Consider the following 56,608-nt stretch of genomic DNA (forward strand, 5'->3'; position numbering starts at 1 on the left):
CGCCAGCAGCGCCGCCGCCCTCGTTGGTGAGCGGTTTATAAGCCCACACACCAAAACAAGTCAACGGGGTTTTTCAAGAATCCCGATTTTTGCGGGTAAGGTGCTGTTTTTATGAGGTAATATCGAGCGGAGCGTTGGAGCGGACTGACAAACACCCCCGCGGAGAGGTTTCGCCGAGACGCGGTTCTCCGCGCGGCGGCCCTGCAACTCCGCTCAGCTTGTCTTCGCGCAGCTCAGCATGTCATAGGAACATATGGATCCAGCAAAAGGTGCACCGTGCGCGTCCTGTCCGAAGCCCATATTCCTGAACTTCCCAATTACTATAGAGGCAAGGTTCGCGACAATTATGATCTGCCCGACGGTAGGCGGATCATCATTGCCACCGATCGGCTGAGCGCCTTCGACCGCATCCTTACCTGCATTCCCGATAAGGGGCACGTGCTGACCCAAACGGCGCGTTACTGGTTCGAGGCAACGAGCGACATCTGCCGTAATCATGTCCTCGCCTATCCCGATCCGAACGTGGTGATCGGGACCCGGCTCGACATCCTGCCCGTCGAGATCGTCGTGCGCGGCTATCTCGCCGGCACGACGGGCACGTCGCTGCTCACACTTTATAAGCAGGGGCAGAGATCCATGTACGGGCTTCGTCTGCCCGAGGGGATGCGCGACAACGAGATCCTACCAGAACCGGTCATCACGCCGACCAGCAAGGCCTTCGATGGCGGCCATGACGAGCCGCTGACGCCGAAGAGCGTGGTTGAGCACCGCTTGCTCGGCGAGGCGCAGTGGGAAGAAGTCTCGCACTACGCCCTTTCGCTCTTCAAGCGAGGTCAGGAGATGGCTGGGGAGAAGGGCCTTATCCTCGTCGACACGAAGTACGAGTTCGGCGTCGACGCCGACGGGCAGATCGTACTTGCAGACGAGATCCACACACCCGACAGCAGCCGCTACTGGATGGCCGACAGCTATCAGGAAAGCTTCGAACGTGGTGACCGGCCCGTGAGCTTCGACAAGGACTTCGTGCGGTCCTGGGTTTCAGAAAGATGTGACCCCTACAGTGACGAAATCCCGGAGATCCCCGCGACCTTGGTGGAAGCAACCGCTGACATCTATCGGGGCGCCTACGAGAAGATCACCGGCGCAACATTCCGCCCGGACCCCGCCGGCGCCACCGTCCTTGACCGTGTCCGGAAAAATCTCGCGCCCTATTTCACCAAAGGCTGACCAAAACGAGGTGCCGAAGGAAGACTACTGTGCGCAGGACGAGACGAAAGGCAGAAGAGACCCGGCAAGACATTCTTTCGACGGCGGAAGACCTCTTTCGCGAGAAAGGCATCGACCGCTGCTCCATTGCCGATATCGCCAATGCGTTGCATATGTCGCCGGCGAACGTCTTCAAGCATTTTGGGTCGAAGACGCAGCTTGCCGACGCGATTTGCGACCGGCACATCCACCGGATGATTGACCGGTTCGCGCTCCTGAATGATCCCGCGCCCGCGCCCGAGAAGCTTGGCATCGTGGTTCGCCGACTGATGGAGGCGCACCTGAGCGACATCCGGGAGAACCCCTATCTCTTCGAAATGATTCTGCTGATGTCGGATGCCGATCTTCCAAGCGGCCGGCGCTATAAGCAGCTTATCGATACGCTCTTCTGTGAGGTCATCAAGGAGGGGGTCGAGGCCGGCATCTATCAATGCAGCGATCCGGATGGGCTCGCTCCGACCGTCGCAGCGGCGTTCTCGGGCGTTCTGCATCCGGTCTTCTTGATCAAAACAGATCCTGCCGCTCTGCAAGAGAGATGCGAGGGACTGATCCAACTTATCGGTGCAGCCTTGCAAAACCCGCTTGCTAGGTGACGATTTTTAATTTACGTCACTTCTATGCGAATGGCACCGTCCCGTCGATGGTGCCTCCTGCTTTCCTTCAAAGGCCCGGAACAATGTCCGCCGGTCCGCATCGCCGTTCGGACCGGCAACCCGCATCTAGTTGATTGCCTCTTTGGATGATGTCATGAACGCACGTAAAGTTTGCCTGCCGCTCCTGTTTTCGTTGGCGCTGGCGTCCTGCAGCGACTCCGGGGACGGCGCAGCACCCTCCGGCCAGGCGCAGGAACGCCCGCCGAGCCCTGTCAGTGTCGTGCTCATGAAGGAAGGGCAGTATCCGATCACGCGGATCCTACCGGGACGCGCAACAGCTTTCCGAACCTCCGAGATCAGGCCCCGCGTCACCGGGGCCATCCGCGAGATTGCGTTCAAGGAAGGCAGCGAGGTCAAGCAGGGCAGCCTGCTCTTCCAGATCGAGGACGACACCTATGAAGCGGCTGTGGCTGAAGCACGCGCCAATGTGGCCAAAGCTGAGGCGAGCATACCAAGTGCAGAAGCCAATCTCGCCCGCTATGAACGGCTCGTCAACAGCGGCGCCACGCAGATCGAGTACGAGAACGCCCGTGTGACGCTCCTTCAGGCTGAGGCAGAAGTCGCCCAGGCGAAGGCTGCCCTGCAGACGGCCGAGATCAATCTGGACTTAACAAAGATCCGCGCGCCGTTCGATGGCGTCACCAGTCTCTCCAACGTCGCCGTCGGCAACATCGTCACGGCCAACCAGCCGGAGGCGCTGACCACGCTGCGACAGCTGGACCCCATGTACATCGACCTGACGGAATCGAGCACTAACCTGCTGGAGTTGCGCTCGGCCATGGCATCGGGGCGCCTGAGTGGCGATCCCCGCAATGCCGACATCAGGCTTACCTTGGAGGACGGCACGGCGTACCCACAGACGGGTAAGCTTGACATGGCGGAAATGGCCGTCAGCGAGAGCACGGGCACATACCAGATCCGAGCCTTGTTCGACAATCCGGACGACGTGATCCTGCCAGGCATGTATGTGCGGGCGACGGTGATCCTGGGAGAGGAAACGGGTTATCTCATCCCGCAACGTGCAGCCAGCCGCAATGCCCGCGGCGAGCTTTCGGCAAAGTTCGTCAACGCAGACAATCAGGTCGAGACGCGGATCTTCCCCACAAGCCATGTCTCCGGAAACAACTGGCTTGTTTCCGAGGGCGTGGCCGAGGGAGACCGTTTGATCGTCGATGGCTTCCAGTGGATTGGCGACGGTGCGACTGTGGCGCCGGTGGAATCGACCGTCGACGAGAGTGGACTTGTCGTGCAGGCACAACCTGAAGCTTCCGACGAAACTGCACCGACGCAGTAGACGACCCGTCACTGTCAGCAAGCAAATAAAGTACCGCAGGAAATTTGCAAATGGCGAAGTTCTTCATTCGGCGCCCGGTGTTCGCCTGGGTCATCGCGATCGTCATCATGCTGGGCGGTGCCCTTGCGATCACGACGCTGTCGATCTCGCAGTATCCCGACATTGCGCCCACGACGGTACGGATCGCGGCCGCCTACAATGGTGCCAGCGCTGAGACCGTGGAAAAGTCGGTGACGAGCATCATCGAAGACGGCATGACCGGTCTCGACGATCTCACCTACATGACGTCGGCCTCCAGCACCGGTAGTGCATCGGTGACCTTGACCTTCGGCAACAGCGTCGATCCCGAGATTGCGCAGGTTCAGGTTCAGAACAAGCTGCAGCTTGTCCAGTCGCAGCTCCCGGACGTGGTCCAGCAGGCTGGCATCTCCGTCACTCGGTCAACCTCAAGCATCCTTATGGTTGGTGCGCTGGTGTCGACGGACAACAAGCGTACGTCCGTCGACCTCGGAGACGTGTTCACCACCAGCATCGAGGACCAGATCAAACGGCTGGAAGGCGTCGGAAGCATCGACATATTCGGGACCGGCTACGCCATGCGGATTTGGCTCGACCCTCTGAAGCTCCAGAAATACCAGCTGACGCCAAGCGACATTACCGGAGCAATCCAGACGCAGAACACCCAGGTTTCCGTCGGCTCGCTGGGTGGCCAGCCGGTGATGGCAGGTCAGCAACTGACGGTCACGATGACGGCGCAGAGCCAGCTCAGGACAGTCGGCGACTTCGAAGCAGTCATCCTGAAGGTCGAGCCGGATGGCGCGACGGTCCGGCTGAGTGATGTGGCAGAAGTAGAGATTGGCCAGGAGAGCTACGGCATGAGCTCCCGCCAAAACAGCCTCCCCTCCACCGGCTTTGCCGTAAACCTGGCAACCGGCGCGAACGCGCTCGATACGGCGGCGCGCGTGAAGGCAGCACTCGGCGAACTCGGCCCGACGCTTCCGGAAGGCGTTGAAATCACCTACCCCTATGACACCACACCCTTCGTCCAGCTTTCCATCGAGAAGGTGGTACACACGCTGATCGAGGCGATCATCCTCGTGTTCGTGGTCCTTCTCATCTTCTTGCAGAACCTCCGGGCAACCCTCATTCCGATGATCGCGGTTCCGGTGGTTCTGCTTGGGACCTTCGGCATCTTGGCCTTGAGCGGGTATTCCATCAACACGTTGACGATGTTTGCCATGGTGCTGGCGATCGGCCTGCTGGTTGACGATGCCATCGTCGTGGTCGAGAACGTGGAACGGATCATGGACCAGGAGGGGTTGTCGCCTCTGGAAGCCACAGAGAAGTCGATGGACGAGATCACGGGCGCGATCATCGGCATTGCGCTTGTACTGACCGCTGTCTTCATTCCCATGGCCTTTTTCGGCGGCTCAACCGGTATCATCTACCGCCAGTTCTCGATCACCATCGTTTCGGCGATGCTGTTGTCTGCTCTGGTCGCGATCGTGCTTACACCCGCCCTTTGTGCGACCATGCTGAAGCCGATCGATCACCACAAGAAGGGACGCGGGATTGGCGCCTGGTTTAACCGGGGATTCGACCGTACCACTGGCGGCTACGTTGGCTCGGTAGGCTATCTCCTGAAACGTCCGTTCCGGGTCATGCTGATGTTCGTAGTGGTCGTGTCCGGTTGCGCGTGGCTGTTTACGCGCCTACCAAGCTCCTTCCTTCCGCAGGAAGATCAGGGTGTGTTGCTGACCATCGTCCAGACTCCTGCCGGTTCGACGACGGCGCGCACGGACGCGGTGGTGAAGCAGGTGGAATCCTACTTCATGGAGCAGGAGAAGGAGAACGTGGAGACCGTGTTCGGGGTCCTGGGGTTCAGCTTCGGCGGCTCCGGACAGAACAACGCCATCGTCTTCACCAAGCTGAAGGACTTCGAGGAACGTACCGGCCCCGGCCAGTCGGCGGCCGAAATCGTCGAGCGTGCCGGCGGCTATTTCTTTACGTTGCGGGATGCTCAAGTCTTCCCCCTGTTGCCGCCAGCAATTCAAGGCCTTGGAACATCCAGCGGCTTTTCCATGTATCTCGTTGACAGTGGCGGCAATGGTAACGATGCCCTGACGGCGGCCTCGCAGCAGTTGATTGCGGCTGCATCAAGCAACCCCAACATCAGTTCCTTGCGCAGCAACAGCCAGCGGGCGGAGACGCAGCTCAAGATCCAACTCGACCAGGAGAAACTTGGGGCGATGGGTGTCGACCTTGCCTCGGTGAACACCATGTTGGCGACGATCTTTGCGGGCCGCGATGTCAACGACTTCACACTCAACAACGAGTTGAAGCCCGTCTACGTCCAGGGCGATGCAGAGTACCGCATGCAGCCGGACGACCTGAACTTTTGGTACGCCCGCAATGGAGAAGGCGAGATGTTACCCTTCTCCGCCTTCAGCCGTGTCCAATGGGAAAGCGGAACGCCGCAACTGGCGCGCTTCAACGGAACGAGCGCTATTTCTCTGGAAGGCGCGGCCGGTCCTGGCGTCAGCACCGGGGAGGCGATGTCCGAAATGGAGCGCCTGACCGCAGAGCTTCCCGGTGGATACTCCGTCGCCTGGCAGGGCATCTCCTATCAGGAGCGGCTTTCAGGGTCTCAAGCCCCCGCGCTTTACGCCTTGTCCGTCCTGATCGTTTTTCTCTGCCTTGCCGCACTCTATGAGAGCTGGTCAATACCTTTTTCAGTTGTTCTTGCAGTACCGGTGGGCGTGCTCGGAGCCTTGGCTGCCGCCCAATTTTTCGGTCAATCGAACGACGTGTACTTCAAGGTCGGCCTGCTCACCACGATCGGCCTTGCGGCGAAGAATGCGATCCTGATCGTCGAGTTTGCCAAGGATCGAGTGGAGCAAGGCAAAGGTGTCATAGAGGCCACTCTCGAAGCGGCCCGCTTGCGTCTGCGCCCGATCGTCATGACGTCGCTCGCCTTCATCCTCGGCGTTGTGCCGCTGGCGATTGCAACGGGCGCTGGATCGGCGGCGCAAAACGCCATCGGCATTGGAGTGCTCGGAGGTATGCTTTCTGCAACACTGCTTGGAATATTCTTTGTCCCTTCCTTCTTTGTTGTCGTCAGGCGGTTATCAAACCGTGAAAAACGAGAGAAGACAGGGTGACATCTACAGCAAGATCATTAGCGTGACGCCACCGCGACGCGCGCTGATTCACGCATCGATTCGCGACAGGCAACGACATTCTTGCACGTTTTCTTTTGGGCATTCGGGACGAAATCATGAGATACAAACTAGCATCGGCTCCTCTCGTCATGCTTCTATTGTCCGGCTGTGTCGTTGGCCCCGACCATTCGGCGCCCGCGATCGCATTGCCGGCGAACTTCGCTGAAGGCCCGGCTGCCAGTAATGGGGAAGTCACTACGGCTCCTTGGTGGATCGCATTCAACGACAGCCGCTTGAATAGTTATGTTCAGCAAGGACTTTCGCAGAACCTTGATGTCCTGCAGGCACTTGAGCGGATCAATCAGGCAGAGGCCAATGTCGTGGAGGCTGGCGCCGGTGCCCTGCCCTCGCTCGATCTTGGGGCGCAGGCAAGACGAAGTGGTGCGAGAGAGCTTGGCGGCACGCCGAGCGCCGCCGCAACCGCCTCCCAGACCTCCGTTTCTGGCGGCCCCACTGCATCATGGTTTCTCGATCTCTTCGGGCTCTATCGTCGTTCAAAAGAAGCTGCGCTCGCGAGTCTCGACGCCGCCTATGCTGCAGTAGATATCTCGCGCCTGTCCCTGCTGCAGGCAGTGGTTTCTGCCTATATCGATGTTCGCTACTACCAGCAGCGGATTGCGCTTGCCCGGCAGAACTTGGATTCTCGCCGTGAAACGCTTGAGCTGACGCGCCTCCAGCTCGAAGCAGGTGCAGCGTCCAGGCTCGATGTGGTGCAGGCAGAAGGGCTAGTCAACTCAACCATTGCCGAAATTCCTGCCCTCGAAACTGCCTTCCGGGGCGCAGCTCATCGCGTTGCCACCCTTCTGGGGCTGCCGGCATCCTCTCTTATTCCTGAACTTCAGAAGGGAGCTCCTCAGCCGGTCGCGCGATTCAACGTCAAGGCGGGCATTCCCGCCGACTTGATCCGCAATCGTCCTGACATTCGCGCCGCAGAGCGCCAACTGGCAGCAGCAGTAGCACAAATTGGCGTTGCAGAAGCTCAGCTTTACCCTGCGATAACTCTAGGCGGCTCGATTACGCCGTCCTACACGCGAGTGGGTGGGGGCTCCGAAAGCGGGCTTCTATCATGGTCGTTCGGCCCGTCGATATCGCTGCCGATTTTCGACGGCGGAGCGCTCAAAGCACGCGTGTCAGCCGCAGAATCCGCCGCACGGGAAGCTTATCTTGACTGGAAGCAGACGGTTCTCAACGCAGTGGAGGAAACTGAAAACGCCCTCGCCGCCGTTGCTCGCGATGCACGTACGGTCAATGCGCTCCGCGATACCGTTCGGTCCTATGAGGAAGCCCTCGATCTTGCGACCGCCAGCTACCGTGACGGTGCCTCCTCGCTTCTCGATGTTCTCGACGCGCAGAGACAGGTTTCCACAGCTCAGACGAACCTCGCACAGGCAGTCCAGCAAGCAGCCCAAGACTTCGTGTCGCTCAACGTTGCGATCGGAGGAGGCTATGGCTACGGTCAAGGCCTCACGCGGGTTGCATCCGTCGCTGCGATGCCGATCAAGTAGCAAAGATCAAGAGCATAAAAAACCTCCGGAGCGGCGCTTCGGAGGTTTCTCTTTTTCTGAGGAGTGACTGGGGATCAGTCCTTGGCGCGCTCGACGTAGGAATTATCCTCTGTCGCGATAACGACGCGTGTCCCTGCGTTAATGTGCGGCGGAACCATGGTGCGCAGCCCGTTCGAAAGCATCGCCGGCTTGTATGAGGACGACGCCGTCTGTCCCTTGACCACTGGTTCGGTCTCGGTGATTTCAAGTGTCACATGCCTTGGCAATTGCACGGCAAGAGGCACCCCCTCATGAATGGACAGGATGCATGTCATGCCTTCCTGGAGGTAGGCTTTCTGGTCCCCCATAGTCTCCGCGTCGACCACGACTTGATCGTAGTTCTCCGGGTTCATGTAGTGGAAGCCTTCTCCATCCTCGTAAAGATACTGGAAGTTGACATCTTCAACGAAGGCGCGCTCGACCTGCTCAGTGGTACGCCAGCGCTCCGACACCTTCACGCCGTCGACGATGCGGCGCATGTCTACCTGGGTAACAGGTGTACCTTTGCCGGGATGGAAATTTTGCGCCGTCAGAACCACGTACAGCTTTCCTTCCACTTCAAGCACATTGCCCTTTCGGACGGAGGAGGCGATGACCTTGACCATGAATATTCCCTTATACCTACCGGCTTGTCTCCACCGGTGATGCGTCGTAGAGGAACGGCATACCGATCCGCGCGACCAATGAACGCTTTCCCGGCGCACCTAGCGTAAAAAACTTAAAATAGGAAGCCTCGCGGAAGAAAAGCGGTTGCAGAAAGCTGACCAGGACCTTCCATGCCAAATGCCGCTTCCACAACCAAGCCTTCCCCTTGGTGGCACCCCAAAGTCCACGCAGACAGGCGGCCACTCCTGCTGGCACGCAACCGTCTCCAAGCAGCCGTGCGCAATCGCTTCGCGGCGCTCGACTTTGTGGAGGTTGACCCTGCGGCCCTCCAAGTCTCCCCTGGAAACGAGACACACCTTCACGCCTTCGTAACGGAAGCGCTCACGACGGACGGTCAGCCGAGCCCACTATACCTGCACACGTCCCCGGAGTTTGCCTGCAAGAAGCTCCTGGCGGCAGGCGAGGTTCGAATTTTCTCCTTCGCCCACGTCTTCCGCAACCGCGAGCGCGGGCCGCTCCACCACCCCGAATTCTCGATGCTCGAATGGTATCGCGTCGACGAAAACTATACGACCCTGATGAGTGACTGCGAAGAGCTTTTGAAGATCGCCGCAGAAACCTGTGGGGCCATGAGGTTCTGCTACCGGGGGATCGAAATGGATCCTTTAGCCAAGCCAGAACGGCTCACTGTCGCGGAAGCATTCGATCGTTTTGCGGGGATTAACCTGCTCGCCACTGTTTCGGCGGACGGCATGACAGATCGCGATAGATTGGCCCAAGCACTACAGTGCGCGGGAATCCGCTTTGCTGACGATGATACGTGGTCCGACCTTTACAGCCGGGTGCTGGTCGAAAAAGTTGAGCCCAATCTCGGCGCCGAAAGAGCGACGATACTCTACGAATACCCGATATCTGAAGCAGCACTTGCTCGCCCCTCCCCCGACGACCCTCGCGTTGCAGAAAGGTTCGAGCTCTATGGGTGCGGCGTAGAGCTCGCGAACGCCTTCGGCGAACTGACGGACGCGGAAGAACAGCGCCGCCGCTTCGATCTCGAGATGGCCGAGAAGGAACGAATCTACGGGCAAAGCTATCCGATCGACGAGGATTTTCTGCAGGCCGTGGAGAACATGCCCGCGGCGAGTGGCGCCGCACTTGGCTTCGACCGACTGGTGATGCTGGCGACAGGCGCCCGGCGCATCGAACAGGTAATCTGGACTCCAGTTCCGGAGACAAGGTGATGGCTGTGGAGCGCGCCCTCAAGAGCGCAGACGAACTGGCCGCGGAAGGCCTGCTATTCGGCGAGGAGATACCTGGAGCTCGCGCCGTCGCCGAACGGTATGCCATAGGGGTAACGCCAACAATGGCCGCGCTCATTGACCGTGCGGATCCGCAGGACCCGATCGCGCGACAGTTTCTACCCTCTGGCTTAGAACTGGTAACAACAGCGGATGAGAGACCGGATCCGATAGGCGATGCCGCACACACGCCGGTGAAAGGGATCGTCCATCGCTACCCGGACCGGGTTCTTCTGAAGGCGGTCCACGTTTGCCCTGTTTACTGCCGGTTCTGCTTTCGACGTGAGATGGTCGGACCTCAGGGCGATGGAACGCTTTCTGCCGATGAGCTCGAGGCTGCGCTTGATTACATCCGAAAAACCCCGAGCATATGGGAGGTCATTCTCACGGGGGGTGATCCACTTGTCCTTTCTCCCCGCCGCCTCACGCAGATCATGCTTGAACTCGCGCAGATCGCGCATGTGAAGATCGTGCGGCTACACAGTAGGGTACCCGTCGTCGATCCTCAGGCCATCAACGAGGAACTCGTGGCGGCGCTGAAGGCGGGCGGCCAGGGCGTCTACCTAGCACTGCATGCCAATCACCCGCGTGAGATCACGGAAGAGGCGCGATCGGCCTGTGCGCGATTGGTCGATGCGGGCATCGTCATGGTGAGCCAGACGGTCTTGCTGCGCGGCGTCAACGACGATCCGGACATTCTTGCCGAGCTCATGAAGGCCTTCGTCGAGATCCGCGTCAAACCCTACTATCTCCATCACCCAGACCTGGCGCCCGGCACCAGCCACTTTCGACTGGGAATTGGTGAGGGGCAACGCATCGTATCGGCGTTGCGGGGGCGAATCTCCGGGCTGTGTCAGCCCACCTATGTCCTCGACATTCCAGGGGGGCACGGCAAGGCTGTCCTGACTGAAGGGGCAGCACGCAGGGGAGACAACAGCTACTTCGTCAGCGACTTTCGGGGGAGGGAGCATCCCTATGGCGGGCCGGACGATATCTGATCATCCGCGTATACCACTGGAGATGCCACATGTGTTCCAATGGCGCAGGAGGATCCTTAAGCTGTTCATGCCGCAGGGCTGGGCGCTCAAAAAACTGCAGACGGCGCGATAAGAACGGCCACGTCTTCTTAAACCTATCAATAGTTGGCCCAATGGCCTCACCCAAGGCTCCGCCAAGGTAATCTATCCTGACGAACGGAGCTTCGACTATGGCGGGAACATTGGACGATCCATACAAAAGCAGACAAGCGGTCTTCGGCACCTGCTTCACGTAAACACCTCAACCTGTAGCGGAGAGCACGCGCGATGATGAGCTATGTCCTGACAGTAACTTGCGACTCCACGCGCGGTGTTGTTGCAGCCATATCAGGTTATCTGGCTGACAGAGGCTGCAATATCATCGACTCGTCCCAGTTCGATGACCTCGACACCGGCAAATTTTTCATGCGGATCTCCTTCCTGTCGGAAGAAGGCGTCAAGCGTCCACAGCTTGTAGAAGGCTTCACACCGGTCGCAGAGCGGTTCGGGATGGAGTGGGAAATCTATGACGCAGCGGAGCGGATGAAGGTCCTATTGATGGTCTCACGCTTCGGTCACTGCCTGAACGACCTGCTCTATCGATGGAAGATCGGAGCCCTGCCGATCGACATCGTCGGCGTCGTCTCTAACCACTTCGATTACCAGAAGGTCGTGGTGAACCACGATATCCCGTTCCACCACATCAAGGTGACTCCCGAAAACAAACCGCATGCGGAAGCGCAGTTGATGGAACTGGTCGAACAGACCGGCACGGAGCTGATCGTGCTGGCGCGCTACATGCAGGTCTTGTCGGATCAATTGTGCAGGGCGATGTCGGGTAAGATCATTAACATCCACCACTCATTTCTGCCGAGTTTCAAGGGCGCCAACCCCTACAAGCAGGCTTACCAGCGTGGTGTGAAGCTTATCGGAGCCACGGCGCATTACGTGACGGCGGACTTGGACGAAGGCCCGATCGTTGAGCAGGACACGGTACGCATCACGCATGCCCAGAGCCCGGACGACTACGTGTCACTGGGGCGCGACGTCGAAAGCCAGGTGCTCGCACGCGCGATCCACGCCCACATCCACCGCCGCGTATTCCTCAACGGTAACCGCACGATCGTGTTTCCCCCTAGCCCAGGCAGCTACGCCTCCGAAAGAATGGGTTGAGACGGCAGGTGGGGGTGACTGTACCAGAGTGCACCCTCCAAGGCTGCGTTGCCGGGATGCCCCACTGGAATGGCCTGCAACGAGGTGAAGGCTGCTGCCATTCGTTCAGTAGCTGTGATCGTCAAGGCAGGCCCAGTGAGCCTCACGCGCAGTCAACTAGAGTGAAATGAAATTTCACAGTTGCGCCTTGATTCCGTCATCTCCCAGAAAAATATCCCGTTCATCATCATTCTCATTGCAGGTTCTTCCAACGCCCATTAGAGTCTCACCGAACATGTGCAATGAGTCATGTACTGGAAGCGCAACCAACCGAGGAGAGTGACATGTTTAATATGACGCGCGTCGCCGCCCTTGGGCAGCTGGCGTCCAATAATGAGATCGCCGCCAAGGCGCTCGTCCCTCGCTGTCGAATGTGACTTCGGTCCAAAATCCCGAGATCTTCATTTGCAGCGCCGACTCAGGGAGTCGGAGGGAGCAGATCTATGCAAAAACAAGTAATAGAATATCGTGGTGAGCCGGTCGGCATCGTTGTCCCTGACGCGGATCGCCTCAAGTTTATCGCAGTAAAGTTTCACGTCATTGATCTTGATGAGAAACTCTTCACCTCAGCGGATGAGGTCCACCTGGCAATCCGCGACCTGGTGAATAGCCAGCCGGGCGAGAGCGCTCGTACCTGATCCCACGAGGTAACGACGGGCGGCGCTGCATCAGAAGGCGGTGAATGTCATTGTTGTCAACGAGCGCTCTATCCCCGGAATGCTGGCGATCTTTTCGTTGACGAACCGCCCGATTTCCTCACCCTCTTTGAGGTAGATCTTAAGCAGGAGGTCCCAGTCCCCGCTGGTGGAGTAAAGCTCAGACACCAGTTCCGTTTGATAGATCGCGTCAGCGACCTCATAGGTTTTCCCTGGAGTGCATCTAAGCTGCACGAATATCGGCTTCATGGGGCTATCCTGTCTGAGCGGCTGGGCGCTCGTGGGTGTCGCCAACTATTGGCTGATGCGCACAGCGATCGCAAGCCCACCGATTGGCGCCCGCGCTCACGTTCATGAGCTTGGATCGGTGTAGCATTCCGCCACCGAATGCGCTGTTGAGAATCTGTCGATGTCGCTGAATGCCCCCTCTCGATAAAGTTGCCGCATTCTCGTCGGAACAATACAATGCTGAATGACCCGCGCTCCCACGGCTTGTGGGAAAAAACCGCTCCGCCAGCTCCACAAACCACCTCCCTTTCGGGGGCCATTTCTGCAGACGTAGTGATCATCGGCGGCGGCTATACCGGCCTCTCGGCCGCCCTTCATCTTGCCCAGGCGGGCATCGACGTGGTCCTGCTTGAAGCACAGGAGTTTGGGTTCGGCGGGGCGGGACGAAACGTCGGCCTCATCAATGCAGGCATGTGGGTCATGCCTGATGACCTTCCGAAGGAACTGGGCCCCCGCTACGGCGAGCGCCTCCTCGACTTGCTAAGCAAAGGGCCTTCTTTGGTCCGGGACATCATTGAAAATCACGCGATCGCCTGCGAGTTGGAAAAAAACGGTACGCTGCATTGTGCGGTGGGCGACGCAGGCCTGCGTGAGCTTGAAGAAAGAGCAAGGCAGTGGCAGACGCGCGGGGCGCAGGTCGAGATGCTCACTGCAGCCGAAACAGCGCGTCGTGTGGGGTCGGAGACATACGCCGGATCGCTTCTCGATATGCGTGCCGGCACCTTGCAGCCCCTCGCTTATGCCCGCGGCCTCGCCCATGCCGCTATAAGAGCAGGCGCAAGTGTCTACACGAGAAGTGCTGTTCTGTCTCACGAGCAACGCGCAGGCCGCCAGTTGGTCAAGACGTCGAGCGGCGAGGTTTCCGCTGACTGGGTTATCGTTGCCACAGACGCCTATAGCACTGGCCCGTGGGAGGTCCTGCGCAAGGAGCAGGTGCGGCTTCCCTACTTCAACCTTGCCACCGCGCCCCTCAGCAGCGAACACTTGAAGTCGATCCTCCCGGGTCGACAAGGCTGCTGGGATACCAGGGAAATCCTTTCCTCGTTCAGGATGGATCGGGCCGGTCGCCTCGTCGTCGGAAGCGTTGGTGCCCTGAGAGGGACAGGAACGGCCATTCATAGGGCTTGGGCTCGGCGTACTCTCCGGCGCATCTTCCCGCAACTTGGCGCGATCGAGTTTGAGGCGGAGTGGTACGGCCAGATTGGAATGACCGACAACGCGCTGCCGCGTCTTCACAAGTTTGCGCCAAACGTCATCAGTTTCTGCGGGTATAATGGGCGCGGTATCGCCCCCGGCACCACCTTTGGGAAGGTGCTTGCCGAGCATATCCTTGGGCGACTGGGCGAGGAGGACCTCCCCTTGCCCATCACTGCCCCTAAGCTGCCGACGCTGCGCCCACTGAAGGAAGTTTATTACGAGGCCGGCGCGCAGGTTGCCCATCTCGCCGGCGAGCGCTTCTGATTGCGAAGCGGCTGCCTATTTGTACATTGACACGAACAGTTGACACCGGAAGGACCGACATGACGCTTGCCAATCTTGACCTCGCCGCAGAGGCAAAGAAAATCCTGACAGAGCTCGGCGTAAAAGCGGAGAGCTACACCGGCGGCACGCTAGAGGTTCGTTCTCCCGTCACGGGCGCCGTAATTGGGAGGCTTCCGGAGCATTCTGTTGGCGCCGCCGCGAAGGCGATCGATGTGGCCCATGCCGCCTTTCTGGAATGGCGCCTTGTACCGGCGCCCAAACGCGGCGAACTAGTCCGCCTGCTTGGCGAGGAGCTCCGCAAGGCAAAGACGGATCTGGGGCGGCTGGTATCGATCGAGGTCGGAAAGATCACATCTGAGGGTCTGGGCGAAGTCCAGGAGATGATCGACATCTGCGACTTCGCCGTTGGTCTGTCCCGCCAGCTCTATGGCCTGACCATCGCCACCGAGCGTGCTGAGCACCGCATGATGGAAACCTGGCACCCGCTTGGGGCCATCGGCATCATCTCGGCCTTCAACTTCCCGGTCGCCGTCTGGTCATGGAATGCGGCGTTGGCGCTCGTCTGCGGCAATTCCACCGTCTGGAAGCCTTCGGAGAAAACGCCCCTGACGGCGCTGGCGACCCAGGCAATCTTCGAGAAGGCGCTAACTCGCTACATCGAGGAAGGCAACCCGGCGCCTAAGAACCTTTCCACCCTGCTGATCGGTGGGCGGGATATAGGCGAGGTTCTTGTGGATCATGAGAAGGTGCCGCTGGTTTCAGCAACAGGATCTACAGCCATGGGCCGTGCCGTCGGCCCACGTCTGGCACAGCGTTTCGCACGCTCCTTGTTGGAACTCGGCGGCAACAACGCCGCCATCGTTACCCCGTCAGCGGATCTCGACCTGACCCTGCGCGGTGTTGCCTTCGCGGCCATGGGAACTGCCGGCCAGCGCTGCACGACACTGCGCCGCCTCTTCGTCCACGACGGCGTCTATGACACGCTGGTCCCGCGTCTCGCAAAGGCCTACCAGTCGGTGACTGTCGGCAACCCGCTTGAAAACGGCAATCTGGTCGGTCCACTGATCGACAAGGCCGCATTCGACAAGATGCAGGCCTCTCTTGAAGCCGCCAAGACAGCGGGCGGGAAGGTCACCGGTGGTGAACGGGTGGAGCAACAAGGCGCTGACGAAGCTTACTACGTTCGACCGGCGATCGTGGAGATGCCGGAGCAAACGGGCCCCGTGAAGGAGGAGACCTTCGCTCCTATCCTCTACGTGATGAAGTACAGCGACTTCGACGAGGCGCTGCGGCTCCACAACGACGTGCCGCAGGGCCTGTCTTCCTCGATCTTCACCAATGACATGCGCGAAGCGGAGATCTTTGTGTCTGACCGAGGCTCGGACTGCGGCATCGCAAACGTCAACATCGGACCCTCGGGTGCCGAAATTGGGGGCGCCTTCGGGGGCGAGAAGGAAACGGGAGGCGGTCGGGAATCCGGCTCTGACGCCTGGAGGATCTACATGCGCCGTGCAACCAACACGATGAACTACGGCCGCACACTGCCGCTTGCGCAGGGCGTCAAGTTCGACGTCATCTAAGGGATGTCGACGCGGCTTAACCTGTTGACGGATGTCGGTGGCGTGGCGGTTGGCCACGCCACCGACCTTGACCTCGGCTCCGGTGTTACCGCAATTGTTTTCGATGAGCCCCCGGTCGCGTCGGGCACCGTGCTGGGAGGAGCGCCTGGCGGACGCGACACAGCTCTTCTTGACCTCGCAATGACCGTCCAGAGAGTGGACGCCTTCGTGCTGTCCGGCGGCTCGGCCTTCGGTTTGGATGCGGCAGGCGGCGTCCAAACAGGCCTGCGCCAGATCGGACGCGGACTGGAGGTGGGCAAGGCTCGGGTGCCGATCGTGCCGCAGGCAATCCTTTTTGATCTGGTCAGCGGCGGCGACAGGGCGTGGGATCTCCATTCTCCTTATCGCGATCTAGGATATGCGGCCTTCCAGGCTGCTGAGCCAGGTCGATTTGCCCTAGGCTCCGTGGGGGCCGGAACTGGAGCGACAACGGCGACTCTCAAGGGAGGAATAGGATCCGCAAGTGCTTGCACGACGGACGGGCATGTCGTTGCAGCACTCGTGGCAGTAAACGCCATGGGGTCGGCAACCATCGCGGATGGGCCTCACTTCTGGGCAGCGCCATTCGAGCAAGACCAGGAGTTTGGCGGCCTTGGCCTGCCCATCGAATTTGATACCCGGCTGCGCGTAAAGGGAACTAATATCGTCGCAACCACCATTGGCGTCGTCGTCACGGACGCGGAACTCTCCAAAGTGGACGCTCACCGGCTTTCGCTGATGGCACATGACGGGCTAGGGCGCGCTCTACTCCCAGCACATCTGCCTTCAGACGGAGACACCATGTTCGCCGCAGCCACCGGCAGGAAGCCTCTCTCGTCACCAACGCATCTTACGGAGATCTTCCACCTCGCAACCATTGTAACCGCAAGAGCGATCGCGCGCGGCGTCTTCGAGGCCGCTAGTCTTCCGTTCGAAGGAGCACAACACAGCTGGCGCAATCGCTTCGGGGATCTGGTTAGACCGTAAGTTCCCCAAGAGCCTTCACCAGACGCCCCCACTCGTGATCCGCAGGCAGCCCAATACGTAGGTCACGGGGCCTTTCGTCGAATTTGCGGATCAGGACGCCTTGGCGCCCGAGCGTTTCATAGATCAGCCTTGCCTTCTCATGCTGGAGGAAGCGAAAAAGGGAAGTCCCCCCTGCAACGATGATTCCAGCAGAAGCCAACTGAGCATCGAGCCGCTGCGCCTCTTCTGCCAGTCTCTGCCGCATGGAGGATTTCCAATGTTCATCCACCAGGGCCTCAAGCGCGATGTGAAGCGCCGGTCCTGACACCGACCAGGGACCTAGTTGCTCCTCAAGTTTCTTAACGATGTAGGGTGGAGCGATAGCAAAGCCGAGCCTGATGCCTGCCATTCCGAAGAACTTGCCGAAGGAACGCAGCACCACGAGCCCACCACGGTTCACGGCATTGGCTAGGCTTCCCCCCTCGCCCACTTCACCGAAGGCTTCATCGACAACAAGTAAGCCGCCATTGTTACCGAGGTGGGATGCAACCTCGAGCAATTCGGCGCGGCTCACAAGACGCCCCGTCGGATTGTTGGGATTGACAACGACTGCCAGGTCCGACTCCGCGAGTTCGGCAAGTTCCTCCGTTTCCGTGACCTCAAGCCCCGCAAGCTTCGCCGCCCGCGCGTGTTCAGCATAGGTTGGAGAAAGTACTGCCGCTTTGCTGCCGTTGCCGAGGCGAGCGATAAGCGGCAGCAGCAACTGAGTGCCCGGAGCAGCCACAATATGCGCTGGCGATGGCGCTTCGTAGGCGTTTGCCGCAACGAGCTTCAACCGCTCACCCAATTCGACGTCGGGCAGGCTTGAGAAAGCCTTGGCTGGCAAGGCGGAAAATGGATAGGAATGCGGATTGATGCCGGTGGACAAATCGATCCATGGCTCGGGCGCAAGTGGGAAAGCTGCTCGTGCCCGTGCCAGGTTACCGCCGTGCTGAATCTCTTCCTCCGTCTCAGATGCACCAGAACGCATGTATGTTCTTCTCGCTTTCCTTGCCCTGCTAACTGAGCGCCTGTTCGGCTACCCAGATTGGATATACCGCGCAATCGGGCATCCCGTCACCTGGATGGGGCGGCTGATTGCCTGCCTCGACGCACGGTGGAATACGGAGCACTCGGACTTCTCCGCTCGCAAAGCATGGGGCTTGCTCTGCTTGACGACCCTCTTGGGTGCCACCATCACGACGTCCTTCCTGATAGAAGCGGCGCTTCTGAAGCACGGGCTCGGCCTCGTCCCGTTGGTCCTGCTTGCCGCCACCCTGCCCGCTCAAAAAAGCCTCGAGGCTCATGTCGAGGCTGTGGCAGATGCACTGGAGCACGAGGGCCTGGATGCCGGCCGGAAAGCCGTATCCATGATCGTCGGCCGCGATCCGGAGCAGTTGGATGAACCGGCAGTTTGCCGCGCCGCGATCGAGAGCCTAGCCGAGAACTTCTCCGACGGCATTGTGGCGCCAGCTGTCTGGACGGCGGTTGGTGGACTGGCCGGCGGCGCCGCGTATAAGGCAGCGAATACAGCTGATAGCATGATCGGGCACCGCTCGCCGCGCCACGAGGCGTTCGGATGGGCGGCGGCGCGTTTTGACGATCTCATCAACCTGCCCGCCTCTCGCCTGAGCGCCACCCTCTTTGTCCTCGCCGCGTGCCTCCTGCCGCTTGCCTCGCCCCGAAACGCGCTTGCTGCCGTCCGGCGTGACGCGCGGTCCCATCGTTCGCCCAACGCGGGTTGGCCTGAAGCCGCAATGGCGGGCGCACTAGATATCGCACTTGCCGGGCCGCGGAGCTATGGCGGCACGATGATCGAAGCGCCTTTCATGGGAGAAGGCGGAAAGGCCGATCTGTCGGCGTCGGACATCCGCAGGGCACTCAAGCTGGCACGCGTCGCCGACGCACTCCTGATCGCGCTCCTCGGTCTTGCTGCGCTTCTTATCGCGCTAGTTTAAGGAGGGCATCCAGATCAAGGTGTTGCTCGACATGGCCTGCAAGACGGTCGAGTACGGCATCTATTTCCGCATCATAGTTCAATCCCGACGTAGTTCCTCCAAGCCTACCGAGCCAGGCCGTACGCTGTCTATCGTCGGAAAAAAGGCCATGGACATATGTCCCCATCACGCGTCCGCTCATGGAGACCGCACCCTCATGTTTTCCGCTGATGCTCGCGAAGGGCCTAGAACAATCGGGCCCGTTGGTGCGTCCGACATGCATCTCGTAGCCGCGCAACAGTTCGCCATCGAAGCTTCGACCTTCGACCACCTGCAGTCGCTTTTTCCCCTCCAGTTCCGTCTGGACTTCAAGAAGGCCCAGACCGTCCATCGAGCCAGGTTCACCTTCAAGGCCATTCGGGTCGCTTATCCTTCGGCCCAGCATCTGATATCCACCGCAAAGACCGAGGACATGCCCACCGCGACGGGCGTGTGCAAGAATGTCGACGGCAAGGCCGCTCTCCCTAAGTATCCGGAGATCTGCCATCGTCGCCTTCGAGCCCACGAGAAGGACGAGATCGCAATCGGCGGGCAGCACTTCACCCGGCCGCACCCGGATCATGTCCACATCAGGCTCCGCCTCCAGCGGGTCGAGATCGTCGAAATTTGAAATGTGCGGCATCACCGGCACGGCAATGCGCACCTTCGCGCCAATTTTTCGTTCCCGCGGCTGCCCAAGCCCCAGCGCATCCTCGGCCGGTAGGCGGGCGGCATCCTTGAAGAATGGCAGCAGCCCAATCGCCTGCCAGCCGGTGAAAGCCGCCACCTGCCGCATCCCTTCTGAAAACAGCAAGGGGTCTCCGCGGAACCGATTGACGATAAAGCCGCGGATCATCGCAGAATCGGCAGGATCGAGGACCAACTTCGTACCCGCAAGGCTGGCGATGACCCCTCCTCGGTCAATATCACCTATCATGACGACAGGCACATCGGCAGCACGCGCGAAGCCCATGTTAGCAATATCGTGCTGTCGCAGATTGATTTCCGAGGCGCTGCCTGCACCCTCAATCAAAACTAGCTCAGCCTTTGATTTCAGGTGCAAGAAGCTCTCAAGCACCCGAGGCATCAATGTCGGTTTCAGATCCTGGTAATCCGCCGCCTTGGCCGTACACAATACACGTCCCTGCACGACGACCTGTGCGCCGATGTCGCTTTGTGGCTTGAGCAGAACTGGGTTCATGTGCACGCTGAGCGCCACCTTCGCGGCCCTCGCCTGCAATGCCTGCGCCCGCCCGATTTCGCCACCGTCCGCAGTCACTGCCGCGTTATTCGACATATTCTGCGGCTTAAATGGCAGGACACTGAGGCCACGCAGCGTGAAGGCGCGAGCAAGCGCAGCAACAACGAGCGACTTACCAACATCCGAGCCCGTCCCCTGGAACATCAGTGCGCGAGCCGCCATCAGTCAGAACTCGATGCCTGCCTGAGCCTTCACGCCAGCCTGAAAATGATGCTTCACCAATGCCATCTCGGTCACCAGGTCCGCCGCGGCTAAAAGAGCCGGTTTCGCGTTGCGCCCGGTAATGACGACATGCAGCTCAGGGCGTCGTGCCTGCAGAGCAGTGATGACTGACTCAAGATCGAGGTAGTCGTAACGCAGGGCGATGTTCATTTCGTCCAGAATGATAAGGCCGATGGTCTCATCCTGCATTAGTTCAAGCGCTTTCTGCCACGCGCGCTCCGCTGCTGCGATATCGCGTTTAAGATCCTGCGTTTCCCACGTAAAACCCTCACCCATGGTGTGCCAGACCACCCGGTCGCCGAAAACTGCGAGAGCCGGTTGCTCTCCGGTGGACCAAGCGCCCTTTATGAACTGCACGATCCCGACGCGCCGGTTGTTGCCGAGCATCCGTAAGGCTAAGCCGAAGGCTGCAGTCGACTTGCCCTTCCCCGGGCCGGTATGGACCATGAGAAGACCCTTCTCTAGGGTCTTCCCCGCCACCTCCGCATCCTGAACCGCCTTGCGGTTCGCCATCTTGGCGCGATGACGTTCCTCGGTTTTTTGGTCTACCTGCTTCACCGGACAGGCTCAGTTGCGCCGTTGGAGTAGGTTTCCTCTCCGCTGCGGAGTCGAGTTTGCAGCGCACCTGCGATTGCGCCAAGCAGCGCCCAGAAAATCAGACTGGTGGCGAAGACTGCGGCCATGAAACGTGCATGCAGGTCGAATGGCACAGCCGTGTCGTGGCTTACCGGCAAGGGCGCACCCCAAAGATGCGGAGCGACAAGCAAGACAACGGCGAGAACCGCAAAAGCCGGTGTTCTCGCATATGTTAGCAGACCCAGCCCGATGGCGGTCAAGAGTGCAGTCGACACCCACCACACCTGCCGCGCGGTCAGATCGGCCGCGGGCATCCCGGGGAGTTCGGGCGGCAGGCCGAGCCCCGGCGCCAAGCTGAAGGCGAGGAAGCCAGCGAGGCCAAACATCAGGCCACTTCTCCATCCATTCAACGTTCCCAATGCCTCTGCGGCTGTAAGTAAGATGAGAGCGAAGCCGATGCCAGCAAGCATATTTGAACCCGCCGTGTAGACAAAACGCTCCGCGCCGTCAGCTGGCATCCAGCCATCTTCGCCGTGATCATGTGCAGGCGTACCTTCATCATGAGCATGGGAGTGGGAATGCCCAGCCTCCTCGCTCTCGCCTTCAAAGGCTTCTGCGTGAACGATAAGCGGAGTCGTGGCGTAGCTCTGCAGCACAGTAAGGACGAAACCGGACACAAGCCCGGCGATCACCGCCGCAAGGACGATGTTGCGAAACAAGGACATGTTCATTTCCTCAGTGGCAGGGGAAGGCGAGCGAATGGCGCGAATCGTGCGCGGCATTGTGGACGACTTCCATATGAGAGAAGCCGACAAAGCCTACGACAAATAAGCCGAGCAGGGCCGTCATACTGAGGGGAATGATCTTGGTTGTGGAGGCACCAAGTGCACTGGCTGCCGTCTTCGTCGTCATCTTGCTTCCTTTCGCCCTCCACCCGAGGGCATAGCATTTCACCAACGCGCCGGCAGGTCTCCTGGCTCGCGGATCAGACGCTTTCTCCCGCCTTCCCAGATTTCTCCAGTGGCAAATGGGAGCGAAGCTCTCCGCCTACAGTTGCGGGGGCAGCCACGGAATTGACCTTCCAGTCTCACCGCATTCCCTCTCGCCCTCTCGGGCACCGACGACCCCGGCACTATACCCCAATCGTGCCTGAGGGCAATCCGCCTTGACAGCGCATTGACACGAACCGGCGCCCGGGCTTACTGAAGTCCCGACGGTTCTTTTCCGGCAACGGGAAGGACGAAAAGGGAATGCGGTGCGATCCACTAGGTTCAATGCCGCGGCTGCCCCCGCAACTGTAAGCGGATAGCTTCAGCCAGAAGGCCACTGGGCGCACGCCCGGGAAGGCTGGTCTGAGAGCAACGACCCGCGAGCCAGGAGACCTGCCGTCGAGATGCTGTGCTTTGCCGGGCGGGGTGCCTCGGAGGAAGCGACTGATCACCGATGGTAGACCGCATCTGCGGCTGCCTCCGCGCCCCACGTTGATTCAGGTTGGAACGCGGCATTGAGTGACGGACTATCCGATAATGATCCCGAGGTCACGATCTTCGTGTGCACGAACTGCCGTGCAGCGTCCGATGATGGTTCCCGACCAGGACTCAAGCTGATCCAGGCGCTGTGCGAGGCAACGACGGATCTGCCGCTCTCCGTAAAGCCCGTAACCTGCCTCGCGAATTGCGAGAAAAGCCCGAGTGCCGCCTTCAACCACCGCTCCGGATGGTCCTACGTCTTTGGCCACCTGAGCGTGGAAAACGTCACCGACATCGTCACCGGTGCGATGATGCTTGCCGAGGATGAGCGTGGCTTCCTGCCGCTACGTGGTCGCCCCTCATGCCTACGAGGCAAGGGCATGACTGCGCGCATCCCACCTTTTCACCACCATGAGGATTTGCCCGAATGACCGTCACCTTCGATCGTGTGCCCTGTACAGTTGTGACCGGCTTCCTTGGAGCAGGAAAGACCACACTGATCCGAAACCTGATCGAGAACCTTTCAGGCAAACGCCTTGCGATCATCGTCAACGAATTTGGTGATGTCGGAGTCGATGGCGAGGTGCTGAAGGGCTGCGGCATCGAAAGTTGTCCAGACGACAATATCATCGAGCTTGCCAATGGCTGCATCTGCTGCACGGTAGCAGATGATTTCGTTCCGGCAATCGACCAGATCCTGACCCGCGTGCCGCGCGTGGATCATATCCTCATCGAAACTTCGGGCCTCGCTCTGCCAAAGCCCCTCGTTCAAGCCTTTCAGTGGCCGGCGGTGAAGGCACGCGTGACGGTAGACGCTGTCGTGGCTTTGGTGGACGGGGCGGCCTTGGCCGAAGGCCGGGTGGCTAACGACCATGACGCTCTCGAAGCACAGCGCCAAGCCGACGGGTCAATCGATCACGATGATCCGGTGGAAGAAGTTTTCGAAGACCAGATCGCCTGCGCCGACCTGATCGTGCTGACCAAGACCGACTTGCTCGACTCCGATGCACTGGCTCTGGCGAAAGACCGCGTGGCGGCGCATCTGCCGCGCGCGGTGAAACTTATTCCAGCTGCCAATGGCATCGTCGATCCAGCTGTCCTTATTGGGCTTGGACTCGCGGTCGAGGATGACATCGAAAACCGCAAGACACATCATGACGACGAGCTCGACCACGACCACGATGACTTCGATAGCTTCGTCGTGAGCCTGCCTGCCGTCGCCAACGCAGAGGAACTTGCCAAGCGCATTGCAGCAACCGCCGAGTCAGAGAATGTCCTGCGCGTTAAGGGCTTTGTGGACGTCGCGAACAAGCCGATGCGCTTGCAGGTTCAGGCTGTAGGCTCGCGCGTGAACCAATATTTCGATCGCGCTTGGGCGCCTGGGGAACCACGCCAGACCCGCCTCGTCGTGATCGGCGAAAAAGGCATAGACAGATCGGCAATAGAGAAGATGCTGGCCGCCTGAAAGTCTGAGAACAGCATGCACATACTTGCCACCACATCGTCGTCCCTCGACGACCTCATCGAGCCGGTCGACCTCAACCAGGCGCCGGCTGATGTGGTGGTGCTGTCGTTTTCGAGCAGCGATCTCAAGAGCATCGCGTCAAATTGGCCGGTTTCGGGAGAAACCTCTCTCAGCACAACAAATATCACTGATCTCCGCCATCCCATGTCGGTAGATCTTTGGCTGGAAAAGACGGCTGTGCATGCGAAGCTGATTCTGGTCAGGATCCTGGGCGGCTATGACCGCTGGCAGTACGGCGTGGAGCAACTGGCACATCTCGCCAGGACAGAGAACAAAAAGCTGATCCTTTTGCCGGGCGAGTGCAGCATTCGAGACGAACGTCTGGCCGCAGCCTCGACGGTCGATGATCATGAGCTTACAGCTGTTCTATCCTGCTTCCGGGAGGGCGGACGAGAAAACATGGTCCTGCTGGCGAGCCGGCTAGACGCTCTTTCCAGAGGCCAGTCCCTCAAGCTTCTCCCTGCACAGGCCATGCCAAAGGCGGGGTACTATCATCCCGCCAGAGGCATAACGAGCCTGGAGGAGTTGCTGCAGGAAGCTCCCCTCAACGCACCACGCCTGCCGATCCTCTTTTACCGATCAATGCTCCTGGCAGACGACGTGGCACCGATCGACGCCTTGTTCACGGCTCTCGCAGCGCGCGGATTCGCGCCCGTTCCTGTCTTTATCGGCAGTCTGAAGGAGGATTACTCGCTACATTTCGTCGAGACAGCTTTGGCCGACCTCGCTCCTGACGCGATCTTGTCCACAACTGCATTCGCCGCAGGCACCGACACGACGCAGGACACTGTCTTCGATCGCTGGGGCATCCCTGTCTTCCAGTTGATCGTGGCAACCACCGAGCACGATGGCTGGAAGGAAAGTCAGCGTGGTCTTGGGCCCTCCGACCTCGCGATGCACGTCGTACTTCCCGAACTCGATGGCAGGCTCCTCCTTGGTCCCATCTCCTTCAAGCGGAAAGATGCCTCGAACCGACTCATCAACCATCCGGAGCCTGACCGGATCGAGCATGTGGTTCAGCGAATCTCACGCTTCCTTCGTATGCAGAAGACACCCCGCGCGGAACGTAAGGTCGCGATCTTGATGCCGGACTACCCAAACGCACCGGGCCGCACGGGCTATGCAGTCGGGCTGGACGTGCCGCAAAGCGTAATTGAGATGCTGAAGGATTTGGCGGCATCCGGCTACACCATCGCGGATGTGCCCCAGGATTCTCGGCAACTTCTTGATTGCCTTGAAGAGCGACAAGGGGCTCTTGAGCTTGATCGGTACAGCACTTGGTTTGAGGGGCTTCCCTCCAATGCTTCGGCGGCGGTACGCACCGCATGGGGCGCCCCGTGCCAGGACCCAGAGGTCCATGGCGAACGGTTTTGCTTTCGCGCGGCAACGTTTGGAAATGTTTCTGTTGCCCTGGCACCTGATCGCGGTCGCACCGCTGACCGGCGGGCGGAGTATCATGACCCGAGCCTTCCGCCGCGCCATGCCCTGTTGGCCTTCGGCGTATGGCTGCGCGAGATGGTGGGAATTCATGCCATCGTGCATGTCGGCGCTCATGGAACACTTGAATGGTTACCCGGGAAGACCGTAGCCTTGTCGAAGGGGTGCTTTCCCGAGATCATCGTCGGCGGACTTCCGGTCATTTACCCATTTATCGTATCAAACCCGGGTGAAGCGGCGGTGGCGAAAAGACGCATCGGCGCTGTCACCATCGGGCACCTGCCGCCGGTGCTGACCAATGCCGGGCTATCGGAGAGCCAGAAGAGGCTGGAGCTCCTGGTTGATGAATATGCTCAGGCCGATGGTTTAGACCGCCGGCGGAGGGATCGGCTGGCGAAGCTGATCGTAGAAACCGCACAGGAGGTAGGACTGGCGGCTGAAGCCGGCCTTTCCCCCGACGACGATCCCGACACCGCTCTTGCACGTATTGATGCCTTCCTCTGCGACCTCAAAGATTTTTCGATCAAGGACGGCCAGCACATTTACGGGCTGGCGGCGCCAAATGATACGGACGTAGCGCGCTTGGCAAGCGCAAGCGCCGAACGGGAGGCACTGCTTGCGGCATTAGACGGCAAGCATGTTCGGCCAGGTCCCTCCGGAGCCCCCGCCCGTGGGCGGAGGGACGTCATGCCCACCGGACGCAACCTGTATGCCAACGATCCCCGCACCCTCCCCACGCCAACGGCATTCGACCTGGGCAAGAGAGCTGCCGAAGAAGTGCTGCGCCGATACCTGCAAGATCACGGTGAGTGGCCCCGGAACCTCGTTTTCGACCTCTGGGGAAGCGCCTCACTCCGCAGCGGCGGCGAAGAGGTGGCACAGGTCCTGGCACTGATGGGCGCACGACCGGCCTATGACACGGCGACCGGGCGCGTGACCGGAGTGGAAATCTTGGCACCCGCTCAACTGGGGCGCCCACGGGTCGACGTGACGTTGCGCATCTCTGGCCTCTTCCGCGACATGTTCCCCGCCCTCATCGCGCTTCTCGATACCGCAGTCCGGGCGATCGCTAACCGGGAGGAAGCGCCGGGAGACAATCCACTTGCCGAGGAGACGAGGCGGCAAGGGCTTGTGCCCGCGAGGATCTTTGGCTCAGCTCCTGGGACTTATGGTGCCGGCATAGAGGATCGTCTGGCGACCGGAGAATGGAAGGAGCGCGAGGAACTGGGGCAGTCGTATCTGGACGCTGCAACGCATTCCTTCTCTGGACAAGTGGCCGATGCCAGCGAAGCGTTGGGCCAGTTTGCTGAACGCATCGGTCAGGCCGATCTGCTGGTCCACACAGGTGACGATCCTGGCCGCGATCTTCTCGACGGTTCTGCAGATGTGTCTTTCATTGGTGGCTTTTCGGCAGCTGTCGCAGCACTCGGCGGAAAGGCGGACATCATCACCCTTGACACGACGGATCCCAACCGCCCAAGAGCAAGGTCTCTTTCGGAAGCCGTTACGCGGGTTGTGAGAGCCCGTGCAACAAATCCGCGGTTCATCGCTGGACAGATGAGGCATGGGCCACGCGGTGCTTCTGAACTGGTGGAGGCGGTGGATAGGCTGATTGGTTTTGCCGAGACCACGCATGCGATCCCGCATTCACTGATTGAGGCGACCTATGAAGCTTACGTCGCCGACAGCGCCGTCCGAGCGTTCCTTTTGTCACAGAACCCCGAAGGCGCCAGGTACATGGGCGAGCGATTCCGTTCGGCGCTTCGCCGCGGACTCTGGCACCCGCGCAGGAATGCAGTACACGAGGAACTGGAAATGCTCGGTGCCGGAGAGGCGGCATGACGACCCTTTCACTCGATAGACATGCACTCGACATCCGTCGCGGCGTCTGCCCCAGCCTGACGGCGCCCATGCAAACCGGAGACGGACTTCTCTCACGAGTCGCGCTGATCGACGCAATTGATCCTGCGCAGTTGACAAAGCTCTGTAACCTGGCATTGCGCCACGGAAATGGGATTATGGATGTCTCGGCACGTGGCAACCTGCAAATACGCGGCCTTGACGGCATGTCTGCGCCAAGACTGGCCCGGGATGTTCGCAAACTGCAACTACCGCTTCGGACAGGTTTGGCGGTGGAAGTGCCTCCTTTCGCCGGTTTTGACCCCACTGAAACGGCTGACCCTCGTCCAGTGGCTGCTGCAATCTCTGAGGGAGCCCGGGACATTGGAGGTCTTGCACCCAAGATGAGCGTTGTCGTTGACGGCGCCGGGCGGGTACGTTTGTCCGGCTTGTTGGCAGATATTCGATTGGTGGCCAGTCCACAGGCGCAAGATGGCGGCTGGACGATTTTCCTCGGCGGCACCGAGACCACGGCCAGCATTCACCGGACGCTGAATGATGCTGACGCCATAGCAGAGGTACTGAATCTGCTGCGGCGATTGGCAGCGGATGGACCAACGGCGCGAGGCCGCGACCTAGCAACCGCATCGCGAACGGAAGAGCCTTACACCGCGTCGTCACCCATAGGGCTGCACATCCTGTCTGCCGGTCAGGCTGCAGTTGGGATAGCACCTGTGTTCGGACAGATCAGGGCGGACAAAATAGGCTTGATCAGCCGAGAAGCACAACGGTTGAAGATACCCAGGATCAAGCCAGCCCTGGATCACTCTCTCATTTTCATGGGAACCCTTGGCGCCTGTAGCGCGCTCCAGGATTATGCAGCGCAAGAGGGGTTCATAACCAAGTCGAGCGATCCACGCAGCGCGGTTGCGGCTTGCGTCGGCAGCCCTGCTTGTGCTTCGGCGTCGGCAGCAACGCATCAACTGGCAGAGCGGGCTGTTGCCGAATTTGGTGATCTTCTGGACGGCTCGTTCAAGCTGCACGTATCCGGATGTCTGAAGGGCTGCGCACACCCAACCCCCTCCCCGCTCACCCTCTGCGGTACTGCTGAGGGCGTGTCCTTCGTAGCTGGCCGTGCAGGCGATCGTTCCCTTGCCACCGTTGCAGAGCAAGACGTGCCCTCCGCGCTACGTCGCACTGCCGCACTGGTGAGAGGCGAGCGACGTGACGGCGAAAACTCTGCCGCCTGTCTGCTCCGGCTCGGCCTCCCCCAGGTAGCCGCCACTTTCACATCAGGACGAACATGACCCCATACGACTACATCCGCGACGGTGATGCTATATACCGGCAGTCCTTCGACATTATCCGTCGAGAGGCCGACCTGTCAGCATTCACGCAAGAGCAGGCGGACATCGCCGTTCGCATGATCCACGCCTGTGGGTTGGTCGAGGCAGCAGAGCATTTCCGTTTTTCTCCTGACTTCGTTTCGAAAGCTCGTGGAGCACTGCATGCCGGCAAATCGATCTTCTGCGATGCAGAGATGGTGGCCCACGGTATCACCCGTGCGCGTCTTCCGGCAGATAACTCCGTCATCTGCACCTTGCGCGATGGCAGAACCGTTGAAATCGCGCGCACCATCGGCAATACGCGGTCGGCTGCCGCGCTCGACCTTTGGGACGGGCTGGACGGTGCCCTCGTCGCCATTGGTAATGCTCCAACCGCGCTCTTCCGGCTTCTCGAGCTCCTCGAAGCAGGAGCACCTCGACCCGCCGCCATCATCGGCATGCCGGTAGGTTTTGTCGGTGCAGCAGAATCAAAGGAACTCCTGATGGCGCACTCCTTCGGGATACCCTATGCCATCGTTCGCGGGAGAATGGGCGGTTCAGCGATGACGGCTGCCGCAGTCAACGCGCTGGCGAGGGCCGGCCTGTGACCGCAAGCGAAAAGGGCAGGTTGATCGGCGTCGGCACGGGTCCTGGCGATCCGGAATTGTTGACGCTCAAGGCGGTGAGAGCGCTTCAGGAAGCCGATGTGGTCGCCTTCTTCTGCAAGAGGGGCGGGACTGGCAATGCGCGGGCAATCGTGGACGCGCACATCCGGCCAAGGACCATCGAGATGCCGCTGGTCTATCCGGTCACGGTCGAAATGCATAAGGATGAACTTGGCTATCAGGGCCCGATCTCGGAGTTTTTTGATCGTTCAGCAGGGGAGATAGCGACCCACCTTGACGAGGGGCGCGACGTCGCGGTTCTGAGTGAGGGCGATCCTCTCTTTTATGGCTCCTATATGCACCTGCATGTTCGCCTTGCCTCCCGGTATCCAACAGAAGTGGTTCCAGGTGTAACCGCAATGTCCGGCTGTTGGTCCCTGGCAGGCCTCCCCCTTGTGCAAGGAGACGATGTCTTGAGTGTCCTGCCAGGAACACTGCCTGAAGAAGCGCTGACGAGACGACTTGCGGATACTGAAGGCGCCGTCATCATGAAGGTAGGCCGCAATCTTCCCAAGATTCGGCGAGCATTGGAGGCTGCCGGCAAGCTCCATGGCGCTCTCTATGTCGAACGCGGCACAATGGCGAACGGAAGTGCCCAACGACTCGAAGACCGTGACGAAAGTCCGGCACCCTACTTCTCACTCGTCCTCGTCCCCGGCTGGAATGCACGGCCATGACCAAGTCGCCCGCCGGATCATTGACTGTCGTTGGGCTCGGACCAGGTCATCCGGAGCAGGTGACGCCGGAAGCCGCGGCGGCTGTCGCTGCCGCAGGAGACTTCTTCGGCTATTTTCCTTATCTCGACAGGCTTTCCCTTCGCGCCGACCAGCGCCGTCATGCCTCCGATAATCGTGAGGAACTGGCCCGCGCCAAGGCGGCCCTCGATATGGCTGCCACAGGCGGAAAGGTCTGCATCGTTTCTGGCGGCGATCCTGGCGTTTTCGCCATGGCCGCTGCGGTTTGTGAAGCGATCGAGGAAGGCCCACCCAGCTGGCGGGATGTTGACCTTTCCGTAGTTCCGGGCGTCACGGCCATGCTTGCCGTTGCTGCGAAGGCAGGCGCGCCTCTTGGGCACGATTTTTGTGCCATCTCTCTGTCAACGAACCTGAAGCCGTGGTCTATCATAGAGAAGCGCATAACAGCGGCCGCAGAGGCCGGCTTCGTCATGTCCTTCTACAATCCGGTCAGTAGAGCTCGACCGCATCAACTTGGCGAAGCTTTCGACCTCCTACGCCGTTATCTGCCAGGCAGTGTACCGGTAATCTTCGGCCGCGCAGCCGGTCGCCCGGACGAATGCATTCGGATTGTGTCATTAGCGGAGGCGGCCAGCGACATGGCCGACATGGCTACTTGCATTATTGTCGGCTCCACCGACACTCGATTGATTGAACGAGCCGGCAAAAAGACGCTGGTGTACTCGCCCCGCAGCTACAAAGGTGGCAGCGCATGAGCGAGGTGGCGCACGATCCCCTCCACGGTTTCGGCTGCTGGAACCTCCGGCAGCGGCGGCCGATTAATCAGCACCACCTCTATGCCAAGCGCCCGAGCAGCCGCAATCTTGCCGTAGCTTGCGCCCCCGCCGCTGTTCTTCGCCACGATGACCTCGACCTCATGCTCTCGCAGCAGCCTCGCCTCGTCTGCTTCTCTGAAGGGGCCACGATCGGTCAGATAGATTGCGTGAGGAACCGTGAGCGGCGGCTCGACGGGATCGACGCTGCGGATCAGGTAGCGGTGCTGAGGCGCGGCCTGGAAGGGCAGCAGTTCCTGTCGCCCGAGCGTCAGGAATACACGGCGGCTAGCTGCCCCCAAGAGCGAGACAGCGCCGTCGACACTGCTGACCGACTGCCAACGGTCGCCATCCTGTCGACGCCACGGCGCACGCCGCAACGCGATCAAAGGCACTCCAGAGATCTTGGAAGCGAGCGCCGCATTGGCGGAGATCCGCGCGGCATAAGGATGCGTCGCATCCACAAACATGGCAATGTTCTGGGCAATAAGATGGGCTGCCAAGCCTTCTGCACCACCGAAACCGCCGATTCGAACCGGTACGGCATGCTCGGCGGGGGATCGCGTCCGGCCAGCGAGCGAGAGTTGCACAGCGTAGCGTGGGTTGCAGCTCAGCATCCCCGCGAGCCGACGCGCCTCGGCCGTTCCGCCGAGTATGAGGATGGGGTGCTGCACAATGCCTCCTGAATCGAATTATGACCATGCACCGTCGAACCGCTGGCTGTCCATCGTCGGGATTGGCGAGGATGGTATCCTCGGCCTCGGTGAAGGCGCGAGAGGCGCGGTTGCTTCAGCTCGCGTGGTATTTGGTGGAAAGCGGCACCTGGAACTCGCATCTACTCTCATTTCCGGCAATGCCAGGACCTGGCCCACGCCGTTTGATGTAGCAATGGCTGACGTGGTGGCTCTGCGGGGGCAGCCAGTATGCGTACTTGCTTCCGGCGATCCCTTTTTTTTCGGTGTCGGAGCGACGATCGCCAAAATCATTGAAGCCAATGAATATGTCTCATTCCCCGCCCCATCCGCTTTCTCGCTTGCCGCGTCGAGACTCGGCTGGGCACTGCAGGATGTGGAAACAGTTTCCCTTCACGGTCGGCCCATCGATCTCATCCGTCCGTTCCTGCATCCGGGGCGGCGGGTGCTGGCTCTCACATCCGATAGCCGAGGCCCAACTGCACTTGCACAGATGCTGTGCGACATGGGGTTCGGAGGATCACGCATGACGGTTCTCGAGGCGTTAGGAGGCACTCACGAGCGGATCCGGAGCTCCGAGGCACTCGACTTGAGGTTCACCGATATCAACGAACTCAACGTTGTCGCGATCGAGCTTTGCGGCTCAGGACGAGTCTTGCCACTCGCCACCGGTCTAGACGACGCCTTGTTCGAGCACGATGGCCAGATCACGAAACGCGAAATTCGCGCTGTGACACTCTCGGCTCTCGCTCCTCGGCGTGGCGAACTCTTGTGGGACATAGGCGCGGGCTCCGGCTCGATCGGCATAGAATGGATGTTGCGTCATCCTTCGATGCGCGCGATCGGGATAGAAGCAGACCCGGTGCGTGCGGCACGTGCTCGCCGGAATTCGGAAAGCTGCGGAGTCCCAGGCTATGAGCTGGTGCAAGGCACCGCGCCCGGCGCCTTTGCAAACCTGGACGCTCCAGACGCAATTTTCATTGGCGGTGGCGGCAGCGACAATCGCGCCTTCGAAGCCGCGGCAGCACGGCTGAAGCCGGGAGGGCGGCTGGTAGCAAATGCGGTCACTCTCGAAATGGAGGCAGTCCTACTCGCCGCGCAAGCACGGCTTGGAGGGCGCCTTATCCGCCTGCAGATAAGCAGAGCGGAGCCGGTAGGCTCGATGCAGGGCTGGAGAGCCGCCATGCCTGTGACCCAGTGGACCTGGCAAAAGGCGGAGGAGGACCGATGATCGTGGCGGGGCTGGGGTGTCGGCGAGGGACACCCATTGAGGGGCTCGAGGCGGCCTTGATGTTGGCGTGTGATCATGCCGGAATTCTTCCAGCTTCTGTTCACGCCTTGGCCACAGGAAAGATCAAGCAGGACGAGACGGGCTTGCTGGATCTGGCAAAACGTCTCGACTTGCCGCTTCACATCGTCGGCGACCAGGAACTGAAGGCCGCTGAGCCTCGGACGCAGACATTCTCCGCGCACAGCCTCGCACAAACAGTTTCACCTAGTCTCTCGGAAGCCGCGGCTCTTGCAGTGGCTGGGGTCCGTGCGACGCTGATCGTGGCCCGTGTCGTGGCAGAAGGTGCCACCTGTGCACTTGCTCAATCGGAGGCGACACCATGACCGTCCATTTCATTGGGGCAGGCCCGGGCGCCGCCGATCTGATCACCGTACGCGGCCGCGATCTCATCGCCCGCTCCCCCGTGTGCCTCTACGCCGGCTCCATCATGTCGCGTGAACTGCTCCAATATTGCCCGTCGGGGGCGCGCATCGTGGACACAGGCTTGCTGTCGCTTGACGATATCGAAGCGGAATACCTGAAGGCGCATCGAGAGGGGAAGGACGTTGCGCGGCTGCATTCAGGCGATCTTTCGGTATGGAGTGCCGTGGCGGAACAGATCCGACGGCTAAAGCGCCATCGGATCGCTTACACGATGACTCCTGGAGTTCCTTCCTTTGCAGCGGCGGCCGCTGCACTCAGGCGGGAATTGACAATTCCGGAAGTTGCGCAGAGCCTGGTGCTGACACGCATCTCCGGTCGCGCATCGAAAATGCCGGATGGAGAGACGCTCGCTAGCTTTGCTGCAACAGGGGCGACGCTCGCAATCCATCTTGCCATACATGCAATGGGGCGGATTGTGGAGGAGCTCGCACCCTTTTACGGCACCGATTGCCCGGTTGCGATCGTAGTTAAGGCTAGCTGGCCGGAGGAACGGATTATCCGCGGCACATTGGCCGATATAGAGGCGAAGCTTGCCGCAGAGCCCGTAGAACGAACCGCCGTGGTCTTTGTCGGGCGAAGCCTTGACGTCGCCGATTTCGCGGAAAGCCAACTCTACGATGCCAGCTACGTCCGTCGCTTCCGGCCCGGCTGGCCTCAAGAGGTCCCCGAATGACCGGTCGGAACGAACGGAGCAGAACCTCGAAGAGTGCCCTCACGGTCGAACACCAGGATCTCGAGCGAGATCTCGGGCTTGTTCAGCACCTTAGCGGCGGCCGTCCAGGCACGCGATGCGACACGATCACCCAACTCGATGCCGGCTTCCGAGGCTATTTCGAACGCACCAGCCACCGTGTTGGCAAGGGCGATACTGCGGACGACATCGTCCGTTGCACCGCCTTCACGAGCGATTTCCGCCAACGCTTCCATATCAGCCAATCCATGCTTGGAATGTACATCGAGCATCCCCTGCGCGAGCTTGGTCATTTTGGCCACCCCGCCGGCGATCGTAACCCGGGGAACCGGGTGATGACGCAGATATTTGAGCATTCCGCCGATAAAGTCGCCCATATCGATCAGCGCGATCTCGGGGAGGCCATGGTGCGCCGCAACGGCGCGCTCGGATGTATTTCCAGTGGCGCCGGCAACATGGTCCAGGCCGGCGGCGCGGGCGACGTCGATACCGCGCCAGATGGAATGGATCCATGCCGAGCAAGAAAATGGGATGACGATCCCGGTCGTTCCGAGGATCGATATCCCGCCGACGATGCCGAGCCGCGGATTAAGGGTTTTCTCCGCCAGCCTTTCGCCATTGGGGACCGAGATCTCGACCTCCATATCGGCGTCCGGTCCAGCGATCTCGAAGATCGCTTCGGCGATCATCTTGCGCGGCACCGGGTTGATCGCGGGTTCGCCGGGCGGCAAAGGCAATCCTGGGCGGGTGATTACGCCGACGCCCTTTCCGGCGTGGAAGGTGATGCCGGAGCGAGCTTTCCCCCACCGGACGGTACTCACGATAAGTGCACCGTGGGTGACATCGGGATCGTCTCCGGCATCCTTGATGATACCGGCCGTCGCAAATCCTGCGCCGGTTTCTTCCTGCGCCAGCGCGAACGAAGGCCGCTGCCCGCTAGGCAAGGTAACCTCTACCATCGCCGGGAAATGTCCCTCGAGCAGCGCCTGACACGCCGCCTTGCTGGCCGCTGCCGCGCAGGTACCCGTGGTCCAGCCACGGCGGAGGTTCTTGCCTTCGCTGTTCATGATCCGTCTATATCCTTGCAGATGATCTGCGTCATGGACAAAAGGTTGACGCATGAGCCTGATTGACACACTCGCCTCCGTCTCCGCAAACAGCCCGGCCTTCGAGCCGGGACAGGTCTGGCTTGCAGGAGCGGGTCCGGGCCACCCTCGCCATCTTACGCTGGAAGTGGCCGACGCGCTGTCGAAGGCCGACAGCATTGTTTACGATGCGCTTGTCTCGCCTGATGTTCTCGCCTTCGCAGCCGATACCGCAGAATTGCATTTTGCCGGCAAGAGAGGGGGCAAGCCATCGGAAACGCAGGAAAACATCATCTCCACCCTGATCCAGCTCGCCCGGTCAGACAAGAAGGTCTTGCGGCTCAAGGGAGGAGATCCGTTCATCTTCGGTCGCGGCGGCGAGGAAGCAGAGGCTCTCGCCGAGGCCAAGATACCGTTCCGCATTCTGCCGGGCATGACATCGGCGCTTGCAGCACTCGCCTCCGCACATATTCCAGCGACCATGAGGGGCGTAAGCCGCTCCATCACGCTTGCCACAGGCCACGCCGCTGGCACCGAGGATGATCTTGACTGGCGGGCGCTCGCCAAGCTGGGCGAACCCATCATTGTCTATATGGGCCTGAAGATGATCGGCGAAATCAGCCGCCTGTTGATGGAGGGCGGCATGGCGGCTCACACGCCGGTTGCTGTACTCATGGCCGCAACAACCCCCGAGGAGCGCCTCCTGATCGCCAATCTCGCGACCGTGGAAATGGAAGTCCGTCACCAAGGCTTTGCCGCTCCTGCGCTCATCGTCATCGGTGACATCGTGCCTATGCGCGAGCTTCTCACGAGCGGACGCGACACGTGACCCCTCGCGCAATCATCATCGGGGCACCGAGGTCGGGATCCGGGAAGACCAGCGTCACCATCGGCCTGCTGCGCGCTTTCGCGAGGCGCGGCGTGAAGGTACGGGGTGTCAAAACCGGACCGGACTACATTGATCCAGGGTTCCACGAGGTGGCGACAGGTCATCGTGGTCTCAACCTCGACAGCTGGGCAATGCACCCTTCGCTCCTGTGCCATCTCGCGGGCGAACAGGCCTCGGATGCCGACTTGCTGATCATCGAAAGCGCCATGGGCCTTTTCGACGGGATTCGCGGCGAGCCAAAGCGTTCCGGAGCAGCCTCCGATCTCGCAGCACTATTCGCTATACCGGTACTGCTGGTTCTCGACGTATCGGGGCAGTCGCAAACAGCAGCCGCCATTGCGCACGGTTTTGCTCACTACGATCCGCAGGTGAAACTCGCGGGCTGCGTACTCAATCGCGTCGGAAGCGAACGCCACAGAACCCTCTGTACCGACGCCATCAACCACATCGGCCTCCCCGTACTCGGTTCGGTCCTTCGTGACCCCAATCTCGTTTTACCCGAACGCCATCTTGGGCTCGTGCAGGCAAGCGAGCATCCTGAGATGAACGCCCATATCGATCGGCTCGCAGACGCTATGGAAGCCTCGCTGGATCTGGAGGAAATCTTCTCGGCAGCGTCGCCCCTTCGGCTGCCCTCGGGTTCCGCGGACCAGGCGCTTCCCCCTCCCGGGCAACGTATCGCTCTAGCTCAGGATGCAGCCTTTACTTTTCTGTATCCTCACGTCGTGCACCATTGGAGATCCCTTGGTGCTGAGATCGTTCCCTTTTCTCCCCTAGCGAATGAAGCGCCACCGCAGGGCTGCGACGTTTGTTGGGTTCCTGGTGGCTATCCCGAACTACATGCCGGTCGCCTTGCGGCAGCGGAAAATTTCAAGAACGGCCTCCTCCGCTTCGCCGAAACCCGGCCCGTTCACGGTGAATGTGGCGGATACATGGTATTGGGTGCCGCGCTCGAGGATGCAGAAGGCGTGACGCACCCGATGACGGGCCTGCTTTCCCATCATACAAGCTTTGCCCATCGGAAAATGAACCTTGGCTATAGGCAGGCGACACTGCTGGCGGAGAGCCCACTGGGGCGCAAAGGGCAAGTCGTGCGCGGCCACGAGTTCCACTACGCGCGAGTGATTCATCCTGGCAATGACGAACCCCTTGCGACCATTGCTGATGGACTTGGCAAACCCATCGGCTTTTCGGGAGGACGGCGCGGCATGGTCAGCGGCAGCTTCTTCCACGGCATAGCCATTGCTTAACTGTCTACCGCGCTATCCCCCGCGCTCATTCTTGCGTCCTGATCGGCCTCCACCTTGACAGGATTTGACGCCTAGCGTATTCCCGCGCTCGATCCGGCGTGGATATTTTCCGTGCCTATTTCTCGTTGCGCGAAGGCCTAGGCCCATGTGCAATTCACTGGCAGGATCAGGCTGAACAGCCAGCCCTGCTCAACGACTGACAAAAAGACGGCCGCCGAAGGGTAGAGCCGGAACGAACATGGAAGGATAGAAAATGTTCGCAGTCATCAAGACCGGCGGTAAGCAGTACCGCGTTGCGGCCAACGATGTTGTCACCATCGAAAAGCTCGACGCTGAAGCCGGCGCGACGATCGAGTTCAACGAAATCCTCGTTATCGGCGAAGGTGCGGATGCCAAGTTCGGCGCCCCCTTTGTTTCCGGCGCGACGGTCAAGGCCGAAGTGGTCGAGCATAATCGCGGCAAGAAGGTTCTGTCCTTCAAGAAGCGTCGCCGGCAGAATTCCAAGCGGATTCGCGGGCACCGCCAGCACCACACGGTTGTTCGCATCACGGACATCTTGGCTTAAGTCAATCTGGGTTTTGTAAGGTTTAAGGAGAACACCAATGGCACACAAAAAAGCTGGCGGTTCGTCGCGTAACGGTCGCGACTCACAGTCCAAGCGGCTTGGCGTGAAGAAGTTCGGTGGTGAGAACGTCATCGCTGGCAACATTATCGTGCGCCAGCGCGGCACGCAGTGGCATCCCGGCGCCAACGTCGGCCTCGGCAAGGATCACACCATTTTTGCGCTTACCGCGGGCAACGTGAATTACCGTACAAAGGCCAATGGCCGCGTGTACGTGTCTGTAATGCCGAAAGCCGAAGCAGCGGAATAAGCCGGTAGCGCTCTACAACAGCCGGCGTCTCATCGACCCGGCTGGCACCACCAGGTTTCAGTCCAAAGAAAAGGGAAGATGGGGCGCCACCCACCTTCCCTTTTTCTTTTGTTCCACAAGGAGGACTGTACCATGCAAGGCGAACTGATAAGGGCGAGCCAATCGCGGCCGCCCGAGGAAAGGCTGAGGCCCGAGCGGTCGAGAAGCGATTGCCCCGTCTTACTCTCGCAGAGACTGGTTCTCCGCGCTCCCCATGAAGAAGACATCGACGCTCTTGCCCATCTCGCCAACAATGCGAACATTGCCACCATGGTGTCTCGCATGCCGCACCCCTACACGGCGAAGGACGCCGCCGAATTCGTGCGACGCGCGAAAACGGGCGAGATTGGCAAGTGCGTCTATGCGATCACGCGCGGAGACAATGGCCGCTTTTTGGGCTGCTGCGGACTGGAGCCGCAGGAAGATGAGAAGATCGTCGAGATCGGCTACTGGCTGGGTGAACCCTACTGGAACCAGGGCTATGCAACGGAAGCCGCCCATGTCCTGATCGACATGGCGTTCCGGACCCGTGACATCGACTATATCGATGCCCGTTGCCGGGTCACGAACGTCGCATCACGGCGCGTGATCCAGAAGTGCGGCTTCCAGTTCCAGGGATCCGGCATGTTTGGATCTCTGGCCATGGGCGGGATGGTGCCGGTGGAGTGGTTCCGGTTGGACCGCAAGACCTGGATGTCGTTGCGCAGCTGGGGAGAACTCAGATGACCGCGGCACTTCATCAGCCCGGCTCCGCGACTAGGGCCATGCCCGGGCCTTGCCCGGCCATCACCAGTCGAAACCTTGTCCTGAGGCCCCACAGGCTGGAGGATGCCGGTGCCATTGCGCAATCGCTGTCGGATTGCGCCGTCGCCTGCATGTTGGCGCGTATCCCTCAACCCTATCACCGGGAAGATGCGGTCGATTGGGTCCAAGCGCACCTCTGCGGTTCTTCGCAAGGGTGGGCACTGGCGATCACGACAGGCGATGATGTCCACATCGGTGTCGTTGGTCTTGAACGGCGCGGCGCCGACTGGCACCTTGGCTACTGGCTGAACCGGTTCTATTGGGGCAAGGGCATCATGACGGAGGCGGTCGGGGCAGCCCTCGACCGGTTCCTGCGGCGCATGCCGGGCATCGAGATCTGCTCCGGCGTCTTCGTAGACAATCCGGCGTCCCTGCGCATCCAGCAGAAGCTCGGCTTCACCATCACCGGTTGCTCCGACCTCTTCAGTCTGTCACGCAATGCGATGGTGCAGCATGTGGAGACGAAGCTCCGCCCGCAAGACTTTCGCCGTCCTTGACGAAGCGACGAGCCGGCGGCGTGAGCCGCCGGCTTTTCAAGCCAGTTCCAGCCAGACGGGGAAGTGGTCCGAGCCGCGCGCCTGATGATCCACCCGCGCGGATTGCACCCGCGCCGCCAGTTGCGGATTTATGAAGCAGTGATCCAGATGCATCTTTTGCGTTCCATCGCCCGGCGATTTGACCCAGGTGTAGCTGTCTTGGGTGACGAGGCCCAGATGAGCACAGGCATCGACCATCTGGTTTGCGCGGAGCGACCGCTGGTAATAGCTGTCGCCCCGGCCAACCATCTCTAGGTATTCGGGGGATTCCGGCGTCATGTTGAAGTCGCCCATCATGACGAAGTTCTCCGGAAGCGGCGGGTCGGTGAAGCCAAATTCTTCGGCTCCCGTCAGGGCGCCGCCCTCGTTGACGTAGTCCAGCGCGCGGCTCTTGAGGAAGCGGATCTGCTCGATCCGCTCATCGGGAGAAACGTGGTCGAGATGAACAGAGTAGAAGCGCAGCGGACCATCTGGCGTGTCCACGACCGCCTCGACGGCACCTCGCTGCAGGTTAAGTTTGTTAAACGTGCGGCTGCGCGGCAGAAGCAGGTGGCGCACCGCGAGGATCGGCCAGCGTGACAGGACCATATTGCCGAACTGCAGGCGCCGCTCCACGGGCCGCCCGTCAACCTCGTCTATACCCAGCAGAACATCGCAGGGCGCTGCGAAGCTCGAAAAGTAGTGAGGAAACAGCTCCTTCAGCGCCGCCACCATATCCACGGAGCCATTGCGGGATAAGCCTCGGGTGACTTCTTGCAGCCCGATGATGTCGGCACCGGCAAGGCTCTCGGCGATACGGTTCAGGTCGTACCCGCCGTCGAGGCCGATGCCGTACTGAATATTATAACTTGCCAATTTCATGATACTCTTTGACCTCCGCCTGCACGGCCTATATCCAACCCGGACAACGTCTTACGACGATGGCGTTGCCGCTAACACAAGACTGATGGCAGTAAGATGAAGTTTCTCGATGAAGCGAAAGTTTACATACGCTCCGGCGACGGCGGCGCAGGTGCCGTCTCGTTCCGACGAGAGAAGTTCATCGAGTTCGGCGGCCCCGACGGCGGCGATGGCGGACGTGGGGGCGATGTCTGGGTCGAGGCGGTCAACGGCTTGAACACTTTGATCGACTTCCGCTACCAGCAGCACTTCAAGGCGAAGACGGGCACGCACGGCATGGGTCGCAACCGCACCGGCGCCAATGGAGAAGAGGTTACGCTCAAAGTGCCGGTCGGCACCCAGATTTTCGAAGAAGACAATGAGACGTTGATCATCGACCTCACAAAGGAGGGCCAGAGGTTCCGCCTCGCCAAGGGCGGTAATGGTGGTTTCGGCAATGCGCACTTCAAATCTTCGACGAACCAGGCGCCGAACTGGGCAAATCCGGGCCTTGAAGGCGAAGAGAAGACGATCTGGCTGCGGCTTAAGTTGATAGCGGATGCCGGACTGGTGGGATTGCCCAACGCCGGAAAATCGACGTTCCTTGCCACGGTAACACGCGCGCGACCGAAGATCGCCAACTATCCCTTCACCACGCTTCATCCAAATCTGGGAGTCGCCACCATCGACGGCCGCGAATTCGTGCTTGCCGATATTCCGGGGCTGATCGAAGGAGCACATGAAGGCGTGGGCATCGGCGATCGCTTTCTGGGCCACGTAGAGCGTACGCGCGTCTTGCTGCATCTGGTCTCGGCTGTCGAAGACAACGCAGGCAAGGCATACAATACCGTCAAGAAGGAGTTGGAGGCCTACGGAGGTGGGCTGACCGACAAGCCAGAGATCGTCGCGCTTTCGCAGATCGACGTCCTGGACGAGGCTGAGTTGAAGAAGAAGGCGAAGGATCTGCAGCGGGCCTGCGGCCAGAAGCCTTTTCTCATTTCGGCTGCGACGGGCAAGGGAATGACGGAGGTTCTGCGCGCTTTGCGGGATGTGATTGTCGAGGCCGGAGGTGACCATACGGCGTTGCCCGATCGCAGCGACCGCTATACGGAAATCCCCCATCGGGAGGAGGATGACGAATGACTGCTGGACGAAAGCCGCTGGCAGGCTACCGGCGGATCGTCGTTAAGATCGGCTCCGCTCTCCTTGTCGACCGTGCGAGCGGCCTCAAGTCAGATTGGCTTTCCTCCATCTGCTCGGATGTAACGAGACTGAAGGCACAGGGCGCGGAGGTTCTGATCGTATCCTCGGGCGCGATCGCTCTTGGGCGGACTGTCCTGAAGCTGCCATCAGGCGCATTGAAGCTTGAGGAAAGCCAGGCGGCGGCGGCGGTCGGCCAGATTGCTCTGGCGCGCGCCTGGTCCGAAAGCCTGTCTCGAAACCAGCTCGTTGCAGGACAAATCCTTTTGACACTAGGCGATACCGAAGAGCGTCGCCGTTATCTCAACGCGCGGGCGACCATAAGCCAGTTGCTGAAGATTGGGGCCATCCCGATCATCAACGAGAACGACACCGTGGCCACCTCCGAAATCCGCTATGGTGACAACGACCGGCTGGCTGCACGCGTCGCAACGATGACCGGCGCTGACCTGCTTGTATTGCTGTCCGACATCGACGGACTTTATACCGCACCTCCCCATCTCGATCCGAATGCTGCCTTCTTAGATGTCATTCCCGCAATCACTCCAGAGATTGAGGCGATGGCCGGGGGCGCAGCATCGGAGTTGTCCCGTGGCGGTATGCGGACAAAGATCGATGCGGGTAAAATCGCAACCAGTGCCGGCTGCGCCATGATCATCGCCTCTGGAAAGACGGAGCATCCGCTCGCCGCAATTGATGAAGACACTCGTTCTTCATGGTTCGCTCCGTCCTCGTCACCCGTAACAGCCCGAAAAACATGGATCGCTGGACAATTACAGCCGGCTGGTGAGCTACGCGTCGATGCGGGGGCGGAGCGAGCATTGGCGAGCGGCAAGAGCTTGCTTCCTGCAGGCGTTGTATCCGTCACCGGCCACTTCCATCGAGGCGATACGATCGCCATCCTTGGGGGTAGTGGCCGTGAGGTCGCACGCGGCCTTGCAGGCTACGATTCTGAGGAAGCCACTCGCATTGCGGGTCGCAAGTCGGCTGAGATCGAAGCTATCCTGGGATACGCCGGTCGGGCAGCCATGGTCCACCGCGATGATCTTGTTATGACAGGAGCGTCGGCACGGTCGGAACAGAACGACGTATCGGAGCAGGAACCCCTCCATGCTTGAAGTACCTACGGATCACGCAGAAGACATCATTGCTTTGATGGGCAACCTCGGACGGCGGGCGAGAGCGGCAGCACGAGCTCTTGCGACGGCCTCAACGAAAGCAAAGAACGATGCCCTGGAAGCCATGGCTGACGCGCTTGTCGCCGACAAGGCGGAGATGCTCAAAGCCAATGCGGACGACCTGCGGCAAGTGGAAGGCAAGGGTCTGCAAGCATCCTTCATCGACCGCTTGACGCTCACCAGCAAGTCGGTCGACGGTATGGCTCAAGCACTGCGGGAGATTGCTGCGCTGCCTGATCCCGTTGGAACCGTCATAGCGGCATGGGATCGGCCCAATGGACTGAAGATCGAGCGCGTGCGCACACCCCTTGGGGTGATCGGGGTGGTCTACGAGAGTCGCCCCAATGTCACCGCAGATGCTGGAGCGCTGTGTCTCAAGGCAGGCAACGCGGTGATTCTCCGGGGTGGCTCCGACTCCCTCCATTCCTCGCGTGCGATCCATCAGAGCCTGATAAAGGGCCTCAAAGCTGCGGGTCTTCCCGAGGATGCCATTCAGATCGTTCCGACTGCCGATCGGGCAGCCGTGGGCGCCATGTTGACCGGCCTCGACGGCGCTATCGACGTTATCGTGCCCCGGGGCGGAAAGAGCCTTGTCGCGCGTGTGCAGAATGAAGCGCGGGTACCGGTCTTCGCCCACCTGGAAGGTCTCTGCCACATCTATGTCGATGCTTCCGCTGAACTCGATATGGCAAAGAGCATCGTCGTCAACGCGAAGATGAGACGAACAGGCATTTGCGGGGCCGTGGAGACACTTCTGGTCGACAGCGCTGCGATCGGTACGCATCTCATGCCGGTCCTGGAAGCTCTGGCGGAGGCGGGGTGTGAGATACGAGCTTCAGCGGCCGTCCTGAAGGTGTTTCCTGGCTTCAAGCCGGCCACGGAAGAGGATTGGCGCACGGAATACCTCGACGCGATCGTCTCGGTTGCGATTGTGGACGGTATCTCTGGAGCGATCGCCCACATCGGCACCTACTCCTCCAACCACACGGAAGCGGTGATCGCCGAAGACCCGAAGGTGGTGGAGCGTTTCTTCAACGAGATCGATTCAGCCATCCTTCTGCACAATGCTTCCACTCAGTTCGCCGATGGGGGCGAGTTCGGCATGGGAGGCGAAATCGGCATAGCGACAGGCAAGATGCACGCTCGCGGGCCAGTGGGCGTCGAACAACTTACCTCCTTCAAGTACCGCGTACACGGCACCGGCCAAGTCCGTCCGTAGCCTGCCGTGGTAGAGGATGTACTCGCCAAGAAATTCCTTTCGATGCCGCATACCGAGCACGGCATGGTGGTCGGTCTTTTCGGCGGATCCTTCAACCCTCCCCATGAAGGTCACCTTCTTGTGGCGGAGATCGCACTGCGCCAACTGAACCTCGATCAGCTTTGGTGGATGGTGACACCCGGAAATCCACTCAAGAGCCAGACGGAGCTTGCGCCGCTTGCAAAGAGGATAGCCGCCAGCGAGAAGCTGGCGAAGGATCCTAAGATAAAGGTTACCGCCTTCGAGCATGCTCTTGGAAGCCCGTACACGGCCCATACGCTTTCCCACGTGAGGAAGCTTAAGTACGGAGTGCACTTCATCTGGATCATGGGCGCCGACGGCCTGAAGACCTTCCATCGGTGGCAGCAGTGGCGGACTATCGTGAACACCTTTCCCATCGCCATTATCGATCGGCCGGGGGCGACGCTGTCCTTCCTCTCCTCCAGGATGACGCGCAGCTATGGGTATGCGCGCGTAGACGAGGACGACGCGGGCATCCTGTGGCGCAAGCAAGCACCAGCTTGGACCTTCATTCACGGTCCTCGTTCGTCCCTCAGTTCTACGAGTCTCCGCTCCGAAACCCGTTCTTGACGCCAATCACGTTTTTCTTCGGTGACTTGAAAGAAGGATCGTTCGATGCCACTTTTCAGTAGCGGTCGAAAGATTTCGGATTCGCTGACAGTGCTGTAGCTGTTATTTGGAAGAAAGGACGAACCCTGACAACAGTGCACACCAAGGGAAAGATGCCTGGCATCCTCCCGCAGAGCATGGAACGTGGCGCCGATGCCGCTGCCCAAGCTCTCGAACTGGTCCTCGCAAGCCTTGAGGACTCCAAAGCCGAAGACATTGTCACCATCAACATTGCCGGAAAATCGGCCCTTGGAGACTACATGGTTGTAGTGTCCGGGCGATCAAACCGGCACGTCAACGCAATTTCGGAACACCTGATTTCAGACTTGAAGGACGAGGGCCTCGGCACGGCTCGCGTTGAAGGCCTCGAGATGGGTGATTGGGTGCTGATCGATACCGGTGACATCATCATCCATGTGTTTCGCCCCGAAGTGCGGGAGTTCTACAACATCGAAAAGATGTGGGCTGCTCCTGACATCGACGAGGAAACGCTACACTAGCAGCGGCATGCCGGTCCGCCACAACTAACCTTGGCGAGCGTCGACTTGCAGTAGCATGACGCGCGCCTTCAGAATGCTGAGATTGGCGGAAGACATGCGCATCAGCCTCTTTGCCGTGGGACGGCTCAAATCCGGACCGGAAAAGGAGCTTGCGTCTCGATATCTGGACCGCTTTGCTAAGGCCGGCCCCGGCGTGGGGCTTGAGTTCGCGCGGGTGGTCGAGGTGGCGGAGAGCCGCGCATCCAGTTCCGGGACCCGGAAACGCGAAGAAGCTGCAGCTCTGGAAAAGGCTTTGCCGGACAACGCGGTCCTTGTCCTTTTAGATGAACACGGGAAAACGTTGGACAGCGAAAGCTTCGCGCAAACGTTGGGCCGCCTCCGTGACGCGGGAAAGCGAGACCTGATGGTTGCGATCGGCGGAGCAGATGGGTTGGATCCCGTGCTGCACGAGAAGGCGTCTCTTGTCATCAATCTCGGCACCATGACATGGCCGCATCAGTTGGTCCGCATACTCATTGCGGAACAGCTCTATCGCGCCGTTACCATCCTTGCCGGGCATCCCTATCACCGAGCCTGACACTCGCCAGCACACGCGGTTGTTTATGGTTATCCTGCGCAAATCAGCTTACTCCTCGGCTGCGGCAACCGGAGCCTCCATGAAAGCCACAGCAAGGCGAGTTTACCCTCGAAGGCTGCAGTTCTACGCAGCCACGGTGACGATTTCTCTGCTTCATCCTTTTCCGCTCGCCCTGGATCGCCTGGCTGCGGCACAAACCCTAGTGCAACTGGAGAGCCAGCCGGATCCGACGCTCCAGCTCGAACAGAAGCGAGAAGAGGCACGCGAGGAACTCTCGACGCTTGCCGACACCATCACGCTTTCCGTCGAGAAGGCGGAGGCAATAGAGCAGAACATCGCTGAACTGGAGAAGACAACGGAGAATCTTCGCCAGGCGCTGATCGATTCCGCCAGTCGACGCAAAGAACTCGAGCAGGAGATCAACGATGCTGAAAAAAAGCTCGCGACGCTTCGGCTGAGGGAGGAGGAAATCCGTCTCTCGCTGCGCGGGCGTCGTGACGTGCTGGCAGAAGTGCTGGCGGCCCTGCAGCGGATGGGTCGCAATCCGCCACCCGCCCTGCTGGTGACGCCCGAAGACGCCTTGGCTTCGGTCCGGAGTGCGATCCTGCTGGGGGCGGTCGTTCCCGAGATGCGGCATCAGGCCAATCGTCTTGTCGCTGATCTGGAGGCACTAAGGGCGCTGCAGCGGGAAGCGGTAGCGCAGAAGGAGCAGGTGTCCTCCACCATCGCGTCACGAGTTGAAGAAGAAAAGCGGATGGAGGTTCTTGTTGTCGAAAACCAAAAGCTCAGCCAGGAAAACGTCGTGCAGTTGGATGCAGAGCGCCGCCGGGCGGAGGAGCTTGCAGCTCAAGCCAACAATTTAGATGAATTGATCCAGTCGCTCGAAGAAGAGATCGCCTCCGTACGTGAAGCCACGGAGCGGGCGCGCCTGGAAGAGGAGCGTCTGCGGCAGCTGTCCGAGTGGGAGCGGGAAAGGGCGAAGGCACGCGCGGAGAATGCGCTGCCTGAGAAAAACCGCATTGCCCCAGCATACGCCTTTGCGAGTCTAAAGCAGACCCTGGAGCTCCCTGTAGCGGGCGATGTTCTTCGCAGCTACGGTGACGCAGATGGACTGGGACATACGGCAGTGGGGGTAACGGTCGCCACCAGCCCTGGGGCAATCGTGACGGCGCCGGCAGATGGTGTGGTCGTTTTTGCCGGTGCGTTCAGGAGCTACGGGCAGATGATCATCCTGAATGCTGGAGATGGTTACCATCTCGTGCTGGCAGGGATGGAGCAGGTGAGGGTAAGGCAAGGCAGCTTTGTGCTTTCGGGCGAGCCGGTTGCCGTGATGGGTGAGAAAAAGGTGGCGAGCGCTGCAGCATTGACGCTGGAAACGGATCGGCCAACCCTTTACATTGAGTTCAGGAAGGACGGCGCACCGGTAGATTCGAATCCCTGGTGGGCTGCAAAGGAAATCGGAAGGGCACGTAATGATTCGTAAGGCTTCTCTTGTGGTCGTCGGTGCGCTGATGGGTGCGACCGCGATGAGCGTCATCTATTCAGCAGGGGTGCCAGCACAGGCGGCAGGCCCTTCGACATACAAAGAACTTTCAATATTTGGTGATGTCTTCGAACGCGTGCGTGCGCAGTACGTCACACCTCCCGACGAGGAAAAGCTGGTGGAGAATGCCATCAATGGCATGCTGACTTCGCTGGACCCGCACTCAAGCTTTTTGAATTCCAAAGACGCCGAAGATATGCGGACGCAGACGCGCGGTGAGTTCGGTGGTCTCGGCATCGAAGTCACTATGGAGAACGAACTCGTTAAGGTAATCGCGCCGATCGACGATACTCCCGCTTCCCGCGCAGGAATTCTGGCGGGAGACCTCATCACCGAGATCGACGGGACCGCCGTCCGCGGCCTGAAGCTTGAAGAAGCTGTCGAAAAGATGCGCGGCGCCATCAACACGCCGATCAAGCTCACTGTGCTGCGAGAAGGCGCCGACAAGCCACTCGAAATCACCGTTGTTCGCGACATCATTGCGGTGAAGGCGGTCAAGTCACGCACGGAAGATGACGTGGGCTATTTGCGCGTAATCTCTTTCACGGAGAAGACCTTTGACGATCTTGAAGCGGCGATCCAGAAGATCAAGGCGGAAGTGCCGGCAGACAAGCTCAAGGGCTACGTCCTTGACCTCCGTTTGAACCCTGGTGGACTGCTCGACCAAGCCATCAACGTTTCGGACGCCTTCTTGGAACGTGGAGAGGTCGTATCAACCCGTGGGCGTAACGCCGACGAGACGCGCCGCTTCAATGCCGGCCCCGGCGACCTTACGGACGGAAAGCCAGTTGTGGTCCTTATCAATGGCGGCTCTGCGTCGGCTTCGGAAATCGTCGCTGGTGCTCTGCAAGATCTGAAGCGAGCGACTGTCGTGGGTACCCGCTCGTTCGGCAAGGGGTCTGTGCAGACGATCATTCCGCTCGGCGAAAGCGGCGCTTTGCGCCTGACGACCGCGCTGTATTACACACCGTCAGGCACGTCGATTCAGGGGACTGGAATCAAGCCCGATATTGCTGTTGAGCAACCACTGCCCGAAGAACTTCAGGGCAAGGTGCGCGCTGAGGGTGAGTCCAGCCTGCGAGGCCACATTCCTGGCCAGAACGAAACTGAGGAAGGCTCCGGTTCCGTCGCTTATGTGCCGCCGGAAGCGAAGGACGACCTCCAGTTGAACTACGCTCTGGATCTTCTGCGCGGCAAGAAGACCGATCCGGCCTTCCCGCCGAGCCCGGACAAAGCGGCTTCTGCCCAGCAGTGACGCCTCCATGAGGGAGCCGAGCTGGCTCCCTCCCCCTAACCTGTCAACGGGCGGACGAGATTTTCTTGGGTACCGATCTTTACAAGCCGCTCGGACAAAATCGGCCGGCCGGAAGAAAGCCCGGCCCACGCCTTTCCCGCTATTCTTTTCTCGCCGTGGGCGCGGCAACGCTTGTCATTGCGCTGTCCGTCTACACGATGCGTGGGGAGACTGTACTTGAGCGAAACGACCTGCAAGCGGCCACGGTGTCGTTACCTGAGCAGGTGACTTCAGAGAAACAGCCGGAGGTCGAAGCCGCGGGCCAGTTCGATCGGGTAGATCCTCGATCGGGAGCCAATGTGGAGCGTACACTGACCGACGACGGCACTGTCGTCACCAAGTTTTCACCCCGATCCCGGGATGGAAACGGACCCGTCTTGGTGGAGACGCCGCGTCTGGGGCAGGATCCTCGCCTCGCCGGAACCCCCAACCCAAACCTTCTGGAAGACTCACCCTATGGTGCCTTGCCCATTGTTGGACCAGATGGCCTGCGGCCGATGGATCAATATGCCCGTCCCTGGTCCGGCGCGAGAGGGACACGCATCGCCATCGTGGTGAGCGGCTTGGGCCTCAGCCAGACCGGCACGCAGAAAGCCATCGAGCAGCTGCCAGAAGAGGTCACCCTTGCTTTCGCAGCAAGCGGCAACAGTCTGCAGCGTTGGATGCAGACGTCCCGGCGCCAAGGCCACGAGATATTGATCCAAGTCCCGATGGAGCCCTTCGGCGTTTCTGAGCCGGAAGCAGACGCGACGATGCTTCTCTCCAGCCTTCCGGTTGCAGAGAACCTCGCACGCCTGCACGAGGCGATGGGAAAGATCACCGGCTATACCGGCATCATGAACTATCAGGGCGCGCGGCTCCTATCGAACGCGGAAGCCCTTGAACCCGTTCTTCGCGATGTGGCTTCACGTGGCTTGCTGTTCCTTGACGACGGAAGCTCCGCACGCTCCACCACGGCGGGCATCGCCCAGGCAATCGAACTTCCTCACAGCTTTGCCGACCTGACGCTCGATACTCAGCTAGAAGGAAGCGCAATCCTCCGAAAGCTTGACGACCTTGAACGCCTCGCCCTTCGCAAAGGCAGTGCTGTCGGCGTCGCCTCCGCGTTTGATGAATCCATTGATGCCATACGCCAGTGGATCGAAGAAGCAAGCGCGCGTGGCATCGAGATTGTTGGCGTTTCAGCGCTAGCTGACAATCCCTTGCGCGACGAGAAGAGCCTGAGATGAACAGTGAAGCCCTTTTAAAAGCTGAGGATTTCCCCTATCGCCCCTGTGTCGGCATCATGGTTCTCAACAGCGAGGGCCTTGTTTGGGCGGGTCGGCGTATCGCGGCAGAAAACAGTGAATACGATGGTTCTCCGCAACTGTGGCAGATGCCGCAGGGCGGGATCGACGAAAGGGAAGATCCTCTGAAGGCAGCATACCGGGAGCTCTATGAGGAAACCGGCATGCGTACTGTTAGGCTTCTTGGCGAGTCGAGCGGGTGGATCAACTACGATCTCCCGCCGCACCTGATCGGAATTGGCCTTAAGGGTAAGTTCAGGGGCCAAACCCAGCGATGGTTCGCCTTCCGCTTTGAGGGGAGCGAAGACGAGATCCAGATCAATCCGCCGCCCGGCGGCCACTCGGCCGAGTTCGACGCATGGGAGTGGAAGCCGATGGCTGAGCTTCCTTTCCTGATCGTGCCCTTCAAGCGCGCCGTCTACGATCAGGTGGTAGCGCAGTTCCAGCACCTCGCGGGCACACGCGCCTAAAGGGAAGATTTTGGCCGGCCTGAACCCCAGAACCGGTTTGCCGCAGTCACGCAAGGCATCAGCTGCGTCACTTCTCAGGCACGTTCTCCCGTAGCTCTGCCAGCCAGACTTTAGCGCTGGCATCAGAAGGCGCACGCCAATCCCCTCGCGGCGACAAAGAGCCACCTGATGATATCTTCGGGCCGTTAGGCAATGTTGAGCGCTTGAATTGGCTGGCGAAGAAGCGAGCTAGAAAGACCTCCAGCCAGCCTCTTATCTCCGCGAGTGAATAGGCTCGCCGCTGCTCCTCCGGAACACCGGCAGGCCAGGCACCCCGTTCAGCATTGCTCCAGGCGCTGTGGGCGAGGAAGGCTATCTTCGACGGACGATAGCCATAGCGGGTCAGATAGAAGAGGTTAAAGTCTTGAAGGGCGTAGGGACCAACGATATCCTGTGTCGACTGGATCTTCCCCTCCTCACCCGGAGGCACCAGTTCAGGCGAGATCTCCGTTGCGAGAATCGCCTCCAGAACATCCGTGGTGTCCTGGCTCACGTCGCCGGAATGAGCGACGAACCGGATGAGGTGCTGGATCAGCGTCTTCGGCAGCGACGCATTGACGTTGTAGTGCGACATGTGGTCTCCCACACCAAAGGTGCACCACCCAAGCCCCAGCTCGGAAAGGTCTCCAGTCCCGACCACCAGCCCGCCGATCTGGTTCGCCAGGCGGAAGAGATAATCCGTGCGCAGCCCCGCTTGGACATTCTCGAAGGTGACATCATAGACGGGCTCGCCTGCACTGAATGGATGGCCAAGATCCGCCAACATTTGTCGCGCAGCCGGACGGATATCGATCTCCTCCCCGGTCACCCCAAGGCTGTTGATCAGCGTCCAGGCGTTGCTCTTAGTATCGTCAGAGGTGGCGAAGCCTGGCAGCGTATATGCCCGGATGTCTGTGCGATCGCGGCCGATCATGTCCATTGCGCGGGCCGCGACAATCAGGGCCTGAGTAGAGTCCAAGCCGCCCGACACCCCAATGACCGGATGCTTGACACCTGTCGCGAGAAGGCGCTTTGCCAGACCCTGCACCTGAATGTTGTAGGCTTCGTAACAGTCCTCGCGGAGACGGGCAGGATTGGACGGCACATAGGGAAAGCGCTCAATGCTGCGCCGAAGCGGGACGGTGGTCTCAGGACGCTGGAGGTTGACGTTGACGATCCTGAACGGGCCCCCAGCTTGAAGTTCCTGCTTGGCGCAGTCGCCATAGGTATTCAGCCGCATCCGCTCCTGGCGCAGGCGACCGAGGTCGATGTCAGCAGACACGAAATTACCGATTACCGGAAACCGCTGCGTCTCCGCCAGTAGGTCGCCATATTCGAAAATCGCAGCATGGCCATCCCAGGCGAGATCCGTGGTGGATTCGCCCGGCCCTGCCGCCGAATAAGCATAAGCGGAGACGGTACGGGCGGACTGGCTGGCGCACAGCATCCGCCGTGTCTCTGCTTTCCCGATCGTAATATTGCTCGCTGATAGGTTGAGGAGTAGCTCTGCTCCCGCCATTGCGGCTCGAGTGGACGGAGGCAGCGGGACCCAGAAGTCCTCGCAGATTTCGACGTGGAAGGTAAAGGAAACATCATTCTCTGAACGAAAAAGCAGATCTACCCCGAAGGGGACGCTTTCGCCAGAAAGTGCGATAGAAGCGTTCGTCACCCCGGCCCCAGGGGTAAAATGGCGGTGCTCGTAGAACTCCCGGTATGTCGGGAGGTAACTCTTGGGAACCACCCCAAGAATTGCTCCGCGATGGATGACGACAGCAGTATTGTAGAGACGGCCTTCCCGGCGCAGCGGCGCTCCGACCACGAGGACAGGATAAAGGTTTTTGCTGGCCGCAACGATCTGCATCACGGCCCTTTCTACGGACTCTAGAAGTGCGTCCTGAAGCAAAAGATCGTCGATCGCATATGACGAAAGCCCCAATTCCGGAAAGAGCATGACGGCCGAGTTCTCCGCGTGCCCCAATTCCGCTAACCGTAATGTTTCCTTCAAGGCGAACTCCGGATCCGCGACCTCGGTGCTTGGCACACAGGTCGCAACCCGAATGAAGTCGTGGTTGTACATTGAATAGAATTCATTCACGATCTTCACTCTCCTCGCCTAACCTCTGTCTTTCGCAAACCCACGCTCACCTGCGGTTGGCCCGCTATGATCACATTGGGCACGACCGTCCCGCTGGCAAGCCGTCAGACGCAGGACCTGCGCATTTGTTCTATCTCGAAAGGCTCCGGAAGCTATAGCCGAGGGTCAACCTCTCGGCCTCTCAGTTTCTGCGTATCTTAGGTGCGCTGCCGATCAACTGGCGGGTGTAAGGATCCTGCGGGGCTTTAAACAAGGTTTCGACCGAGGCCTCTTCGACCAGGCGCCCCGAACGCATGACCGCCACCCGATCGGAAATCGCTTCGACCACCGCCAGATCATGACTGATGAAGAGATAAGAGAGGTCGAGAGTCTGCTTCAACTCCTGGAGAAGCAGCAGGACCTGCGCCTGCACGGACACATCCAGAGCGCTGACGGGCTCGTCCAGAATGAGGATCTGCGCCTCTGCCGCGAGCGCTCGGGCAATGGCGATACGCTGCGCCTGGCCACCGGAGAATTCATGTGGATAACGACCCAACGTATCGCGCGGCATCTGCACCGCATCGAGGAGGTCAGCCATCCGCGCCCGCCGCTTCTCCTGAGTGTAGCCGTTCAGCAGCTTCAGCGGCGTGTCCAGAATGTCGCTGATCGTCTTGCGTGGATTGAGCGATGCGACGGGGTCCTGAAAAACGTATTGCACTATCTTTCCGAAGACGCGGGCACCTTGCCGTCGCAACTCTACAGCATCATGGCCTGCAATGCGCATGTCACCCGTGGTCGGTTGCTCAAGCCCGACCAACATACGCGCAAGCGTGCTCTTGCCAGACCCGCTTTCGCCCACCACCGCTAGTGTCTCACCCCTTCGAAGCGTAAGCGAGACATCATCCACGGCTTTCACCGCATGGCGGGACCCACCAAAGAGGGAGCGACCACCCCCAAAGATCTTGGTCACCTGACGAAGTTCTATTGCGTGCGTGTTCATACGCTCTGCTCCGGTCGGAACAGTTTAGAAACGCGGTTCAGAAAATCCTGCCCCTGCCCGATCTCTGGAACGCAGGCAATCAGCCGTTTTGTGTAATTGTGCTGGGGATTGCTCAACAGCGCCTGTGTCTCCCCCGTCTCCACCACCACACCATCCTTCATCACCGCAACCCTGTCGCAGACTTCCGCAACGACCCCGAAGTCGTGTGTGATGAACAAAAGCGCCATGCCGCGCTCCTTTTGCAGGTCCCGCAACAAATCGAGAATCTGCGCCTGGACCGTGACATCCAGCGCCGTCGTCGGCTCGTCGGCGATGATGACGTCCGGGTCATTCGCAAGCGCCATGGCGATGCCTACGCGCTGACGCTGCCCGCCGGAAAGCTGATGGGGGAAGTGCTTTGCTCGCTCGCCGGCATCTGGGATACCCACGCGTTCGAGAAGCATTATGCTGTGCTTCCGAAGGGTCTGGCGGTCCAGCCGCTGGTGCGCGGCAATTGCCTCTTCCACCTGCCGCCCGATGGGATGCATCGGGTGGAGCGTCGTCAGCGGGTCCTGGAAGATGTAGGCGACCCTACTTCCCCTGCAGGAGATCAGCCTGATCTCCGGCATGGCGAGGACGTCCTCCCCGTCAAGGTAGATGGCGCCGTTGCGGATCAGTCCGGGCGGAGAGTTCACCAGCCCCATGATCGATAGGGCCGTCACGCTCTTGCCGGACCCGCTCTCGCCGATCAGACCAAGGCACTCGCCCGGGTTAAGGTGAAGCGAGATTTCCTGGACGGCCGCGGTGTAACGTCCATTGCGGATGAAGCCCGTTTCAAGCGCCTCCACATTCAGTACGGCATCCGTGTTGCCATTCTTCGGGCTCGTCCGATCCGGGTGGACGGCCGTTCGGGGGCCGGGGCGTAGGAGTGCGCCGGAGCGCAAGCGAGGATCGAGTATGTCGCGAATGCCATCGCCAAGAACGTTCAGGCTGATGACGATCAGGAAGATCATTACGCCCGGCACAACGGAAACATGCGGGGCGGTGAACAGTTGAGCTCTCCCCGCCCCAAGCATTGACCCTAGATCCGCTTGCGGCGGCTGTGCCCCAAGGCCGAGGAAGCTGAGACCGGCTGTCTCCAGGATCATCCAGCCGGCAGTCGTCGACATGGTGATGACGATCACCGGTAGAACGTTGGGAAGGAGTTCGGTGCAAAGAACAGACAGGTGGCCTTTTCCAGACAGCCTCGCCGCATCGACAAACTCGGCACGCGAGAGTGCGAGTGTGACCCCTCGAACGTTCCGCGCGAAGAAGGGAATGTTGACAACGGCGATGGCATAAAGCGCGTTCATCAGCCCCGGACCGAGTGCCGCAACGATCGCAAGCGCCAGAAGGATGTAGGGGAAAGCCATCAGCATATCGATGCCCCGCATCATCACATTGTCCATCCGGCCACCGGCGTAGCCGGAAAGCAGACCGATCGCCGAACCAATTGCCGCCGCCACCAGCGTTGCCGCAAAACCTACCGTCATGGACACCCGACTGCCCCAGATGAGCCGGCTCAGGATGTCGCGGCCCAACTCGTCGGTGCCCAGAAGTTGTCCCTCGGACAGTAGGGGCTGCAACCGCTGCGCGAGTGCCGTGGCGTTCGGGTCGGGCAGCGGCAGGACGGGCGCCAGCAGAGCGACCAGCACGAGCGCTCCCAGAAGCAAAAGTCCAATAGCGGCGAGCCGGTTATTGAAGAGCAGGCTCCAGGAGGAGACGCGGCTGGGGCCCCTTGCAGGGTTGGAGGCGGCCACAACGCTGTCGGTCATGACCCAATCCTCGGATCGAGCATGGTCTGGAGTAGATCAGCAGCGAGGTTGAAGAGGACATAGCTCGCCGCCACAACCAGCACGCCGCCCTGAACCAGCAGGATATCGCGGGTGGAGATGGCATTGACGAGCATCGCCCCAATGCCAGGCCATTGGAACACGGTCTCGATGTACACGGCGCCGCCGAGTACGAAGCCGGCCTGGATGCCGATGATGGGAATGACACTTACCAGAGCCGCACGAAAGGCGTGGCGATAAATTACCCGGCGCTCCGACAGTCCCTTTGCACGTGCCGTTCGAATGAAATCCTGGCGCAGAACCTCCAGCATTGCCGCACGTGTAAGTCTTGCGATGACACCGGCAGCGACAACGGCAAGCGTCAAAGCTGGCAGGACTAGGTGGAGCAGGAGGTCCTTGAAATCACCTCCCCCGTAGATCGCATACATGCCGCTGGCCGGTAGCAACCGCCATTTCACCGCAAACAGCAGAATGAGGATCAGGCCAAGCCAGAAAGACGGCATGGAAATACCCGCCAGTACCACGAAGGTTATAACCTTGTCGGCCCAGCCAAACTGGCGAACCGCCGAGATTACGCCCGCCACAAGGCCTACCACCGAGCAAAGGACGAGCGAGACCCCTGCCAGGATCAGCGTCGCCTGGAAGCGTTCCGTCACCTCGTCAAGGACAGGACGGTTTAGGGCAAACGAACGGCCGAAATCTCCCTGGAGGACGTTGCCTATCCAGATGAAGTACTGCTGCACGAGCGGCTTGTCCAACCCGAGATCACGGTTGATGCGCTCGACATTCTCCGGTGTTGCATAGGCGCCAAGGATGGCGGTGGCAGGGTCTCCCGGAATCATCGACATCACCAGGAAGACGATGATGGACAGGCCGAAGAGCACCGGAATGACAGAAAGCAGCCGCTTGGCGACATAGGCGGACATCACAGCTTCCTCCATGGACCCGTCCGCCCCCGCTCCAAGGGCCGGACGGGTTGGATGATCACTTCGAGACGTTCTTCAAGTGCAGCAGGAACGACGGTTGCAGCTCAAAGCCCTGCACCGCGGCGGTCGTCACCGCGTTCTGCTTCCAGTTCGCAACGAAGAGCCACGGAGCATCTTCATGCACGATCTCCTGCACCCGCGCGTACAGTTCTGCCCGTTCCGCTTGCTCAGTGGACGAGCGAGCCTTGGCAAGCAAATCATCGACCTGCGGATTCGAGTAGTAGCCCGAGTTGAAGCCGCCATTTTCAGGCGAGGCCTCAGTGCGAAGCGTCAGATAAGGAACGGTGTCCGGATCGTTCGTCATCCAGGCCATCTCGGCCATGTCGGCCTTACCCTCAAGTCCTTCGTTGACCCGACCTAGAAACGTATTCCACTCATAGGTCTCTATTGCCAC

At 60.1% G+C, this 56,608-nt stretch carries 54 protein-coding genes and 2 riboswitches (1 of these 56 cut by a window edge); of the genes, 39 read left to right on the plus strand and 15 right to left on the minus strand.

Translation table 11 applies throughout. The features are described from left to right. The first annotated feature begins 276 nt into the window (after nt 1-276). From LXM96_RS15020 to LXM96_RS15040, 5 genes are all read left to right on the plus strand, one after another. Complete coding sequence (locus tag LXM96_RS15020; RefSeq protein ID WP_239999370.1) at nt 277-1,227, plus strand: phosphoribosylaminoimidazolesuccinocarboxamide synthase; 951 nt, start codon at nt 277-279, stop codon at nt 1,225-1,227. 29 nt (nt 1,228-1,256) lie between these two features. Next, nucleotides 1,257-1,859 carry a TetR family transcriptional regulator gene (locus tag LXM96_RS15025; protein WP_239999371.1) on the plus strand — a complete coding sequence of 201 codons (603 nt, stop codon included), beginning with the start codon at nt 1,257-1,259 and terminating at the stop codon, nt 1,857-1,859. Between the two features lie 154 nt (nt 1,860-2,013). After that, nucleotides 2,014-3,213 (plus strand): efflux RND transporter periplasmic adaptor subunit, encoded by a 1,200-nt coding sequence (locus LXM96_RS15030; RefSeq protein WP_239999372.1) that lies wholly within the window; start codon nt 2,014-2,016, stop codon nt 3,211-3,213. 50 nt (nt 3,214-3,263) lie between these two features. Further along, nucleotides 3,264-6,374, plus strand: a complete 3,111-nt coding sequence (locus LXM96_RS15035) for an efflux RND transporter permease subunit (RefSeq protein ID WP_239999373.1) — start codon at nt 3,264-3,266, stop codon at nt 6,372-6,374. Nucleotides 6,375-6,490: 116 nt separating this feature from the next. Beyond that, nucleotides 6,491-7,939 (plus strand): efflux transporter outer membrane subunit, encoded by a 1,449-nt coding sequence (locus LXM96_RS15040; RefSeq protein ID WP_239999374.1) that lies wholly within the window; start codon nt 6,491-6,493, stop codon nt 7,937-7,939. A 74-nt stretch (nt 7,940-8,013) separates the two neighbouring features. Here the strand turns inward: LXM96_RS15040 and efp are convergent, their stop codons facing one another. Continuing rightward, a complete protein-coding gene (efp, locus tag LXM96_RS15045; RefSeq protein ID WP_239999375.1) occupies nt 8,014-8,583 on the minus strand; it encodes an elongation factor P in 570 nt (189 codons plus the stop codon). Between the two features lie 171 nt (nt 8,584-8,754). Between efp and epmA the strand changes: the two genes are divergently transcribed. From epmA to LXM96_RS15065, 4 genes are all read left to right on the plus strand, one after another. After that, nucleotides 8,755-9,822: an EF-P lysine aminoacylase EpmA gene (epmA, locus tag LXM96_RS15050; protein WP_239999376.1), complete on the plus strand. Its 1,068-nt coding sequence runs from the start codon at nt 8,755-8,757 to the stop codon at nt 9,820-9,822. Then, nucleotides 9,822-10,877: a lysine-2,3-aminomutase-like protein gene (locus tag LXM96_RS15055; protein WP_239999377.1), complete on the plus strand. Its 1,056-nt coding sequence runs from the start codon at nt 9,822-9,824 to the stop codon at nt 10,875-10,877. Before epmA ends, LXM96_RS15055 begins: the two co-directional genes overlap by 1 nt. A gap of 306 nt (nt 10,878-11,183) precedes the next feature. Beyond that, on the plus strand, nt 11,184-12,068 hold the full coding sequence (gene purU / locus LXM96_RS15060; RefSeq protein ID WP_239999378.1) for a formyltetrahydrofolate deformylase: 885 nt from the start codon (nt 11,184-11,186) through the stop codon (nt 12,066-12,068). 482 nt (nt 12,069-12,550) lie between these two features. Beyond that, nucleotides 12,551-12,745, plus strand: coding sequence for a hypothetical protein (locus LXM96_RS15065; RefSeq protein ID WP_239999379.1), 195 nt, complete (start codon nt 12,551-12,553; stop codon nt 12,743-12,745). Between the two features lie 30 nt (nt 12,746-12,775). Here the strand turns inward: LXM96_RS15065 and LXM96_RS15070 are convergent, their stop codons facing one another. Then, the gene (locus LXM96_RS15070) at nt 12,776-13,012 is read right to left on the minus strand and encodes an Lrp/AsnC ligand binding domain-containing protein (RefSeq protein ID WP_239999380.1); all 237 of its coding nucleotides are present in this window, start codon (nt 13,010-13,012) and stop codon (nt 12,776-12,778) included. A 216-nt stretch (nt 13,013-13,228) separates the two neighbouring features. Between LXM96_RS15070 and LXM96_RS15075 the strand changes: the two genes are divergently transcribed. From LXM96_RS15075 to LXM96_RS15085, 3 genes are read left to right on the plus strand one after another with little or no spacing between them, the layout of a single operon-like run. After that, a complete protein-coding gene (locus LXM96_RS15075; RefSeq protein ID WP_239999381.1) occupies nt 13,229-14,512 on the plus strand; it encodes an NAD(P)/FAD-dependent oxidoreductase in 1,284 nt (427 codons plus the stop codon). Between the two features lie 59 nt (nt 14,513-14,571). Next, a complete protein-coding gene (gene amaB / locus LXM96_RS15080) occupies nt 14,572-16,113 on the plus strand; it encodes an L-piperidine-6-carboxylate dehydrogenase (protein ID WP_239999382.1) in 1,542 nt (513 codons plus the stop codon). Between the two features lie 3 nt (nt 16,114-16,116). Then, on the plus strand, nt 16,117-17,118 hold the full coding sequence (locus tag LXM96_RS15085) for a P1 family peptidase (protein WP_239999383.1): 1,002 nt from the start codon (nt 16,117-16,119) through the stop codon (nt 17,116-17,118). Here LXM96_RS15085 and cobD read toward each other — a convergent pair. Further along, nucleotides 17,108-18,127: a threonine-phosphate decarboxylase CobD gene (gene cobD, locus LXM96_RS15090; RefSeq protein ID WP_239999384.1), complete on the minus strand. Its 1,020-nt coding sequence runs from the start codon at nt 18,125-18,127 to the stop codon at nt 17,108-17,110. The two genes, LXM96_RS15085 and cobD, sit on opposite strands and share 11 nt — an antisense overlap. On the opposite strand from cobD, the gene cbiB reads away from it, so the two are divergent. Continuing rightward, complete coding sequence (gene cbiB, locus LXM96_RS15095; RefSeq protein ID WP_239999385.1) at nt 18,126-19,094, plus strand: adenosylcobinamide-phosphate synthase CbiB; 969 nt, start codon at nt 18,126-18,128, stop codon at nt 19,092-19,094. The genes cobD and cbiB overlap by 2 nt on opposite strands. On the opposite strand, the gene LXM96_RS15100 is transcribed toward cbiB, so the two are convergent. Genes LXM96_RS15100 through LXM96_RS15115 form a run of 4 tightly spaced genes read right to left on the minus strand, consistent with a single transcriptional unit; the run spans nt 19,078 to nt 22,083 of the window. Continuing rightward, the gene (locus LXM96_RS15100) at nt 19,078-20,535 is read right to left on the minus strand and encodes a cobyric acid synthase (protein WP_239999386.1); all 1,458 of its coding nucleotides are present in this window, start codon (nt 20,533-20,535) and stop codon (nt 19,078-19,080) included. The genes cbiB and LXM96_RS15100 overlap by 17 nt on opposite strands. A gap of 3 nt (nt 20,536-20,538) precedes the next feature. Further along, the gene (gene cobO, locus LXM96_RS15105) at nt 20,539-21,153 is read right to left on the minus strand and encodes a cob(I)yrinic acid a,c-diamide adenosyltransferase (protein WP_239999387.1); all 615 of its coding nucleotides are present in this window, start codon (nt 21,151-21,153) and stop codon (nt 20,539-20,541) included. Continuing rightward, complete coding sequence (locus LXM96_RS15110) at nt 21,150-21,896, minus strand: CbtA family protein (RefSeq protein ID WP_239999388.1); 747 nt, start codon at nt 21,894-21,896, stop codon at nt 21,150-21,152. The genes cobO and LXM96_RS15110 overlap by 4 nt, the downstream gene beginning before the upstream one ends. Before the next feature lie 10 nt (nt 21,897-21,906). Next, nucleotides 21,907-22,083, minus strand: a complete 177-nt coding sequence (locus LXM96_RS15115) for a CbtB domain-containing protein (RefSeq protein WP_239999389.1) — start codon at nt 22,081-22,083, stop codon at nt 21,907-21,909. 34 nt (nt 22,084-22,117) lie between these two features. Next, nucleotides 22,118-22,308, minus strand: a riboswitch (cobalamin riboswitch). 60 nt (nt 22,309-22,368) lie between these two features. Further along, nucleotides 22,369-22,575: riboswitch (cobalamin riboswitch) on the plus strand. A gap of 100 nt (nt 22,576-22,675) precedes the next feature. Between LXM96_RS15115 and LXM96_RS15120 the strand changes: the two genes are divergently transcribed. The 7 genes from LXM96_RS15120 to LXM96_RS15150 are packed head-to-tail and all read left to right on the plus strand — an operon-like array spanning nt 22,676 to nt 30,881. Further along, nucleotides 22,676-23,071 (plus strand): DUF1636 family protein, encoded by a 396-nt coding sequence (locus LXM96_RS15120; protein ID WP_239999390.1) that lies wholly within the window; start codon nt 22,676-22,678, stop codon nt 23,069-23,071. Further along, nucleotides 23,068-24,105, plus strand: coding sequence for a cobalamin biosynthesis protein CobW (gene cobW, locus LXM96_RS15125; RefSeq protein ID WP_239999391.1), 1,038 nt, complete (start codon nt 23,068-23,070; stop codon nt 24,103-24,105). Before LXM96_RS15120 ends, cobW begins: the two co-directional genes overlap by 4 nt. A 15-nt stretch (nt 24,106-24,120) precedes the next feature. Further along, on the plus strand, nt 24,121-27,444 hold the full coding sequence (gene cobN, locus LXM96_RS15130; protein WP_239999392.1) for a cobaltochelatase subunit CobN: 3,324 nt from the start codon (nt 24,121-24,123) through the stop codon (nt 27,442-27,444). Beyond that, nucleotides 27,441-28,748, plus strand: a complete 1,308-nt coding sequence (gene cobG, locus LXM96_RS15135; protein WP_239999393.1) for a precorrin-3B synthase — start codon at nt 27,441-27,443, stop codon at nt 28,746-28,748. The genes cobN and cobG overlap by 4 nt, the downstream gene beginning before the upstream one ends. Further along, complete coding sequence (locus LXM96_RS15140; protein WP_239999394.1) at nt 28,745-29,374, plus strand: precorrin-8X methylmutase; 630 nt, start codon at nt 28,745-28,747, stop codon at nt 29,372-29,374. Before cobG ends, LXM96_RS15140 begins: the two co-directional genes overlap by 4 nt. Further along, on the plus strand, nt 29,371-30,108 hold the full coding sequence (locus tag LXM96_RS15145) for a precorrin-2 C(20)-methyltransferase (RefSeq protein ID WP_239999395.1): 738 nt from the start codon (nt 29,371-29,373) through the stop codon (nt 30,106-30,108). Before LXM96_RS15140 ends, LXM96_RS15145 begins: the two co-directional genes overlap by 4 nt. Beyond that, nucleotides 30,105-30,881 (plus strand): precorrin-3B C(17)-methyltransferase, encoded by a 777-nt coding sequence (locus LXM96_RS15150; protein WP_239999396.1) that lies wholly within the window; start codon nt 30,105-30,107, stop codon nt 30,879-30,881. The genes LXM96_RS15145 and LXM96_RS15150 overlap by 4 nt, the downstream gene beginning before the upstream one ends. Here LXM96_RS15150 and LXM96_RS15155 read toward each other — a convergent pair. Next, a complete protein-coding gene (locus LXM96_RS15155; RefSeq protein WP_239999397.1) occupies nt 30,860-31,612 on the minus strand; it encodes a cobalt-precorrin-6A reductase in 753 nt (250 codons plus the stop codon). The two genes, LXM96_RS15150 and LXM96_RS15155, sit on opposite strands and share 22 nt — an antisense overlap. A 1-nt stretch (nt 31,613) precedes the next feature. On the opposite strand from LXM96_RS15155, the gene cbiE reads away from it, so the two are divergent. The 3 genes from cbiE to cobM are packed head-to-tail and all read left to right on the plus strand — an operon-like array spanning nt 31,614 to nt 34,017. Then, nucleotides 31,614-32,861, plus strand: a complete 1,248-nt coding sequence (cbiE, locus tag LXM96_RS15160; protein WP_239999398.1) for a precorrin-6y C5,15-methyltransferase (decarboxylating) subunit CbiE — start codon at nt 31,614-31,616, stop codon at nt 32,859-32,861. Then, complete coding sequence (locus tag LXM96_RS15165; RefSeq protein ID WP_239999399.1) at nt 32,858-33,244, plus strand: cobalamin biosynthesis protein; 387 nt, start codon at nt 32,858-32,860, stop codon at nt 33,242-33,244. Before cbiE ends, LXM96_RS15165 begins: the two co-directional genes overlap by 4 nt. After that, complete coding sequence (gene cobM / locus LXM96_RS15170) at nt 33,241-34,017, plus strand: precorrin-4 C(11)-methyltransferase (RefSeq protein WP_239999400.1); 777 nt, start codon at nt 33,241-33,243, stop codon at nt 34,015-34,017. The genes LXM96_RS15165 and cobM overlap by 4 nt, the downstream gene beginning before the upstream one ends. On the opposite strand, the gene LXM96_RS15175 is transcribed toward cobM, so the two are convergent. Beyond that, a complete protein-coding gene (locus LXM96_RS15175) occupies nt 33,999-35,102 on the minus strand; it encodes a cobalt-precorrin-5B (C(1))-methyltransferase (protein WP_239999401.1) in 1,104 nt (367 codons plus the stop codon). The genes cobM and LXM96_RS15175 overlap by 19 nt on opposite strands. Before the next feature lie 52 nt (nt 35,103-35,154). Here LXM96_RS15175 and cobA point away from each other — a divergent pair, with 52 nt between their 5' ends. From cobA to LXM96_RS15205, 6 genes are all read left to right on the plus strand, one after another. After that, nucleotides 35,155-35,949: a uroporphyrinogen-III C-methyltransferase gene (gene cobA, locus LXM96_RS15180; RefSeq protein WP_239999402.1), complete on the plus strand. Its 795-nt coding sequence runs from the start codon at nt 35,155-35,157 to the stop codon at nt 35,947-35,949. Then, nucleotides 35,946-37,259 carry a cobyrinate a,c-diamide synthase gene (locus tag LXM96_RS15185; protein ID WP_239999403.1) on the plus strand — a complete coding sequence of 438 codons (1,314 nt, stop codon included), beginning with the start codon at nt 35,946-35,948 and terminating at the stop codon, nt 37,257-37,259. Before cobA ends, LXM96_RS15185 begins: the two co-directional genes overlap by 4 nt. Before the next feature lie 253 nt (nt 37,260-37,512). Continuing rightward, entirely contained in the window at nt 37,513-37,824 is a 312-nt protein-coding gene (gene rplU, locus LXM96_RS15190) for a 50S ribosomal protein L21 (protein ID WP_239999404.1), read from the plus strand. A gap of 37 nt (nt 37,825-37,861) precedes the next feature. Beyond that, nucleotides 37,862-38,131 carry a 50S ribosomal protein L27 gene (gene rpmA, locus LXM96_RS15195; protein WP_239999405.1) on the plus strand — a complete coding sequence of 90 codons (270 nt, stop codon included), beginning with the start codon at nt 37,862-37,864 and terminating at the stop codon, nt 38,129-38,131. 132 nt (nt 38,132-38,263) lie between these two features. After that, the gene (locus LXM96_RS15200) at nt 38,264-38,896 is read left to right on the plus strand and encodes a GNAT family N-acetyltransferase (protein ID WP_239999406.1); all 633 of its coding nucleotides are present in this window, start codon (nt 38,264-38,266) and stop codon (nt 38,894-38,896) included. Continuing rightward, nucleotides 38,893-39,471 (plus strand): GNAT family N-acetyltransferase, encoded by a 579-nt coding sequence (locus LXM96_RS15205; protein ID WP_239999407.1) that lies wholly within the window; start codon nt 38,893-38,895, stop codon nt 39,469-39,471. Before LXM96_RS15200 ends, LXM96_RS15205 begins: the two co-directional genes overlap by 4 nt. Before the next feature lie 36 nt (nt 39,472-39,507). On the opposite strand, the gene LXM96_RS15210 is transcribed toward LXM96_RS15205, so the two are convergent. After that, complete coding sequence (locus LXM96_RS15210; RefSeq protein WP_239999408.1) at nt 39,508-40,371, minus strand: endonuclease/exonuclease/phosphatase family protein; 864 nt, start codon at nt 40,369-40,371, stop codon at nt 39,508-39,510. 96 nt (nt 40,372-40,467) lie between these two features. On the opposite strand from LXM96_RS15210, the gene obgE reads away from it, so the two are divergent. From obgE to LXM96_RS15260, 10 genes are all read left to right on the plus strand, one after another. Further along, nucleotides 40,468-41,532, plus strand: coding sequence for a GTPase ObgE (gene obgE / locus LXM96_RS15215; RefSeq protein WP_239999409.1), 1,065 nt, complete (start codon nt 40,468-40,470; stop codon nt 41,530-41,532). After that, complete coding sequence (gene proB, locus LXM96_RS15220) at nt 41,529-42,707, plus strand: glutamate 5-kinase (RefSeq protein ID WP_239999410.1); 1,179 nt, start codon at nt 41,529-41,531, stop codon at nt 42,705-42,707. The genes obgE and proB overlap by 4 nt, the downstream gene beginning before the upstream one ends. Beyond that, nucleotides 42,700-43,986: a glutamate-5-semialdehyde dehydrogenase gene (locus LXM96_RS15225; protein ID WP_239999411.1), complete on the plus strand. Its 1,287-nt coding sequence runs from the start codon at nt 42,700-42,702 to the stop codon at nt 43,984-43,986. Before proB ends, LXM96_RS15225 begins: the two co-directional genes overlap by 8 nt. 42 nt (nt 43,987-44,028) lie before the next feature. Further along, nucleotides 44,029-44,616, plus strand: coding sequence for a nicotinate-nucleotide adenylyltransferase (locus tag LXM96_RS15230; RefSeq protein ID WP_239999412.1), 588 nt, complete (start codon nt 44,029-44,031; stop codon nt 44,614-44,616). Between the two features lie 152 nt (nt 44,617-44,768). Beyond that, a complete protein-coding gene (gene rsfS / locus LXM96_RS15235; protein ID WP_239999413.1) occupies nt 44,769-45,155 on the plus strand; it encodes a ribosome silencing factor in 387 nt (128 codons plus the stop codon). A 94-nt stretch (nt 45,156-45,249) separates the two neighbouring features. Next, nucleotides 45,250-45,732: a 23S rRNA (pseudouridine(1915)-N(3))-methyltransferase RlmH gene (gene rlmH / locus LXM96_RS15240; RefSeq protein WP_239999414.1), complete on the plus strand. Its 483-nt coding sequence runs from the start codon at nt 45,250-45,252 to the stop codon at nt 45,730-45,732. A 79-nt stretch (nt 45,733-45,811) separates the two neighbouring features. Beyond that, complete coding sequence (locus LXM96_RS15245) at nt 45,812-47,215, plus strand: murein hydrolase activator EnvC family protein (RefSeq protein WP_239999415.1); 1,404 nt, start codon at nt 45,812-45,814, stop codon at nt 47,213-47,215. Then, nucleotides 47,205-48,530: a S41 family peptidase gene (locus LXM96_RS15250; RefSeq protein WP_239999416.1), complete on the plus strand. Its 1,326-nt coding sequence runs from the start codon at nt 47,205-47,207 to the stop codon at nt 48,528-48,530. The genes LXM96_RS15245 and LXM96_RS15250 overlap by 11 nt, the downstream gene beginning before the upstream one ends. A 65-nt stretch (nt 48,531-48,595) precedes the next feature. Continuing rightward, complete coding sequence (locus LXM96_RS15255) at nt 48,596-49,798, plus strand: divergent polysaccharide deacetylase family protein (protein WP_239999417.1); 1,203 nt, start codon at nt 48,596-48,598, stop codon at nt 49,796-49,798. Further along, complete coding sequence (locus LXM96_RS15260; protein WP_239999418.1) at nt 49,795-50,325, plus strand: RNA pyrophosphohydrolase; 531 nt, start codon at nt 49,795-49,797, stop codon at nt 50,323-50,325. The genes LXM96_RS15255 and LXM96_RS15260 overlap by 4 nt, the downstream gene beginning before the upstream one ends. Before the next feature lie 67 nt (nt 50,326-50,392). On the opposite strand, the gene LXM96_RS15265 is transcribed toward LXM96_RS15260, so the two are convergent. The 5 genes from LXM96_RS15265 to LXM96_RS15285 form a co-directional block, all read right to left on the minus strand. Beyond that, on the minus strand, nt 50,393-52,420 hold the full coding sequence (locus tag LXM96_RS15265; protein ID WP_239999558.1) for an NAD(+) synthase: 2,028 nt from the start codon (nt 52,418-52,420) through the stop codon (nt 50,393-50,395). A gap of 199 nt (nt 52,421-52,619) precedes the next feature. Next, nucleotides 52,620-53,417: an ATP-binding cassette domain-containing protein gene (locus LXM96_RS15270; protein ID WP_239999419.1), complete on the minus strand. Its 798-nt coding sequence runs from the start codon at nt 53,415-53,417 to the stop codon at nt 52,620-52,622. Next, entirely contained in the window at nt 53,414-55,210 is a 1,797-nt protein-coding gene (locus tag LXM96_RS15275) for a dipeptide/oligopeptide/nickel ABC transporter permease/ATP-binding protein (RefSeq protein WP_239999420.1), read from the minus strand. Before LXM96_RS15275 ends, LXM96_RS15270 begins: the two co-directional genes overlap by 4 nt. Beyond that, the gene (locus LXM96_RS15280) at nt 55,207-56,154 is read right to left on the minus strand and encodes an ABC transporter permease (protein WP_239999559.1); all 948 of its coding nucleotides are present in this window, start codon (nt 56,152-56,154) and stop codon (nt 55,207-55,209) included. The genes LXM96_RS15275 and LXM96_RS15280 overlap by 4 nt, the downstream gene beginning before the upstream one ends. A 58-nt stretch (nt 56,155-56,212) precedes the next feature. Next, nucleotides 56,213-56,608, minus strand: partial view of an ABC transporter substrate-binding protein gene (locus LXM96_RS15285; protein WP_239999421.1) — the 3' portion only. It continues 1,158 nt past the right edge of the window; the window shows 396 of its 1,554 coding nt (coding positions 1,159-1,554); its start codon lies beyond the right edge, outside the window; its stop codon occupies nt 56,213-56,215.

Origin of the sequence: Rhizobium halophilum (assembly GCF_021648825.1) — a bacterium.
Taxonomy (GTDB): Bacteria; Pseudomonadota; Alphaproteobacteria; order Rhizobiales; family Rhizobiaceae; genus Neorhizobium; species Neorhizobium halophilum.

Excerpts from the sequence above, each read along its gene's own strand:
- rlmH (WP_239999414.1), top strand. The coding sequence starts at position 45,250 with ATGCGCATCAGCCTCTTTGCCGTGGGACGGCTCAAATCCGGACCGGAA.
- efp (WP_239999375.1), bottom strand. The coding sequence starts at position 8,583 with ATGGTCAAGGTCATCGCCTCCTCCGTCCGAAAGGGCAATGTGCTTGAA.
- LXM96_RS15115 (WP_239999389.1), bottom strand. The coding sequence starts at position 22,083 with ATGACGACGAAGACGGCAGCCAGTGCACTTGGTGCCTCCACAACCAAG.
- cobW (WP_239999391.1), top strand. The coding sequence starts at position 23,068 with ATGACCGTCACCTTCGATCGTGTGCCCTGTACAGTTGTGACCGGCTTC.
- LXM96_RS15110 (WP_239999388.1), bottom strand. The coding sequence starts at position 21,896 with ATGTCCTTGTTTCGCAACATCGTCCTTGCGGCGGTGATCGCCGGGCTT.
- LXM96_RS15070 (WP_239999380.1), bottom strand. The coding sequence starts at position 13,012 with ATGAAGCCGATATTCGTGCAGCTTAGATGCACTCCAGGGAAAACCTAT.
- LXM96_RS15075 (WP_239999381.1), top strand. The coding sequence starts at position 13,229 with ATGCTGAATGACCCGCGCTCCCACGGCTTGTGGGAAAAAACCGCTCCG.
- LXM96_RS15210 (WP_239999408.1), bottom strand. The coding sequence starts at position 40,371 with ATGAAATTGGCAAGTTATAATATTCAGTACGGCATCGGCCTCGACGGC.
- cobN (WP_239999392.1), top strand. The coding sequence starts at position 24,121 with ATGCACATACTTGCCACCACATCGTCGTCCCTCGACGACCTCATCGAG.
- cbiB (WP_239999385.1), top strand. The coding sequence starts at position 18,126 with ATGTATGTTCTTCTCGCTTTCCTTGCCCTGCTAACTGAGCGCCTGTTC.
- LXM96_RS15030 (WP_239999372.1), top strand. The coding sequence starts at position 2,014 with ATGAACGCACGTAAAGTTTGCCTGCCGCTCCTGTTTTCGTTGGCGCTG.
- LXM96_RS15150 (WP_239999396.1), top strand. The coding sequence starts at position 30,105 with ATGACCAAGTCGCCCGCCGGATCATTGACTGTCGTTGGGCTCGGACCA.
- LXM96_RS15250 (WP_239999416.1), top strand. The coding sequence starts at position 47,205 with ATGATTCGTAAGGCTTCTCTTGTGGTCGTCGGTGCGCTGATGGGTGCG.
- LXM96_RS15055 (WP_239999377.1), top strand. The coding sequence starts at position 9,822 with ATGGCTGTGGAGCGCGCCCTCAAGAGCGCAGACGAACTGGCCGCGGAA.
- LXM96_RS15245 (WP_239999415.1), top strand. The coding sequence starts at position 45,812 with ATGAAAGCCACAGCAAGGCGAGTTTACCCTCGAAGGCTGCAGTTCTAC.
- amaB (WP_239999382.1), top strand. The coding sequence starts at position 14,572 with ATGACGCTTGCCAATCTTGACCTCGCCGCAGAGGCAAAGAAAATCCTG.
- LXM96_RS15265 (WP_239999558.1), bottom strand. The coding sequence starts at position 52,420 with ATGTACAACCACGACTTCATTCGGGTTGCGACCTGTGTGCCAAGCACC.
- rpmA (WP_239999405.1), top strand. The coding sequence starts at position 37,862 with ATGGCACACAAAAAAGCTGGCGGTTCGTCGCGTAACGGTCGCGACTCA.
- LXM96_RS15140 (WP_239999394.1), top strand. The coding sequence starts at position 28,745 with ATGACCCCATACGACTACATCCGCGACGGTGATGCTATATACCGGCAG.
- LXM96_RS15175 (WP_239999401.1), bottom strand. The coding sequence starts at position 35,102 with ATGAACAGCGAAGGCAAGAACCTCCGCCGTGGCTGGACCACGGGTACC.
- LXM96_RS15280 (WP_239999559.1), bottom strand. The coding sequence starts at position 56,154 with ATGTCCGCCTATGTCGCCAAGCGGCTGCTTTCTGTCATTCCGGTGCTC.
- cobA (WP_239999402.1), top strand. The coding sequence starts at position 35,155 with ATGAGCCTGATTGACACACTCGCCTCCGTCTCCGCAAACAGCCCGGCC.
- LXM96_RS15165 (WP_239999399.1), top strand. The coding sequence starts at position 32,858 with ATGATCGTGGCGGGGCTGGGGTGTCGGCGAGGGACACCCATTGAGGGG.
- proB (WP_239999410.1), top strand. The coding sequence starts at position 41,529 with ATGACTGCTGGACGAAAGCCGCTGGCAGGCTACCGGCGGATCGTCGTT.
- LXM96_RS15260 (WP_239999418.1), top strand. The coding sequence starts at position 49,795 with ATGAACAGTGAAGCCCTTTTAAAAGCTGAGGATTTCCCCTATCGCCCC.
- LXM96_RS15270 (WP_239999419.1), bottom strand. The coding sequence starts at position 53,417 with ATGAACACGCACGCAATAGAACTTCGTCAGGTGACCAAGATCTTTGGG.
- rsfS (WP_239999413.1), top strand. The coding sequence starts at position 44,769 with ATGCCTGGCATCCTCCCGCAGAGCATGGAACGTGGCGCCGATGCCGCT.
- purU (WP_239999378.1), top strand. The coding sequence starts at position 11,184 with ATGATGAGCTATGTCCTGACAGTAACTTGCGACTCCACGCGCGGTGTT.
- LXM96_RS15065 (WP_239999379.1), top strand. The coding sequence starts at position 12,551 with ATGCAAAAACAAGTAATAGAATATCGTGGTGAGCCGGTCGGCATCGTT.
- LXM96_RS15040 (WP_239999374.1), top strand. The coding sequence starts at position 6,491 with ATGAGATACAAACTAGCATCGGCTCCTCTCGTCATGCTTCTATTGTCC.
- rplU (WP_239999404.1), top strand. The coding sequence starts at position 37,513 with ATGTTCGCAGTCATCAAGACCGGCGGTAAGCAGTACCGCGTTGCGGCC.
- LXM96_RS15275 (WP_239999420.1), bottom strand. The coding sequence starts at position 55,210 with ATGACCGACAGCGTTGTGGCCGCCTCCAACCCTGCAAGGGGCCCCAGC.
- cobG (WP_239999393.1), top strand. The coding sequence starts at position 27,441 with ATGACGACCCTTTCACTCGATAGACATGCACTCGACATCCGTCGCGGC.
- LXM96_RS15225 (WP_239999411.1), top strand. The coding sequence starts at position 42,700 with ATGCTTGAAGTACCTACGGATCACGCAGAAGACATCATTGCTTTGATG.
- cobD (WP_239999384.1), bottom strand. The coding sequence starts at position 18,127 with ATGCGTTCTGGTGCATCTGAGACGGAGGAAGAGATTCAGCACGGCGGT.
- cbiE (WP_239999398.1), top strand. The coding sequence starts at position 31,614 with ATGCCTCCTGAATCGAATTATGACCATGCACCGTCGAACCGCTGGCTG.
- LXM96_RS15230 (WP_239999412.1), top strand. The coding sequence starts at position 44,029 with ATGCCGCATACCGAGCACGGCATGGTGGTCGGTCTTTTCGGCGGATCC.
- cobM (WP_239999400.1), top strand. The coding sequence starts at position 33,241 with ATGACCGTCCATTTCATTGGGGCAGGCCCGGGCGCCGCCGATCTGATC.
- LXM96_RS15200 (WP_239999406.1), top strand. The coding sequence starts at position 38,264 with ATGCAAGGCGAACTGATAAGGGCGAGCCAATCGCGGCCGCCCGAGGAA.
- LXM96_RS15100 (WP_239999386.1), bottom strand. The coding sequence starts at position 20,535 with ATGGCGGCTCGCGCACTGATGTTCCAGGGGACGGGCTCGGATGTTGGT.
- LXM96_RS15035 (WP_239999373.1), top strand. The coding sequence starts at position 3,264 with ATGGCGAAGTTCTTCATTCGGCGCCCGGTGTTCGCCTGGGTCATCGCG.
- LXM96_RS15085 (WP_239999383.1), top strand. The coding sequence starts at position 16,117 with ATGTCGACGCGGCTTAACCTGTTGACGGATGTCGGTGGCGTGGCGGTT.
- obgE (WP_239999409.1), top strand. The coding sequence starts at position 40,468 with ATGAAGTTTCTCGATGAAGCGAAAGTTTACATACGCTCCGGCGACGGC.
- LXM96_RS15205 (WP_239999407.1), top strand. The coding sequence starts at position 38,893 with ATGACCGCGGCACTTCATCAGCCCGGCTCCGCGACTAGGGCCATGCCC.
- epmA (WP_239999376.1), top strand. The coding sequence starts at position 8,755 with ATGCCAAATGCCGCTTCCACAACCAAGCCTTCCCCTTGGTGGCACCCC.